Below are 56,061 nucleotides of genomic sequence, written 5' to 3'. Positions count from 1 at the left end.
TTCGGGATGCCGATTTTCATGCCCTTCAGCGATTGGCCGAGAGCTGCTTCGTAATCCGGAACCGGCAGATCGACCGACGTCGTGTCCTTTGCGTCGACGCTTGCCATCGACTTCAAAAGGATTGCGGCATCGCGCACGTCGCGGGCGATCGGGCCTGCCTGGTCGAGCGAGGAGGCGAAGGCGACGGTGCCCCAGCGCGAGCAGCGGCCATAAGTCGGTTTGATGCCGACGGTGCCGGTGAAGGCGGCCGGCTGGCGGATCGAGCCGCCGGTATCGGTCGCGGTGGCGCCAGCGCAAAGATGGGCGGCGACGGCTGCGGCCGAACCGCCGGAGGAGCCGCCGGGCACGAGTTGCTGGTTGGAGCCTGCGGCGCGCCAGGGATTGATCACCGGGCCGTAATAGGATGTTTCATTCGACGAGCCCATGGCGAATTCGTCCATGTTGAGCTTGCCGAGCATGACGGCGCCGTCATCCCAGAGGTTCTGCGTGACGGTCGATTCATAACGCGGCTCGAAACCATCGAGAATGTGGCTGCAGGCCTGGGTGTGAACGCCGACGGTGGCAAAGAGATCCTTGATGCCGAGCGGAATGCCTTCGAGTTCGCCTGCCTTGCCGGTGGCGATGCGCTCGTCGGAGTTCTTCGCCATGACGCGGGCGAGATCCGGCGTGACCTTTATATAGGCGTTCAGCCGGTCATTAGCCGCATCGATCGCCGAGATATAGGCTTCGGTCAGCTCGATCGCGGTGATTTCCTTGGCGCGCAGCTTCTGGCGGGCTTCGGCAATGGTCAGGCTGGTGAGTTCGCTCATCGTGTTTTCGCTTCAGATCTGGAAATGGCAACAGGGTCGGAAAGAGGCTTCGAAGCCTTATTCGACGACTTTCGGCACCAGGAAAAAATTGTGATCGGTGACGGGCGCATTGGCGACGATATCGGCTGCCTTGCTGCCGTCGGTCACCTCATCGGTCCGCTTCTTCATCGCCATCGGGGTCACCGAGGTCATCGCCTCGACGCCGTCGACATTAACTTCGGAGAGTTGCTCGACGAAGCCAAGGATGCCGTTGAGCTCGCCGACCATGCGATTTGCCTCGTCCTCGGAGACGGCAATACGGGCAAGGCGGGCGACGCGCTTCACGGTGGCAAGATCGACGGACATGGCATTCTCCGGATAGGATTTTTCCTACCCGCTATAAAGGCCATGTCCGCCTGACGCAACGGGGTTTCGTCAGATCGACAGGCTCTCGGAAGGCTTGATCGCCCTCACATCCGTCTGCGATCCCTCCATGCCGGCAATGAATTTTTCGGCCGTCTGATCGATGATCGGGAAGGTGCCGTAATGGCAGGGGATCGCGGTCTTGAAGTTGAAATAGCGCCGGCAAGCGAGTGCAGCCACCGCGCCGCCCATGGTGAAGCGGTCGCCGACCGGCACGAAGCCGATATCGGGCTGGTGCAATTCGTTGATCAGCGCCATGTCGGAGAAGATGTCGGTATCGCCCATGGCAAGGATCGAGGCTTCGTCGTCGAAATGCAGCATCAGGCCATTGGCGTTGCCGAGCGCATGCGAGACGCCGTCCTCAGTGATCTGGGCGGAGGAGTGCAGTGCATTGGTGAAGGTCGCCGAGAAACTGCCGAGCGCGATGGTCCCGCCGGTATTGCCCATCTCGATCTTGTCGACGCCCTTGGAGCCGAGCCAAGCGGCGAGATCGGCATTGGCGAGAACGACGGCGCCGGTTTCCTTGGCGAGTGCCACGGTATCGCCGACATGATCGCCATGGCCATGCGTCAACAGGATGTGCGTGATGCCTGCGGAAACATCCTTGATATCCTGGCCGGAAAAGGAGGCGTTATAGCTGAGGAATGGGTCGAGCAGGATCTTCGCCTTTGATGTCTCGATGCGGAAGGCGGAATGGCCGAGCCAAGTGATCTTCATGAAATGTCTCCTTTATTACGTGATGCAAAGCCGGTTTCGATGCCACATCAAAGAATGAGGACATGATGTCGTCCGAAAACCGCTCACACTTTTCGGCGTCATGCCCTAAGGACATATCTTATGCGGCCGCAAAGAAAAGCGGCGGCGACTTCAATTTGTTTTGACGGGATGAAACGGCGATGACGGTGCTGACAATCGAGGAAATGGCCGAGACGCTTGCCCCGCGACAGGCAATAGCCGGCCTCGATCTCGGCACCAAGACGATCGGGCTTTCGATGTCCGATCTCGGGCGGCGTTTCGCCACGCCGCGCACGGTGATCCGCCGCGTCAAGTTCACCATCGATGCACAGGCGCTATTGGACTTCGCGGCAGCGGAAAAGGTCGCAGGCTTTGTCATCGGCCTGCCGATGAACATGGATGGATCAGCAGGTCCGCGCGTGCAGGCAACGCGCGCCTTCGTGCGCAATATGGAGCAGAAGACGGCGCTGCCTTTCGTCTATTGGGATGAGCGGCTTTCGACGGTCGCCGCCGAACGGACGCTGCTCGAAATGGACGTCTCGCGCGCCAAGCGGGCCGACCGGATCGATTCGGCCGCCGCAAGCTTCATCCTTCAGGGCGCGCTCGACAGGCTTTCCTTGCTGGGAAGGTCTGATGGAGATGAATTCAGCGCCTGACGCGCTTTCCACCAGGCGATGATCGACTTGCGCTTCCGCAGGCCAAGGATGGCGAAGACCACGAGGCTGTCCACCGCGATCGCGCGGGCAACGAGCGGCGGGATGGTCTCCGGCGGAATGCCGAGCGCCTTGCCGTAAAGCTCGAACGTCAGGTCATGGACCTGCCGCGTGAACATGAAGATGCCGAAACTCATGTCGTAATAGGAGAGCCAATACCATCCGCCCAGAAAGACGATGGGGCCGGCCCAGAAGATCAGAAACCACTTCATGCGGCCTCTCCTCCATGCTTGCGCGCCACGGGCAGATCGAGGGAGACCAACCAGGTCGACAATGCCATGATGCAGAGCACCAACGTCGGAATTGCGATATCCAGCGCCAGGACTGCGAAAAACATCATCACCGTCACCAGAAACGCGGCTTTAGCGATCTTGGTTGCCATGGGCGTCAACTCGGGGCTCTACTCATACATCTCTGCTCACCGCCACACTGTCGGCTTAACCAGCCCCACGCAATGTAAACCATTTGTTAAGGTTAACGCAGGCCCGCCCCCCCTGTGGATGAGTAGATCTCAGCCGTAGACGCCGCGCACGATGCGCTTCAGCGCCGTCGCCGCCTTCTCCCAGTCCTTTGATGTCTTCAGCGACAGGCCGGCGCACTGCCCGCCGGCTGCGGCGGCCAGCACGAGGTGCTGGATCGCCGCGATGATGACGGCGTTGACCGCTGTTGCATCCACGCCCTTCGGCGGCGCCAGCGAGCCGCGCATGCGCTCGAGCCAGAGCGCGAGCGCCTTCGAACGCGCTTCCGACAGCCGTCTCACCTGTTCGGTGTTTTCCGAAATCTCCCAGGCGAGGATGCGGCGCATCAGCGGATCGTTTCTCAAGGCGTCGAGGAGGAGAAGCGACAGCCGCTCCATCAGGTCGCCATAGGTAAGCAGGAACATGCCGCCGGCATCTTCCGGGATTCGATCCTTCACCCATGTGCCGAGATCGGCGCCGATCGCCTCGACCAACCCGTCGAGGCCGCCATAGTAGCGATAGATCAGCTGCTTGTCGCAACCAGCGCGGCGGGCAACCGCATTGATGCCGAAATTCTGGAAGCCTTCCTCGGCCAGCAGGCCCTTGGCGGCGGCAAGGATTGCGCGCTCGGTGGCGCCGCGATCACGCACGCGCCGTTCCGGCTCTCCGTTGGCCCCGGGTGAATTTTCAAGATTTACCGCTTCATTCAACACGACCGACCCTTCCCCGCTGTCACCAATCGGTGAGTAGCGGGGAGGCTTCACGCAATCAATCCTATCCCTTTGGGAAGATTGTGGATATTCCAGCCGGACCGTTGATTGTCCGTCGAACGGATGTGGAAAGCTGCACGCTGGACTGATCGGATCTGTCTAGAAATCTCGTCCTGGCGGTTGATCGTGATGGACGAACCCGGCATAGCTGCATTATGAACAAATCTAATAATCTCCGCTAAGGCCCTGCAATGGTGAACTATATCGAAGCCTCTACCGCGCCCCCGAAGAATACTGGCGCCATCCGGCTTTATGACGCTGAAGCATTCGAGGGTATGCGCAGGGCATGCCAGCTGACCGCGCGTTGCCTCGATGCGCTTGCTGACATCGTCAAGCCCGGCCTGCTGACCGATGAAATCGACCGGTTCGTCTTCGATTTCGGCATGGATCATGGCGCCTATCCGGCGACGCTGAATTATCGCGGTTACACCAAATCGACCTGCACCTCGATCAATCACGTCGTCTGCCACGGCATTCCGAACGACAAGCCGCTGCGTGACGGCGATATCGTCAATATCGACGTCACCTTCGTGCTCGACGGCTGGCATGGCGATTCCAGCCGGATGTATCCCGTCGGCGTCGTCAAGCGTGCTGCCGAGCGGCTGCTCGAGGTCACCTATGAATCACTGATGCGCGGCATTGGCGCCGTCAGGCCCGGCGCCCGCACCGGCGCGATCGGCGAGGCGATCCAGACTTATGCGGAAGCCGAACGCTGTTCGGTGGTGCGCGATTTCTGCGGCCATGGCGTTGGCCGGCTGTTCCACGATTCGCCGAATATCCTGCATTATGGCCGCGCCAACGAGGGGCCGGAGCTGCGCGAAGGCATGATCTTCACCATCGAGCCGATGATCAACCTCGGCCGGCCGCATGTGAAGGTGCTCGCCGACGGCTGGACCGCGGTCACCCGCGACCGCTCGCTGTCGGCCCAGTACGAACATACCGTCGGTGTCACCTCCGATGGCTGCGAGATCTTCACGCTGTCGCCGGGTGGGCTCGACCGCCCCGGCCTGCCATCGCACAACGGGTGACGATTCGATGGCGAAAGGCCCCGTTTCGACATCTTCCGACGACGAGATGCCTTTCGAGACGCAAGAGCCCATTGCCGCCGACGAACGCTCATTCTTTGGCGGACGACCGCAGAAACCGTCCGCACCAAATGCCAGGACCGCCCTGCCCGCTTCGCTTGCCGGCCATGAACATTATCATGGCCATCGCGAGCGGTTGCGTGACCGCTTCCGTGAGCTGGGCGACACCGCGCTTGCCGACTACGAAATCCTCGAGCTGCTGCTTTTTCGCCTGATCCCGCGGCGCGACACCAAGCCGATCGCCAAGGCGCTGATCGAGCGGTTCGGCTCGCTCTCCGGCGTCTTCGGTGCGCCTGCGGCGCTGCTGACCGAGGTAAAGGGCGTCGGCGAGGCCGTGGCGCTCGACCTGAAGCTGATCTCGACTGTCGCCCACCGGACCTTGAAGAGCGAGCTCAGGAGCAAGCAGGTCATGTCCTCGTGGTCTTCGGTCATCCAATATTGCCATGCCGCCATGGCGCACGAGACCCGCGAACAGTTCCGCATCCTCTTCCTCGACAAGCGCAATGTGCTGATCGCCGATGAGGTGCAAGGTCGCGGCACGGTCGACCACACGCCGGTCTATCCGCGCGAGGTGGTGAAACGCGCGCTCGAGCTTTCGGCAACGGCGATGATCCTGGTGCACAACCATCCCTCCGGCGACCCGACACCGTCGCGCGCCGACATCGACATGACCAAGGTGATCATCGATGCGGCCAAGGCGCTCGATATCACCGTCCACGACCACGTCATCATCGGCAGGGATGGCCATGTCAGCCTGAAAGGGCTGAAGCTGATCTGAAAGGCACAGGTCCGGCGGAATCGGCGGCTGTAAAACAATCTGTAACATTGACCGGCTAACGATGGACGGGCGACATTTTGCGTCGCAAAATGATTCCTTTCCAATCCGGGGCTTGATGATGCTTCAGTACGATCTCGTTGTGGTGGGCAGCGGTCCCGCAGGGCGCCGCGGCGCGATCCAAGCGGCAAAACTCGGCAAGAAAGTGCTGGTCATCGAGCAGGGCAAACGTGTCGGCGGCGTGTCCGTGCATACCGGCACCATTCCTTCCAAAACGCTGCGCGAGACCGCACTTAATCTTTCCGGCTGGCGCGAACGTGGTTTCTACGGCCGGTCTTACCGCGTCAAGGAAGAGATCAGTGCAGATGACCTGCGCCGCCGCCTGCTGATTACGCTCAACCACGAGGTCGAGGTGCTGGAACACCAGTTCGCCCGCAACCGCGTGCAGCATATTCGCGGCAAGGCGAGCTTCATCGATGCGTCGACGCTGCAGGTGATCAAGGATGACGGCGAGACCACGCAGGTCACCGGCGCCAGCGTGCTGCTTGCCGTCGGCACAAAGCCTTTCCGCCCCGATTACATACCCTTCGACGGCAAGACCGTGCTTGACAGCGACGAACTGCTCGACATCCAGGACCTGCCGCGATCGATGGTCGTCATCGGCGCCGGCGTCATCGGCATCGAATATGCGACGATCTTCAGCGCGCTCGACACGGCTGTCACCGTGATCGACCCGAAGGCGACAATGCTCGACTTCATCGACAAGGAAATCATCGAGGATTTTACCTACCAGCTGCGCGACCGCAACATGAAGCTGCTGCTCGGCCAGAAGGCCGACAAGGTGGAGACGCTTGAGAATGGCAAGGTCGAGCTGACGCTCGACAGCGGCCGGCGCCTGACGACCGACATGGTGCTTTTCGCCGCCGGCCGCATGGGGGCGACCGATGCGCTGAACCTTCAGGCCATCGGCCTCGAAGCCGACAGCCGCGGCCGCCTCAAGGTCAATCCGGAAACCTTTCAGACATCGGTTGCCAATGTCTATGCCGCCGGCGACGTCGTCGGCTTTCCGAGCCTTGCCTCGACCTCGATGGAACAGGGCCGCATCGCCGCCCGCGTCGCGATCGGCGCGGTCGCCAAGGAACCGCCGAAATATTTCCCCTACGGCATCTATGCCGTGCCGGAGATTTCGACCTGCGGCCTCACCGAAGAAGAGATGAAGGAGCGCGGCATTCCCTATGAATGCGGCATCGCCCGCTTCCGCGAGACGTCACGCGGTCATATCATGGGCCTCGACACCGGGCTTTTGAAGCTGATCTTCTCGCTGAAGACGCGCCGCCTGCTCGGCGTGCATATCGTCGGCGAAGGCGCCACCGAGCTGGTGCATATCGGCCAGGCGGTGCTCAATCTCAAAGGGACCGTCGAATATTTCGTCGAAAACACCTTCAACTACCCGACGCTCGCCGAAGCCTACAAGATCGCTGGGCTCGATGCCTGGAACCGGATGGGCGACATCAAGTCGGAACTCTAAGTCCGTCGCGTAGACAGCAAATCCGGGAACGACATTGCGCATCATTTCCCTGAACGCATGGGGCGGCAGACTGCATGAGGCTCTGATCGGCTATGTCAGGCAAGCAGATCCCGATGTGCTGTGCCTGCAGGAGGTGCTGCGGACGCCGGGTACGAGCTGCGGATGGTCGATCTATCGGGATGTGGGGCTGGAGCTGCCGCAGCGCTTCAATCTCTTTACCGAAATCAGCACCGCCCTGCCCGGCCACGACGGCTTCTTCTGCCCCACCTCGAAAGGCGAGCTTTTCGATGGCGATACCGTCATTGTCGCCGAATTCGGGCTGGCGACCTTCGTGCGCAAAACCCACTCCGTCATCGCCCAGGGGCTGGACTTCGTGCATGGCCGTTTTTCCGCTGATGGTTGGGGCGAACATCCGCGACCGCGAAACGCCCATTGCATCCGCCTCTTCAGCCATGAGCATGCTTCAACCATAACTATCGCCCACATGCATGGCCTGCGCGACCCCGCAGGCAAGGGCGACACCGCAGCGCGCGACGAGCAGGCCGTAGCGCTGATCAGGCTCATCGAGCGCGTCTGGCCCGGCGACGAAAGGCTCGTCGTCTGCGGCGATTTCAACGTGCTGCCCGACAGCGCGACCTTTACGATTCTTGCCAGACTCGGGCTTTCCGATCTCGTCACCGGATACGGCCTTGTAGACACGCGAACCTCCTACTATCTGAAGCAGGGCCGCTTTGCCGACTACATGCTGGTGACACCGGAGGTGAAGGTTGCCAAATTCGAAGTGGTCGTGGCACCCGAAGTCTCCGACCATCGCGCATTGCTGCTCGATATCGGGTAGTATATTGAGGAATGATACACTTCACGGAGCGTTTGCGCGCCGTGCCGTTTTTTACGCCTTAGTTTGACCTCCTAAATCGCATTGATGTGTCGTGCCTGCTATATGCCTTCAACGCCATTTTGCCTTCGGGCAAAAGCTTCTAAAGAAAGATAGATACTCTTGTCCCATGTCTTAGAAGCTGCGCGGCGACGTTTTCAGCTGATCCTGATCAAGCCGTCGCATTATGACGATGACGGCTACGTCATCCGCTGGTGGCGGGCGATGATCCCCTCCAATTCGCTTGCGGCTCTTTACGGCATCGCCGCCGAATGTGCCGAGCGCAAGGTGCTCGGCGACGATACGGCGATCGACATCACCGTGATCGACGAAACCAACACCCGGATCGATGTCGCCGGACTGCTGGCGCAGTTCAAGCGCCACGACAATTTCGGCATGATCGCGCTCGTCGGCGTCCAGACCAACCAGTATCCGCGCGCCCTCGATATCGCCCGGCCGTTCCGGGATGCCGGCCTGCCGGTTTCGATCGGCGGCTTTCATGTTTCCGGCTGCCTGTCGATGCTGGATGGCAAGGCGGTCGGGCTCGACGCCTGCCGCGACATGGGCATCTCGATGTTTGCCGGCGAGGCCGAGGGCCGGCTCGACATGGTGCTGCGCGACGCCGCCGCCGGCGAACTGAAGCCGCTCTACAATTTCATGAACGACCTTCCGGGCATCGGCGGCACGCCGGTTCCCTTCCTGCCGAAGGACAATATCCAGCGCACGCTCGGGCTCAGCACCAGCTTCGATGCCGGGCGTGGCTGTCCCTATCAGTGCTCGTTCTGCACCATCATCAATGTGCAGGGACGCAAGTCACGCTTCCGTTCGGCCGACGACGTCGAGAAACTGGTGCGAATGAACTGGGCGCAGGGCATCCACAAATTCTTCATCACCGACGACAATTTCGCCCGCAACAAGGATTGGGAAGCGATCTTCGACCGGCTGATCGAGCTCAAGGAGCGGGACGGCATTCCGCTCGGCCTGATGATCCAGGTCGACACGCTCTGCCACAAGATCCCTAACTTCATCGAGAAATCCAGGCGCGCCGGCGTCACCCGCGTCTTCATCGGCCTCGAAAACGTCAATCCGGACAATCTGACCGCCGCCAAGAAGAACCAGAACAAGATCACTGAATACCGCAAGATGCTGCTCGCCTGGAAGGCACAGGGCATCATGACGCTTGCCGGTTATATCTTGGGCTTCCCGGCCGATACGCCGGAATCGATCCGCCGCGACATCACGATCATCCAGGAAGAGCTGCCGCTCGACGTCATCGAATTCTTCATCCTGACGCCGCTGCCCGGTTCCGAGGACCATCAGGTCCTGTGGAAGAAGGGCATCGAGATGGATGCCGATCTCAATATCTACGATGTCGAGCACGTCTGCACCGCGCATCCCAAAATGAGCAAGCAGGAATGGGAAGACATCTACCACGAGGCCTGGTCGCTCTATTATTCGCCTGATCATATGAAGACGCTGCTGCGCCGCGCTGTGGCGACGGGGGTACCGCTCGCAAGGCTTGTCAAGGTTCTCGTCTCCTTCGCGACCACCGTGCCGCTAGAAAACGTGCATCCGCTGCAAAGCGGCCTGCTGCGCCTGAAGACCCCGTCGGAGCGGCGCCCGGACCTGCCGCGCGAGAATCCGCTGGTCTTCTGGCCGCGTTTTGCCTGGGAAACCTTCAGAAAACATGCTTCGCTCGCCGGCACGATCATTGGCTTGACGATTTCGGCATTCCTGATTTCAAGGGATGCGAAGTCGAAGACCTATATGGATCAGGCCCTGACGCCTGTTGCCGACGACGAAGAAGAAACGCTCCACCTCTTCACACAGACCGCCGGCGGCGCCGCAGCCGTCAGCCATGTCAGGAAAGTCGCGCAACTGACAGCGCATTGAGCGGTAATTCTTGAACGCGGATGACGCCCGAAAACATGGCGGCATCAAACTCTAAGCCAATGCATGCCGCTAAAGCGCGTCGCTTGAATCAAGTTTGACAACGCGCTTTGAAGGCTCCGAATTCAGTGGCCGTTTAAGCGACTTGGATCATCTGGGTCGTCTCGGCCACTTGCAGCGTGTCGACGAATTCGACGATCTTGACGGGTTTCCCATCCCGGAAATGGATCTTGTCGACGAATTCCGTATGGAAGCTCACGCCCGATGGGATATGCCTGACCTCGCCTTCGCGATGGGCAAAGACCATTTGCTCATCTTCGTCCACATAGATGCCGGCTGTCCTGATATTCGATAGATCCCACACTGTGATGAGCTGGGTTATCGCTTGGCGAAAAGCATGCCCGCTTGATTCAGTCGAAAAAGGCGCCATCCGTGTATTGCCGACCATGCGAAAGGTGCAATCCTCGCCGATCAGCGCCAGCGTAGCGTCGACATCGCCGCGGTCACGCACAGCATAAATTTCTTCCACGAGCTTCTTCATGTCATGCTTTGCAGTCATTTTCAGGTCCCTCCACCATCAGCGAAATCTGCATCTAATTATACTTAAATGCAACCCTTTGTTGTTCACAGTGAATAAACACAATGGAGTAGGCGACGAGAATGAAACTGCCCTGTATAATAGAAAAAGGCCCCGCACGATGGCGAGGCCTTCCAAACTTTACTGCATGATTCCTTAAATCGGAATCCGATTTCAGGATGCGGCAATTCAAAGTGTTACAGCGTCCTTTGCGCGTCTAAAATGACGCGCGGCGCTGTAGGACTGAAAAGCGATTATTCGGCGCTTTCGTCAGCCGCCTTCTTCTTCGGAGCAGCCTTCTTCTTCGGTGCGGCTTCTTCGCCTTCACCGGCGTCAGCTGCTTCTGCCTTGGCGGCAGCCTTTTTCTTCGGCGCGGCCTTCTTGGTCTCGGCCTTCGCCTCGCCTTCTTCCTCGGCGAGCAGCTCTTCCTTCGTCACCTTCTTGTCGGTGACGTCGATTTCGGTCAGCAGGTGATCGATGACCTTCTCTTCGAAGATCGGCGCGCGGATCGACGCGGCGGCACCCGGCTGGCTGCGGAAGAATTCGAGGATCTGCTTTTCCTGGCCCGGATACTGGCGCAGCTGATCGTAAATGGCGCGCTGCATCTCGTCTTCGCTGACCTCGACGCCGGCCTTTTCGCCGATTTCGGAGAGAACGAGGCCGAGGCGAACGCGGCGCTCGGCGAGCGTCTTGTATTCCTCTCGAGCCTTCTCCTCAGTCGTGTCTTCGTCCTCGAAGGTCTTGCCGGACTGGGCGAGGTCGTTGTTCACCTGGCTCCAGATGCCGTTATATTCGGCGTCGACGAGCGAGTTCGGGGTCTCGAACTTGTACATCTCGTCGAGCTGGTCGAGGATCTGGCGCTTCAGCTTCTGGCGGGTCAGCGAGCCGTACTGCGATTCGATCTGGCCACGGACGATTTCCTTCAGGCGATCGGCGGATTCGATGCCGAGCTTGGAGGCGAGTTCGTCGTTGATCTCGACATCGGCAGGTGCTGCGACTTCCTTGACTGACACGTCGAAGGTCGCTTCCTTGCCGGCGAGGTTTTTGGCCGGGTAGTCGGCCGGGAAGGTCACGGTGATGGTCTTCTCAACGCCGGCCTTGACGCCGACGAGCTGGTCTTCGAAGCCCGGAATGAAGCGGCCGGAGCCGAGCACCAGTTCGGCGCCCTGGTCGGTGCCGCCTTCGAAGGCTTCGCCGTCGACCTTGCCGACATAATCCATGGTGATGCGGTCGCCGTTCGCGGCCTTGCCGGTCTTGGTCTCGTAGGCGCGGGCGCTTTCGGCGACCTTCAGGACCTGCTCGTTGACTTCGTCGTCCGAGATGTCGATGACTTCGCGCGTGACCTTGATGCCCTTGACCGACTTCAGTTCGATCGGCGGCAGAACTTCATAGGAGAGCGTGAATTCGAAATCCTGCTCGGCAGCGAGGATCTTGTCGGCTTCGTCCTTGTCTTCCGTCATGGCGATTTCCGGCTGCGTGGCCGACTTCTCACCGCGGCTGGACAGGATGGCGGCCGGCTGCTCGCGGACGATCTCGTTGACGAGGTCGGCCATGATCGACTTGCCGTAGACCTTCTTCAGGTGAGCAGCGGGTACCTTGCCCGGACGGAAGCCGTTGATGCGAACCTTGTCCTTCACATCTGCAAGACGCTCATTCATCTTGTCTTGCATGTCCTTGGCCGGGATAACGACCTTGATTTCGCGCTTCAGCCCTTCAGCGAGCGTTTCGATAACCTGCATGTCTTCCTACCTTCATTTCGTGGCGGCCGTGCCCAGACGCCGTTCGTTTCGATGAGCACGACGCCGGCGATCCTGCCGCGCGTGGCTTTTCCCAATTCCTGTATCATTCCGCCCAAAGGGGAACGGCACTCGCGGGGTGTTCGGGACAACTCTCGGCTGCCCTAAGCCAACCGATTTCAGTCTCCCGCCTGCAAACAGCTTGGTGCGGGTAGAGAGACTTGAACTCCCACGCCTTGCGGCACCAGAACCTAAATCTGGCGTGTCTACCAATTTCACCATACCCGCGTTCACAAAACCGCATGCCTATGCCTGCGCATGAGGCCTTCCGGAGCGCGGCGTCTCTATATCACCCGATTTGGTCGAGGCAAAGGAAAAATGAACGGCAAATGACAGGGGACCTGCGGCCCTGCAGCCGCCCTCCTCCGAAGTGCCGTCGGATCAGTAAAGCGGCTCGTCGTAAACCGCCTTGCCGTCAACGAGAAGGCTGCGGATTTGCGCGCTTCCATCAGCCGAGACACGCACCGATATTGCGACATTGCCGTCGTTGCGGGCCTCCTCGATCGGCTTGCCCTTGCCTTCAGGAACGTAGTAGCGCTCGATGCCGTATTCGACACGCATATTGTCCCCGGCGGCAAGTGCGCCACTATAAAATGGCAGGCTGCGCAGGATCACCGTCTCCGGCTGCGGAGGCAGCTCGTGGAAGGACGATTCGGTGACTGTCCAGAAACCGTCCTCCTGCTTCTTCAACCGAACCCATAACACCCGTTCGCCAACCTCGGCCGGAATCCCGCCGGAAACCGTCTGAACCGGCACTGAGGAAATGTCGTAGTTCAAGACGACATAATCGCCGCGCAAGAAATCGCGCGGATCGACGGGCGCCGTCTTCAACAGCACCTCGGCGCCGTTGCTGAGGATCGACGCCCGGCTCTGGATGATCGTGCCGAGGATAAGGGTCTGCAGACCGGCGACGATGATGGCCGAAAGCAGATAGCCCTTGCCGGATTGCAGCTTTGCCATGAACGAGCTCATGCGCGCTCCCCCTGGGCATTCGCCGAAAAACGCCGTTCGAGACGGATGACCATCCAGGCGACCAGCGCGACCACGAGACCGGAGAAAAGGAAGAGGCTCGACGTGCCGAGGATGGAGCCGACGGTGACGGAGGCGAGATAAAGCATCTCGGCGGCAAAGGTCGCATAGGCGAGATATCGCACCGCGCCGTTATCCCTGCCGTGCAGGGCGATCGCCAGCACGGAAGCGGCAAGCGTCGCCACTCCTAGCACCACCAGCCGCCAGCCATCCTCGATCTCGATATGCAGCAGCAGGAAGCCGATTACAGCGACAAGGAAGCTGTAGAAGGCCGGAGCCGCACTGGCGCTCCTGATCAAGGAGGCGATACGCGGGAGCGGCACCGCCGTCAGGACAAAGGCCGCCATTCCGCCGATCGCGAAGGCTAGCGCCACGGCGATCTCCTCATAAAGAGTATAGAGCCAGGCGAGCCAGCCGATCAGCAGCAGATAGGCCAGATGGCGAGCCCGCTCGGCGCCGGTATACCGCACCAGCCCGATGACGATCACCGCCATGAGAGGCGCCATCCAGGGATCGAAGCCTATCCAATGTGTGTCGTTGTTCTCAAGATAGACGGCGAAGGACGCCCAGGAGAGGAAGCCCGCGACGACTGCCACGGCACCCGAACGGAACAGGATCGCCGAGATCGTCGCGATCGCGAACCAGAGATACATCACCGTCTGCTCGTCGCCGGAGAGGTGATACATCTGCCCGACCAGCGAGATGGCGCCGCCGAAACTCATAGCGCCGATGACCAGCAAGCCACCTGCGGCCGCTGTCGCGCCGCGGGCAAGCATCCGGGCAGCGGCGATATGCACCAACCAGATCAGGGCGAGGATGCCGCCGACGCGGACAAGGCGCGGGATAGCTTCCCAGTTGGAGGCGACGACCAACAGGATGGCAGCGGCAAGCAGTACCGCCGCCAGCGCCATCAGCACCCTGCCGAGGCTGAAGCTTGCAGGGCGGCTGTCATATTCGGCGAGAAGCGCACCTGCCGTTTCCTGCCCGAGCAGGCCCTTGCCCACCCAAAGCGAGAGATCCCGCTCCAATCTGCCGCGATACATGCTCAACCCCTTGATTTCCGGAACGTCGACTGCGGCGCTGCGGCTCACGCCGTTATAGACGCAGCTAGGGCGTTCGCAAACGCTGTTGCGACAAACATACAAGTTCCTCATTGGTCTAAATAGTATCGAGTGTTAACCGGCCGCTAACGGCAGAAGCGCTAATATAAGCTTATGGTCGGAGAGGCATGCGATCCTTGCATATCCCCCATGAATTTATTGCACTGCACAATACTCATTAGTCATACTATTGATCAGAACATCGAAGCGCGGGGATGGCGCCCCGGCCCGGCTCCAGCCGGATGCCCGCGGATGCTTTGTCCGTGACGAGATTCGCAGCTGCGCACTCCTCCTCCCAGCGCGCTGCGATAGACTGGCAACACTCCTCCTCCCAGTTGTCAGTCACCATCACACGCCCGCCGGATCCTCCCCCGGCGGGCGTTTTTGTTGAGCCAAAGCTTTATTAAAGCATTGATGGTTGAAGGATTTTCGTCGTGTGACGCCGTCAATGCCACATTGCGTCACACCGCCCCACCAACCCCGTGAACAGATGCGCGACTTCCGATCCGAAGCGGAACGCCTCTTTGTTGCAGAAGGACGGGCGGAACTGGCGGAGGGAGCGGCGTTCTCCGCTGCGGCACCCCATTCGCCCCTCCAAATCGACCTGCTCTCCTAAAAGTCATTCTGCCTATTCGTTGACCAAAAAACGGTAAGTCTGCGTCAAATACCCTTTGAGCATTGCATCATTTGCATGGGTGATCTGAAAACTTGGCTGTTTTAGTCTTTCGCGCCGCAACATATATTCCGGTCATCAAATAGAGGTCAGCGCCGATCGGTGGCTGCTGGCAGATGAAACCCTCGGAAAGGGGCTTAACATGAACTTCTCTCGCTCTTTCAATAACTGGCGCAAGTATCGTCAGACCGTCACGGAACTCGGCCGCATGACCAACCGCGAATTGCACGATCTCGGCATCGACCGTTCGGACATCCATCGCGTTGCCCGTGAGGCTTCTTCCCGCTAATTCAAGGCGATCGCCGCTCCTCCCAAGCACGATTGTTCTCGATCGAAACGCCCGCTGTACCCACAGCGGGCGTTTTCTTTTGTCTGCACGTGGTGGCCGCGGCGGTTGCATGTTTTCCGCTTGATTAGCCCGCTCAAAAAATATTCACCGCCTAATTGTCGAGCATCACATTGCACAATTGCATGGCAGACGCCTTTTATTTGCACTGCACAATCGGACTGATATCGCCTATATAAACATCAACCGCAGAGAGACAGGCGATCCCGCCGTCCCGCGGACATAGGAAGAAGACAATGAACCCGATCCGCATTGCAAAAAGCTGGCTCAGCTACCGTCGTACGCTCAACGAACTCGGCGGCCTTTCCAACCAGACCCTGTCCGATATCGGCGTCAGCCGCTACGACATCCGCAATATTGCATCCCGCTCGTTCCGCTAATAGCGAGTACGATGCTTCCAAGACGGCGCCACGAAGGCGCCGTTTTTGATTCCGGGGTACTGGGCCACGAAGGCGCCGTTTTTGATTCCCGGGTGTTGGATCGCACCTGCCGACATGATATCAGCCCAGGATGAACACGATCTCCTCCTATTCCCCCATCCACGTCGTCGGCGGCGGGCTTGCCGGTTCGGAAGCCGCCTGGCAGATCGCCAGTTCCGGCGTTCCGGTCATCCTGCATGAAATGCGGGGGGTGCGTGGCACGGATGCGCATAAGACCGACGGCCTGGCCGAACTTGTCTGTTCCAATTCCTTCCGTTCCGACGATGCGACCAGCAATGCCGTTGGCGTCATCCATGCAGAGATGCGCATGGCGGGCTCGCTGATCATGACCGCTGCCGATCGGTGCCAGGTACCGGCCGGCGGTGCGCTCGCCGTCGATCGTGACGGCTTCTCCGAGGCGGTGACCAAGGCGGTCCATGACCACCCGCTCATCACCGTCGTGCGTGAAGAGATCACCGGCCTGCCGCCCAGTGACTGGGATCTTGCCATCGTTGCCACCGGACCGCTGACGGCGCCGTCGCTCGCGAGCGCCATCCAGGCAGAAACCGGCGAGGATTCGCTCGCCTTCTTCGACGCCATCGCGCCGATCGTCTACCGCGAGAGCATCGACATGGATATCTGCTGGTATCAGTCGCGCTACGACAAGGTCGGGCCTGGCGGCACCGGCAAGGATTATATCAACTGCCCGATGGACGAGGCGCAGTACAATGCCTTCGTCGACGCGCTGATATCAGGCGACACGGTCGGTTTCAAGGAATGGGAGGGCACGCCTTATTTCGACGGCTGCCTGCCGATCGAGGTGATGGCTGAACGCGGCCGCGAGACACTGCGCCACGGACCGATGAAGCCGATGGGGCTGACGAACGCGCATAACCCGACAGTCAAGGCCTATGCCGTCGTGCAGCTGCGGCAGGACAATGCACTCGGCACGCTCTACAACATGGTCGGCTTCCAGACGAAGCTGAAATATGGCGCGCAGGCGGACATTTTCAGGATGATCCCGGGTCTGGAAAATGCGGAATTTGCCCGTCTCGGCGGCCTGCACCGCAATACCTATATCAACTCCCCAACCCTGCTCGACCGGTCACTGACGCTAAAATCGCGGCCCGGCCTGCGTTTTGCCGGCCAGATCACCGGCTGTGAGGGTTATGTGGAAAGCGCTAGCGTCGGGCTGATGGCCGGGCGTTTCGCCGCCGCCGAACGCAAGGGCGAGGCGATCTCGCTACCGCCGGCGACGACGGCGCTCGGCGCGCTGCTCGGCCACATCACCGGTGGGCACATCGTCACCGACGAGGAGCCGGGCAAACGATCGTTCCAGCCGATGAACATCAATTTCGGGCTGTTTCCGGAGCTCCAGCCGGGCTCGATCGTCAAACCTGAAGGCGTCAAGCGCTTCCGCGGCAAGGACAAGACGATTATGAAGCGGCAGTTGATCGCGCGGCGTGCTCTTGCCGACTGCGCGACCTGGCTCGGTCAAGAACCGACGCTTGCCGAAAGCGCCTGACCGGCGTTTTCAAGTGCATCGGACCCGGCTCGTGCGACCCGCGTGAAGTCTTTGCTTTTATGCATGTCGCCCAAAAGCGCTGCACACTTTTGGGCGACCTGCATTACTGCTTGGTCGCGGCCGAAATATTGCCGGGCGGCAGGTCCTTATCCGGCTCGGCGATATAATTGCCGAGCAGCCAGAGCGAAACCTCCGAGGCTTCCTTGGCGGAAGCGAATTCGAAATCGCCGTTGTGATAGGGTGCATCGAGGAAGTCGATCACCAGTCCCCGGCCCGTCTCCGATCCCACGACACGCACCCGACCCGGCTCGATCAGATGGCAGGCGAAATGGCGCGACATGTTGCGCATGAAGCCCGCCTTGTTGTCGTGCAGGCGCACGAAGACGGCCTGACCATTTTCCGTCGTCTGCAGCTGACGGATCGCCTCGTTCGGAAAGGCGCGGCCGAACTCGATGATGGCGAGGCCCGTGTCATGCAGGCCGTCTTCCTTGTTCTGCGCGGCCATGCGCGTTGCCACGAAAGCAATGAAAATGACGATGGCGAAAAGGACGCACCAGACGATAATGCCCACGCCGAGTCTCCGTTCAAAGGGTAGCGGTGGAAGCCTTGTAGCGCGCGAGACTTGCGCGAATTTGACCGATATCAGATTTTTCGGCGTGCGGCAGCCAGCCCCATCCGCAGCTGGCGGCGCCATTGCGGCAGCTGCAGCGGCCGGTCAAACAGCAAGGCGCCCCGTTTCTGCGCCGTGATGAGCACCGGTTCGGCAATCGTCGCCGGCAGAAAGGCCGGAAAGACAGCCAGCGCAATCGGCCCCGCCGCCCTCGCCTTTGCCAGATGTTCGCGACCGAGGCCGGCGAAGGCCTCGATGGCGGCAGAAATGCGCGGCCGGTCTTCGCCGGCGAGGAAGGCATCGCGGTCGAGACCGGTGGCGGACAGGATCTGCAGCGGAATATAGATCTGGCCACGGCGGCGATGCAGCGGCATCAGCAGCAACAGCCCGGCGACCGCTTGGGCGACGCCGGCATGGCCGGCGGCGTCGGCCGAGCGTGCGGCCTCCTCCGGCGAAAGCACCAGGCTTGCGAGCTGGATCAGCGCGGATGCCGTTTCGCCGGCATAGCCTTCAAGCGAAAGACGTGTCTCCATCGGATCGTCATAGAGATCGAAGGTGCGGGCCCCGATCATGTCGATCAGCGTCTTGCGCGGCAGGCGGTGCGTTTCAATCGCCATCAGAAGCGCCGCGGCGACGGGATTGGCCGCCGTCGAGCCGTGTGCGCTGCCCTCCAGAAGATCGTGCCAATATTGTAGCCGCACCTCCCCGGGCAACGGCTCGTGCACGAGATCGCGGATGCGGGCAAGCTCGGCATTGAAGGCATAGAGAGCCGCAAGCGCGCCGCGCTTTTCCTCTGGCGACAGCAGACAGGCGAGGTAGCGGTCGCGATCGCTCTCACGCAGCATCGCCAGGCAGATCTCCTGGTTCGTCGCAATATGCGCTTCGGTCATCGTCAGACCGCAATCAACGCCGCGGCGACGGCACGTTGCTCGGCGAGCATGATATTGAAGGTGCGCACTGCGGCCCCGGTGCTCATCGGATCGGAGGAGATGCCGCGCGATTTCAGCGCCAGCTTCAATTCCTCGGGCAGGCGGCGAAGCTCGGTACCGGTGCCGACGAGCAGAACCTCGATATCACTAGCCTCGTCAAGCACGCGGCGGAAATTTTCAGGCGACAGCGGTTTCGACATATCCATGTCCCAGCCATGAATGCCGGAGGGCAGGCAAAGGATGGAGCCACGATGCGACATGTCGGCAAAGCGAAAGCCGCCATTGCCGTAAGCATCGATCGGAGCGCGGCCGGGGAAATGCGCGGCGCGGATTTCTATGCCTTTTGCCATGTTTCAAACCACCGTGCCGGATTTTACACCGGCATCCGTCTTGTTGCTCTCTTCCCCGTCGGGAGCCTCCGGCCGCAGCCGGAAGACGATCAAGACAGGAGCGGCGATATAGATCGAAGAGAAGGTGCCGAGAGCGACGCCAAAGAGCATCGCAAAGGTGAAGGAGCGGATGACTTCGCCCCCAAAGAGAAAGAGCGCCAGCAAGGCGGTCAGCGTCGTCGCCGCGGTTAGAACGGTGCGCGACAGCGTCTGGTTGATCGAGGCATCGATCAGGATCGGCAGCGGCATCTTCTTGTATCGCTTGAGATTTTCGCGCATTCGGTCATAGACCACGACCGTGTCGTTCAGGGAATAACCGACGACGGTGAGCACGGCGGCGATGCTCGTCAGGTTGAACTCGATACCGGTGAGGACGAAGAGACCAAGCATGATGATGACGTCGTGCAGCGTTGCGACGATGGCGCCGACCGCGAACTGCCATTCGAAGCGGATCCAGATGTAGATCAGGATCGCGGCTAGTGCTGCAAGCACGCCGAGCGTCGCCATCATCGTCAATTCGCCCGAGATCGCGGGTCCGACGACGTCAACGCGGCGAAAATCATAGTCCTCCTGGAGCTCGCCGCGCACCAGCGTCGCCGCCGACTGCTCGGCATTTTCGCCGCCGCCCTGGGAAGCGATGCGGATCCGCGCGTTCGACGGTCCGCCCGTGCGCTCGACGCGCACGTCGCCGAGATTGAGATCATTGAGGCGCGAGTGGAGATCGGCGATGTCGGCATTGCCCTGCTTCGCCGTCACCTCGATGAGCGAGCCGCCAGTGAAATCGATGCCGAGATGCAGGCCGACGGTGGCAAAGGCGGCCATGGCAATCAGCGAAATGACCGCCGACGCCGTAAAGACATAACGGCGGATTCCCATGAAGCGGATATTGGCGTGTTCAAAAAGATGCGCCAGAACGCTCTTCGGCAGATGTCGAGGATGGCGCGCTCTCAGCCAGACGGCAACGATCGAGCGCGTCAGGGTGAAAGCCGTGAAAACAGTCGTCAGGATGCCGACCGCCAGCGTCACCGCGAAGCCGCGGATGGATTCGCTGCCAAGGAAAAAGAGGATGATGGCGGCGATGAAGATCGTCACATTCGCATCGATGATCGTTGCAAATGCGCGTGAGAAACCGCGGCCGACGGCCTCCGCAAAGGAATGGGTGGTCTTCTCCTCTTCGCGGATACGCTCGTAGATCAGAACGTTCGAGTCGACCGCCATGCCGACAATCAGCACGATGCCGGCAATCCCGGGCAAGGTGAGCGTCGCGCCGGCAAGGCTCAGCACCGCAACGATGAGCATCAGGTTGAAGAAGAGCGAGACGACGGCGATGATGCCTAGGATGCGATAAAGCGCGATCATCAGTGCCGCGACCAGCACGACGGCGACGAGACCGGCAACAAGGCCGCTGAAGATGGAATCGGCGCCGAATCTCGGGCTGACGCTGCGTTCCTCAACGCTGGTCAGCGTCGCCGGCAAGGCGCCGGCGCGCAGCATGATCGCAAGGTCGCGGACGCCATCTTCCGAGAAATTCGCCGAAATCCGGCCCTCACCGCCGGTGATTGCCGCATCGATAACCGGTGACGACATCACCTGGTCGTCGAAGACGATGGCAAGGTGCTTGCCGATATTCTGCCCCGTCGCCTGCGCCAGCCGCTGCGTACCTTGCGCATCGAGACGGTAGGCAATCGCGGTATCCTGCGTCTGCTGATCGACGACAGGCTCGATATCGACCATGTTGCTGCCGGTGACGAAAGCCGTGCGGTCGACCAGATAAGGTACCGGCGGGTCGTCAAGCGAATAGAGCACCTGCGATGTCGCCGGCCAACGGCCGTTCAGCGCCTCCTGCCCCGACATGCTTTCGTCGATCAGATGAAAGGAAAGTTTGGCCGGCTGGTTCAGGATGTTCTTCAGCCGCTCAGCATCGACCGATCCCAGCACCTGCACGACGATCCGGTCGGCGCCATCCGGGCGAACGAGAAAATTATCATAGCCGAATCCGGCGATGCGGCGGCCAACGATATCGAGCGACCGGGTCCGCGCGGAAGCGACGTCAGCGGTAATGCCAGCGTCGGAAATCTGCAGCGAGAGCTGCCCCTCCGCGCCCTGCTGCAGCGCGACCCCAGGTCCCGAATGTCCGCCAACCGTCGTCAAAGGCTTCAGGAGATCGACCGCCGCCTGTGTCTGCGCCGGATCGGTGATGCGGACGGTGACGGTCTGGTCATTGCCGGTCAGCCCGGTATAGCGGATGCCAGCGCCGCGCAGCGCGTTGCGCACATTGGCGACCGCCTCTTCCAGGCGGTCCTTGACGATATCGGAACGCTCGACCTTCAGAACGATATGCGAGCCGCCCTGCAGGTCGAGACCAAGCACTACGCGGTCGTGCCGCAACCAATCCGGCAGGGAGGATCGCTGCGCCTCAGTCAACAGATTGGGCGCAGCGATGGCGATGGCCGCAAACGCGACCAGCCAAATCAGAAGTGTTTTCCAGCGGGAAAAATGCAACATTCTCTCGACGATCTTCCGATCCGGCGGTCCTGCCGTTATCGCTTGTTACGCCGCGTCGGCCTTGACCGGTTCACCCTTGACGCGAATTTCGGAGATGCCGCTGCGGACGATGCGCACGCGCACGCCATCGGCGATCTCGACTTCGACTTCCTTTTCGTCGACAACCTTGGTGACCTTGCCGACGAGACCGCCGCCGGTGACGACCTGGTCGCCGCGACGAATTGCCTTCAGGGTCTCCTCACGCTTTTTTGCCTGTGCGCGCTGCGGACGGATCAGCAGGAAGTACCAGACGACCATCAGCGGCACGAACAGGATGATCATTTCGAAACCGGAACCGCCGAATCCCGTTGCGGTATCGGTCGCGCTCTGGGCGAATGCCGGGGTGATGAACATGCTAAACTCCTCAGGCTTGGGCGGCGGAACTCCGCCTCTCTTTTCAGGTTGCCGGACTATAGTTACCGCTTCGATGAATGCAACAGAAACAGCCGGAAACAGTACCGATTCCGCTGCCTCATAACCTTTCCGCCGTCAAAACGCCATGCTACCCGGCATCGAAAGATTAAAGCGGATTGCCGCAGTGAGAAATCAGGAGGCCACCGATGACCGAGGAAATCAACACCGCCCTGCTCGCCGAACTTAGACGGCTCGCAGACGCCGTCGAGCGTCTTGCCGGACCGGCACCCGCCCTCAACGACTGGGATGCTGCCGACTGCTTCGTCTGGGCGCCTTTGCGCCAGCATCTGCAGCCGGTCAAGAGACCGAACCGGGTGGCGTTGACGCTCATCCGCGGCGTCGATCATGTGCGCGACATCCTGCATGAGAATACGGTGCGTTTCGCCGAGGGTTATGCCGCCAACAATGTGCTGCTCTGGGGGGCGCGCGGCATGGGCAAATCCTCGCTGGTCAAGGCCGTACACGAGGATGTCAGGCGCGAAAGCAGTGCCTTGCTGAAGCTGGTCGAAGTCCATCGCGAGGATATCGCCACCCTCCCCCATCTGCTCGATCTCCTGAAGGACACGCCGTACCGTGTGATCGTCTTTTGCGACGATCTCTCCTTCGATCACGATGACACCGCCTACAAATCGCTGAAGGCAGCACTCGACGGCGGCGTCGAAGGGCGGCCGGACAATGTGCTCTTTTACGCCACCTCCAACCGGCGTCATCTCCTGCCGCGCCACATGATGGAAAACGAGCAGTCGACGGCGATCAATCCGTCGGAGGCGGTCGAGGAAAAGGTTTCGCTTTCCGACCGCTTCGGCCTCTGGCTCGGCTTCCACAAATGCAGCCAGGAGGATTATCTCGGCATGATCGACGGCTATGCCGATCACTTCAAGCTCGGGCTCGAACGCGGCAAGATGCATGCCGAGGCGCTGGAATGGGCAACGACGCGCGGCGCACGCTCCGGCCGCGTCGCCTGGCAGTATATACAGGACCTAGCCGGGCGCATGCGCGTTCACATCGATCGGGGCTAGAGCGCGTCGCGCGTCAATCCGAATTCACGCGACGCGTTTTGGGTCTTTGTCGTTTATCCCAAAACCGCTGCGCACTTTTGCGCGACATGCATTAAATGACAAAAGCCCGGCTGGTGGCCGGGCTTTTGCGTTTCCTGGTACGCAGTACCTATTCCAGGAAAGTCATCGGGTTGACCGGGGACGCGTCCTTGCGCACCTCGAAATGGACCTGCGGCTGCTTGACGTCGCCGCTCATGCCGGAGACGGCAACCGTCTGGCCGCGCTGGATCTTCTGGCCGCGGGTGACGCTCAGCGTGTCGGCGTTGCCGTAGACGGTGACGGTGCCGTCGTCGTGACGGACGAGAACCGTGTTGCCGAGTTCCTTCAGGCCGTTGCCGGCATAAATGACGACGCCGTTTTCAGCGGCCTTAATCGGCGTGCCCTGCGGTACCGAGATGTCGATGCCGTCATTGCGGTTGCCGTTGACGTTGGCGCCGTATGAAGCAATGACCTGGCCGCGCACCGGCCAGCGGTATTTGCCGATGCCGGTCGATTCCGGCGCGGCAGAGCTGACGTCCGACTTCTTCTCGGCATCGTCGACGGTCTGGGTGGCGGCCGGTGCCTTATAGGGCGCAGGCTGCACGGAAGCCGTCTGCAGGGTAGCCGCCGGCTGGGTCGGCTTCGGATCGACCTTCTCGGCCGGGATCGAGGCGGTCTTGATATTGTCGGCGGTGCCGTTCGGGATCTTCAGAGCCTGACCGATGCGGAGCGAGTTGGCCGAAAGATTGTTGGCGGCCTTGAGGTCGTCGACATTGCTGCCGGTCGCCTTGGCGATCTTTGCCAGGGAATCGCCTTGCTTGACGACATAGGTGCCGGCAGGTGCCTTCGGATCCTTGCCGGCGCCGACGGGAAGCTTGCCGGTGGCATCGGCACTCGCCAGCGTCTTGTCGCGGGCGGAATTGGCGCCCGGAATGACGGCAACGTTCTGCTCAGGCGCCTTCGGCGCCTCCGGCATCTTGCCGGGCTTGGAAAGGTCAGCCGCCTGCGATGCCGCCTTGGCGGCATTGCCGCCATTGAAGGTCGGAATGAGGATCGCCCGGCCCGGCTGGGCGGCAGATGCCGTCTTCAGGTCATTGACGCGCAGGATTTCCTTTTCCGGAACGCCGAAACGCCTGGAGAGCGTAGCGATGCTTTCACCCGGACGCAGCGTTACCGAAGGAGCGTTGGTCGCGGACCAGCCGGAAACCTTCGGCGTCGTGCCGGTCGTCAGCGTATCAGGCGTCACCTTCGGTGCCGCCGGCGCCACCAATCGGGGCTTTTCGGCCTGCGGCGCAGCCGGGAAAGGCTGGGCGAGCGCGACTTCCTTTTCCCGCTGCCGGGACGGAGCAACGGCCGTCGGCGCGGCCAGATCTGAACGCTGCACCGAGACCGGCGCGGAAGCGAGACGTGCGCTCGAGCTCGACGTGCGGGTCGGATCGTAACCCTGGCGTGCGGGATAAGGCTGGTTCAGCGCGCCATTGCCGCCGCCATAGCCCGACTGGCTGGCAACGGCCGAACCGCCGAGATCGGCGCGCGGCACCGGATCGCCCTGAGAACCGTTCATATTCCTGCGCGGAATAGAACTTGTGGTGATCTGGTCCTGCCCGGAGGAGGAAAACAAGCCGCCAAACCGTGTCACATCGGAACTGCAGCCCGTTGCGGCACTTGCCAGCAGGCCAACAACCAGAAGATTACCGGCCGACTTCCCGAACTTTGGCGAAAGACTGAAACGCATGACTCGACCCACTGAGAACGCAACCATTTGTGAGTCTATTAAAACGCGTTAGTATTACCACGCGGTTAAGATGCTGGAATCAGTGCGATATTTTTGAGAAGTTGATAACCATAGCTTACGGGTGAAAAATCGCAGTGTGCCGCGCATGATGCCAAAAAAGCCTGAGCGGCTTTCGCACAACCTCGTGCTCTTTTTTCTGATTGTCAGATATCAGGCCGATCGGCCCGACAACACCCGTGTCTACAGCAGTGAGGCAAGGCGCGGAACGATCGGCAGATAGGGTGCTTCGAACAGTTCCTCGCGTTCGAAACGGCTGCCGGTTTTCGTCAGCCGCACCATGCGACACTCGTTCTCGGAAATCATGAGCGGCGCGATCATCGAGCCGCCGGAAACGAGCTGGTCGGTATAAAAGCGCGGCATCGCGTTGAAGGCCGCCGTCACCAGGATGCGGTCGAAGGTGCCCTCACCCTGCATGCCGGCACTGCCGTCGGCATGGCGAATGATGACGCTGCGCAGACCAAGCGATTCCATGCGCCGCTGCGCTGCCGTCGTCAGCGTCTTGTAGCGGTCGATGGACAGGACACGCTCGGCCATGCGGCCCATGACGGCGGCGGTAAAACCGCTTCCGGTGCCGATCTCCAGGACGCGCTGGCCGGGCTTGAGCTTCAGGTGATGCAGGATGCGGACGGCAAAATCGATGCCTTCGAGAAAGGAGCCGCACTCGATCGGGATCGTCCGGCTTGAATAGGCGTCGTCGGCATATTGCGGCGGCACAAACAATGAGCGCTGCGTCTGCTCGACCGCCGTCAGCAGATCGAGGTCGGAGATGCCTTCGGCACGCAATCTGAGGACGAGTGCAGCAAAGCCCTCCTTCTCCGCCAGTCTTGCCGTCAAACTTGTGCTCCGTATCCCAAGGCCCGCGCCACGCGGTCCGTCACGGAATAATCGGTCAGATCCAGTTTCAAAGGCGTTACCGAAATCTTATTATGCTTCAGGGCGTGAATATCGGTGCCTTCAACGAAGGCGCCGGCGCGTTCGCCAAACTTCAGCCAGTAGTAAGGAAAGCCCCGGCCGTCGGAGCGGGCGTCGACCTGCAGATTGAAGGCGAGCTTGCCCTGCATGGTCACCTCGGCGCCATTGACTTCGTCGGGACGGCAGTTCGGGAAGTTGAGATTGAGGAACGTACCCTCCGGCAGGTCCAGGACCATCAGCTTTTCCAGAAGAGCCGGCGCATGCGTCTCGCAGACCTCCCAGGGCACGATGCGCGCGCCGTCCTCATAGAGATAGGCCTGGCTCAGCGCAAACGAGCGCACGCCCTGCATGGTGCCTTCGATGGCGCCGGCGATCGTGCCGGAATAGGTCACATCGTCGGCAACGTTCGAGCCTGAATTGACGCCAGACAGGACTAGATCCGGCTTGATGTCCATCACCTGCCTGATGCCCATGATGACGCAATCGGTCGGCGTGCCGCGCAGGGCGAAATGCTTGTCGGAAATCTTGCGCAGCCGCAACGGTTCGGAGAGGCTCAGCGAATGGGCAAGGCCGCTCTGGTCGGTCTCGGGCGCGACGATCCAGACATCGTCGGACAGCGTCCGCGCGATCCGCTCCAGCGCTGCAAGGCCTTCGGCGTGAATGCCGTCGTCATTCGTAAGCAGGATGCGCATCGCCTCAGGCCGCCCGTTCGATCTTGGTCAATCCGCCCATATAGGGCAGCAAAACGTCCGGAATCGTGACGGAACCGTCCTCGTTCAGATAATTTTCAAGGACAGCGATCAGGCAGCGGCCGACGGCCGTGCCGGAACCGTTCAGCGTGTGGACGAACCTGTTGCTCTTGTCTTCCTTGCCGCGGTAGCGCGCATTCATTCGGCGGCCCTGAAAATCGCCGCAGACCGAGCAGGAGGAGATTTCACGGAAGGCATTCTGCCCCGGCAGCCAGACTTCGAGATCGTAAGTTTTGCGCGAGCCGAAGCCCATATCGCCGGTGCAAAGCGTCATGGTGCGGAAATGCAGGCCGAGGCGCTTCAGCACTTCCTCGGCGCAGGCGGTCATGCGTTCATGCTCGGCAACGGCGCTCTCGGCATCGGTGATCGACACAAGCTCGCATTTCCAGAACTGATGCTGGCGCAGCATGCCGCGCGTGTCGCGGCCGGCGGAGCCCGCTTCCGAGCGGAAGGACGGCGTCAACGCGGTAAAGCGGAGCGGCAGCTTTTCCTGATCGAGGATTTCTTCGCGCACCAGATTGGTCAGCGTCACTTCGGCCGTCGGGATCAGCCAGCGGCCGTCCGTCGTCCTGAAGAGATCCTCGGCGAATTTCGGCAGCTGGGCGGTGCCATAAACGGCCTCGTCACGCACCATCAGCGGCGAACTAACTTCGGTATAGCCGTGCTCGCTGGTGTGGAGATCGATCATGAACTGGCCGAGTGCCCGCTCAAGCTTGGCGAGCGGCCCGGTCAGAACTGTGAAGCGCGAGCCGGAGAGCTTGGCGGCGCGCTCGAAGTCCATATAGCCGAGCGCTTCGCCGATTTCGAAGTGCTCCTTCGGTGCGTGGTTCCAGCGCGGCTTTTCGCCAACGGTGCGGGTGACGACATTGTCATGCTCGTCCTTGCCGACCGGGACGTCGTCGAAAGGTATGTTCGGGATGCGCGAGAGCGCGTCGTTGAGTTCGGCCGTCAGTTGCCGGTCCTCTTCCTCGATCGCCGGCAGCAGGGTCTTCAGTTCAGACACCTCGGCCTTCAGCTTCTCGGCAAGCTCGCTATTCTTCTGGGCCATCGCCGCGCCAATTTCCTTGGAGGCGAGGTTGCGGCGGGACAGCAAGTCCTGCGCCCTTTGGACGGCGGAGCGCCGCTTTTCATCGAGGGCAACGAGACTTTGTGCCAGAGGCTCCGCGCCGCGCTTGGCAAGGGCGGCATCGAGCGCTTCGGGATTCTCACGGATCCATTTGATATCGAGCATCGTCGTTCCAGGTCGTTGCAACAGAGGTGGCCCGGCCAAAGCCTGATCGGACCTCGACCGGATATTACAGCGCCGCCGTGTCTTTTCAGACGCGCAAGGGACGCTGTAACACTTTGAATTGCTGCATAATCCTTAAACCGATTCCGATTTAAGGATTATGCAGTCGACGACGTTCATGAAGGGATTTCCAGATCTCAGCTCAGACGCTGTCCGTCTTGGCAACGTCTGCGGATCCAGTTTCCTTTTCGACCGCCTGCCGGGCACGCTGGCGCTCCACGAGTCGCGCCGCATGGATGGAAATCTCGTAGAGAAGGATCGTCGGTATCGCAAGGCCGATCTGGGACATCGGATCCGGCGGCGTCAGCACGGCGGCGACAACAAAGGCGAGGACGATGGCAAACTTGCGCTTTTCGGCGAGCCATTGCGACGTCAGAAGACCGACACGAGCAAGCAGCGTGGTGACGACGGGAAGCTGGAAGACGAGGCCGAAGGAGAAGACCAGCGTCATGATCAGGCTCAGATATTCCGAGACCTTCGGCATCAGCGAGATCGCTATTTCGTCATGACCTGGCGCCTGCTGCATCGACAGGAAGAACCACATGACCATCGGCGTGAAGAAGAAATAGACGAGCGCGCCGCCCATCAGGAACAGGACCGGCGAGGCGATCAGGAACGGCAGGAAAGCCTGGCGCTCATTCTTGTAGAGACCCGGCGCCACGAACTTGTAGACCTGGGCGGCAATGATCGGGAACGCGACCACAAGGCCGCCGAACATCGCCACCTTGACCTGCGTGAAGAAGAATTCCTGCGGCGCGGTGTAGATGAGCTGGGCTTTCTCGACGTCGAGATGCGCCCACACGACGGCTGTCTTGTAGGGTATGACCAGATAGTTGAAGAGATGCTTGGCAAAAAAGAAGCATGCGATGAAGGCGACGAAAAAGGCGCCGATCGACCACATCAGCCGCGTGCGCAGCTCCATCAGGTGCTCGATCAACGGCTGCGGCTTGTCTTCGATATCACCGCTCATGCCTCGTCCTTCTTCGTCTGCGCCGGCTTCTTCGGCGTTGCAGGCTTCCTGACTGCCGTCGTGCGTTTCGGCTTTTCCACAGGCACGGCAACGGCAGCCGCAGCATCGACCTTATCGGCAGCCTTGACGCGCGGCTTGCGCACAACCTTCGGCTTGGCGGCAACCGTATCGGCCTGGACAATCGCTGCTGCGACGGGTTCCGACGGCGCAGGTGTCGCTACCAATGGCGGCGTTTCCGGCAAGCTCATCGACGGCGTCGGGGCTGCAACAGCGTCGGGCGGCACCTCGGTCTTGTTCTCCGTGACCGTGGTCGACTTCTGCAGGTCGGCCTTGATCTCGTTGCCCATCTGGCGAAGCGGATTCATCGCCTCGCGCAGGCTGTTGACCGGGTTGAGTTTCTGGGCGTCGCTGATCGTCTGGCGGACATCGTCAAGTTCCGCTTCGCGCAACGCCTCATCGAACTGCGCACGGAATTCACCCGCGACCTTGCGGGCGCGCTGCGTCATCTTGCCGAAAGCGCGCAGCATCGGCGGCAAATCCTTGGGACCGACGACCACGATCAGTACGACCGCGATGACCAAAAGCTCGGTCCAGCCAATATCGAACATGCAAGGCTCCTGGACGGGAAGCGCGGGGGCTGCGCTTTTTCCCGGACTTGGTTACTTCGTTTCGTCGGCCTTGTGATCGACGGTCTTTGCCGTGTCCGGCGCGTCTTCGTCCGTCATGCCCTTCTTGAAGCTCTTGATGCCCTTGGCAACGTCGCCCATCAGTTCCGGAATCTTGCCGCGACCGAACAACAACAGCACGATGACCAGAACGATCAGCCAGTGCCACATGCTAAAAGAACCCATTACGCTAACTCCCTGTTTCTATGTTCCCACGATGTAAGGATTTCCAACATCGTTTCCAACATCAAGCCCTGTGAACTGAGCTTAATGTCACGGTATCGCCCTTTGTGACAAGCCATCGACCCATCGAAAAGTGGTGGCCACCATTGTTTTCGCCATGCATGGCAAAAGCAAGACGCAAGCCCCTCAATCTTCAGGGGTGCCACGCGGTGCCAGCAACCCCAGTTCCTCGAGGTCCATCTGGGTGATCGGGTCTTCGTCCTCGGTCAGTTCGTCGTTCATCAACGGCGAGGGAATATTGAAATTCGCCGGAATGCGGCCCGACAGCAAGCCCGCTCCCTTCAACTCTTCGAGACCGGGCAGGTCACGCAGCTCTTCGAGTCCGAAATGGTCGAGGAAATCGCGTGTCGTGCCCAATGTCACCGGCCGGCCCGGTGTGCGCCGGCGGCCGCGGAAGCGCACCCAGCCCGCCTCCATCAGCACGTCGAGCGTGCCGCGCGAGGTCTGGACGCCGCGGATATCTTCGATTTCCGCACGTGTCACCGGCTGATGATAGGCGATGATCGCCAGCACTTCCAGTGCGGCGCGCGAAAGCTTCTTCACCTCATTGTCATCACGGCGGATGACGAAGGACAGGTCGGCGGCGGTGCGGAAGGCCCAGGCGCCTTCGACCTGCACAAGATTGACGCCCCGCGGCGCATATTGCTCCTTCAGGCGCAGCATGATCGCATGCACGTCGGTCTTCTCGGGCAGGCGCTCAGCGAGGAAGCCTTCGGAGACCGGCTGCGAGGAGGCGAAGACCAGCGCCTCAGCGATGCGCTCGGCCTCGATCTCGGCCTGCAGGTCGCGGCCCCTGTCTTCGAAATTGCCTTCGAAATCTTCTTCACCCCTCAGGTCGATCAAACCGGCCGCTCCTGTTCCACCACCTGCAGCGTGGCATGTTTCGGACCGCGGCGCATGTATATCGGCTGAAAGGCGCCGTCCTGGCGGATTTCGAGCTTGCCCTCGCGCACCAGCTCCAGCGAGGCGGCAAAGGCGCTGGCGATTGCTGTGACGCGTTCTTCAGGCGCTGCGAGATAACGCAGCAGATAATGTTCCATCGCCGTCCAGTCACCGATCTCGCCGATCATCTGGGTCAGCAGTTCGCGGGCATCGGTCAGCGACCAGACGGTGCGCCGCTCGATCGTCACCTGAGTGACGGCATGGCGCTGGCGCAGCGCCGCATAGGCAGTCAGGAGATCGTAGAGGCTTGCCGCGTAAGCGGACTGCTGCCGGTCGGGAATATGCTCGGGGGCGCCACGCACGAAGATATCGCGGCCGAGGCGGTTGCGGTTGACGAGGCCGTCTGCCGCCTGGCGCATGGCTTCGAGACGTTTCAGGCGGAAGGCGAGTGTTGCCGCCAGCTCCTCGCCGGAAGGGCCGTCATCCTTGACCTGCTGGGGAATGAGCAGCTTCGACTTCAGATAGGCAAGCCAGGCTGCCATGACGAGATAGTCGGCGGCAAGCTCGATGCGGATACGCCGGGCGCTTTCGATGAACAGCAGATATTGCTCGGCGAGCGCCAGCACCGAAATGCGCGACAAATCGACCTTCTGGTTTCGGGCGAGATAGAGCAACAGGTCGAGCGGGCCTTCGAAGCCGGCGACGTCGATCACCAGCGCCGGCTCGTGGCTGGCGCGCTCGGCACCGTTATCCTGCCACAACTTGTCCATCGGCGTCGCCGCCTGCGGGCGTTCCGTGCCCTTGACCGTGCTCACCTAGCTACTCCCTTACGATCAGACCGTCGCAAACATCGCCTCGAATTCCGCCCTCAATTCCGCTTCATCTGATGTATCCGGCGTCGCGAAGCCCGCTTCCACCGCTTTTGCACGGGCAAGCGATATGCCGGCGAGCGGCGGAACATTTGCCACGACATCTAGCATCTCGTCCATATTGCCATTGCAATGCAGCACGATATCGCATCCGCCTGCAATGATATTCGCCGCGCGTTCACCGATCGTGCCGGAAAGAGCGTTCATCGAGCTGTCGTCGGAGAGCAGCAGACCGTTAAAGCCGATGTGTTCGCGGATGATGCCGTCGATCACCTTGCGCGAGGTCGTCGCCGGATTGTCCGGGTCGATGGCGGCGAAAACGACGTGACAGGTCATGGCCATCAACTCGTCCTTCATCGCGACAAAGGGCGGGAAATCATGCAGCTCCAGCTCATCGCGCGAGACGGTGACGACAGGCAGCTCCAGATGTGAATCCGCAAAGCCGCGACCGTGGCCGGGCATATGCTTCATCACAGGCAACAGGCCGCCGGCCTTCAGCCCTGCGGCAGCCGCTTTCCCCATCGCGATGACGGTTTCGGGATCGCCGCCATAGGCTCGGTCACCGATGACGTTGCTGCTGCCCTCGACAGGCACATCGAGCACCGGCAGGCAATCGACATCGATGCCGAGGCTCGAAAGGTCGAAGGCGTGCAGCCGCGACATCAGCCAGGCGGCGCGCAGGCCGAGCACGCGATCGCGGCGATAGAGATCGCCGAGCGCCAGGCCGGAAGGATAACGCGCTAGAACGGGTGGGCGGATGCGCTGGACGCGGCCGCCCTCCTGGTCGATCAGCACCGGTGCATGCCAGCCGACACTGTCGCGCAGTTCGGCGACGAGATCGGTGATCTGCCGTGCTTCGGAGATGTTGCGCCCGAAGAGGATGAAGCCCCAGGGCCGTTCGCCCCGATAAAAGGCTTTCTCTTCGGATGTGAGGGAAAGGCCGCTGCAGCCAAGGATCATCGCTTTTGATTCGGTCATATCCGAATCATAGACGGCGCCCGGCCAAATGCGAGCAAGGTCGGGCCGGATGCACAAAAAAGAGCGGCGGGCCGATCCGGCCCGCCGCTCCTATATTCTGTTCAAAAAACCGATCTACTTGGAGATCAGGCAGCTTCCGCCCGCCGCGCGATACTGTTCGCAGAGCGCTGCGGCCTCGTCCTTGGAACCGGCCGGAATGCGGACACGGTAGAAAGTACCCTTGCCGGCGATATCGGCCCTGCGGATCTCATGACTGCGGCCGCCAAGCACGCTGGCGAATTTCTTCGACAGGTTGGCATAGGATTTGGTCGCCTCGTCTTCCGAAGGCAGCGAGGCGATCTGGATGCCGTAGCCGCCGGCGGATGCGGCCTGCTGTGGCTTTGCGGCGACTGGAGCTGCGGCCGCGACCTCAGTCGTCTTCGGCTGCTGTGCGGGCGGCCGGACATTGCCCTTCTCGGTGACGGTGCCGACGACGTTGACGGGCTGGTCGGCCGGACGCGCGGTCGGAATCGGCGCGGTATCGGCAATCGCCGAGGTCTTGACCGGGCGCACCGGCGGAGCGGCCGGAGCGGGATTTGCGGCCTGCGCATCAGCACTGCCGGCGAGCGGCGGCTGTGCCGGCGCAGTTTCGACAGGGGCTGCAGAACGCGCATCGGCGGAAGCAACCTCGGCGCTTGCCGGGAAGCTTGCGGCCGTTCCGCCGACTGGAGGCACGGGCGAGGTCGATTGCGCGGACGGGGTCGACTGGGCCGTCAACGGCGGCTGAGCCGGCGGTGTCGGCTGGGCAGACGGCGTCGCCTGGGCAGACTGTGTCGCCTGAGCAGACTGCGTCGGCTGGGCAGACGGCATCGGCTGATCGACGGGCGCCGGCTCCTCGCGGGCAACCAACGTACCGTCAGGCTTGACGATCATCGTGCGGACCTTGCGTGGCGAAACGGACGGCGTCTTGTCGGCGTCGCTTGCCGAAGCGTTGTCGGCATTGTCCTGGTTCGGCAACAGACGCGGATCCTCCGTCTCACCGACCGCAGTCGGCGTGACCTGATCGTCAGCGTTGGCGTTCTCGTCGTCTTCAGGCAGCGCTTCCGGTGTCAGCGTGCGCTGGACAACATCGACGGGCGCCTCGTCGGAAGAAACGAGCGCCTTCTGCTTCGGCTCTTCGGCAGAACCCGCAACACGGTCGTAAACGGCCTTATCCTGGTTCGGCACGGTCTTGCCGCCAGGATTTTCCGGAACGACCTTGACCGGCTCCTTGTCGGCGGTGATCACGCGCGGCTCGCCGGACGCGACAATGCCGAGCCCCTCGCCGTTCCACACGGAGGAATAGACACCATAAGCGACACCGGCGAAGACCACGAGCACGACGGCCCCGGCAAGCAGCCGGCGCATCGACCGGGCGCGGCTGAAATCAGCGGCCTGGCTTGCCGACTCGATACGAACCTCGGAGGTCTCGCGGCGCTCGACCGGCTCGCGCACGCTGCGGCGGAAATCCTCCTCCAGCGCCCGTTCGAAATCATCGAGGCCATCGGCGATGGTGGGCTTGACCGGCGTTGCCGCGGCCGCAGCCGTATCCCGGACTGGCGTCGGCGTTTGCCGCGGCTTGGCCGGTTCAAAGAAGCTGGCGATCTCCGCGTCGAGATCGAAATCGAAATCAGCAGTTTTCGCGACCGGCGCGGGCTGCTCGACCGGCGGCAGCGTCGGCACGTGCATGTCGTCGACGGTCTCGGGACGATCCTCCGGATCGGAGATCATCGCCGGATCGAATGGCAGGTCTTCGGTCGAGTCGGAGGCAGCCGCCCAGTTGAAAGCCGGAGCCGGAGCTGGAGCCTGCGGCTCGGGAACGAAGGCTGGAGCGGACCGTACAGGGGCGGCAGCGGCCGGCTGGAAAGCAGGAGCTGGCGGCTCTGGCGCAAAAACAGGCGCGGGCCGAGGCGTAGCGACGGCAGCGGTTGGCTGGGGAGCAGGTGCAGGCGGCTCTGGCTGCGGCGATGGGTCGGACGTCTCGGAGAAATCGAGGTCGGCGAGTTCCAGCTCGATGCCGGCAAGATCCAGCTCGAAATCATGGCCGGCGAAGGGGTCGTCGGCTTCCGGCACCGGCTGCGGCGCCCGCGAATATGCCGTTGCGGCAGGCTGGGGCACAACGACCTCGGCAAGCTGCGGCGCGATCGGCCTTGCGGCTTCGGAAGCATAGACCGGAGCCGGTTCGATCGGAGCAGGCTGGACGGGTGCTGCGGCGAGCGGTGCGGGCGCGATCACCTTGGGCTCGACAGGTGCGGCGGCCATGGGAGCAGCAGAAACGGGCGCTGCCTCGATCGATGCGGGCTGCGGCGAGACGGGCGTCGGATTGGCACGTTGCGGCACCGGATAACGCGAGACGTCGGCGAGCAGATCGTCAAGATCGAACGTGCCGGCGGTGTGCGGAACATCAGGCACGACCTCGGTCAGCGCGGCATCGGCCTGGATCTCGCCTTCGACGGCGGCGGCGATGAGATCGAAACCGGCATCGGACCCGAAATCCTGCAGCTCTTCCTCGATCTCGACGAATTCTTCGGCCTCGGCGGTCTCTTCCGATGCGATCACCTCATCATGGCGATCGAGCTCGGCGGGGAAGCCAAGCGACGGTGAAGCGGATTCGAATTCCTCGGAAGGCTCGATAGCGGCGACGGTCGCCGGCGGCTCGATGACAGGTTGCGGTTCGACCACAGAAAGATCGGCGGACGGTGCCTCAGCAACCGGTGCTGCGACCGTTTCGGCCACAGGCTCCGGCAAAACAACCGGTTCCTCGCGCTTCGGTGCATGGAAATTGGCAAGCGGCAGCCTGATGCTGGCGGCCGACCATTGCGGCGCCTTGGCGGGCTGCGGCAGCGAAGAAACGGGTGCTGCGCCGATCGACAGCTCAAGCTCCTCGATCAGGTCGCGCGCACCGCCGAAGGCCGATTGCAACGATGCCTCGGGCTCGGGGGAAAGCTGCTCCGCCCAGTCGGCGGCAGATGCGTCCTCATTCCCTGCGGCGGGCAAAGCTACTTCTTCATCAGCCTCGCCTTCTTCAGCCTCGACGGGGGCGACGGAAACCGGCTCAGGAGCCTCCGCACGTTCGGCGGCGGGAGAAGCGTCGAGAACGGGCTCGACGTAATCTTCAGGAGTGACATCATCAGAGAACGGCTCGGCGGGCCGGTCGAGCTCTGCGAGCGGACGTGGCGAATCGTAGCGGTCGAACTCGCGCCCAAGCTCGTCTTCGAGATCGAGGGCGGGCTCGCGGCGTGCGGTCTCAGTCACCGTATTCGCCGCAACACGCGGCTCGAAGCCGACGATCCGGGCAAGTTCAGCCAACGGATCATCATCGGCAAACAGATCGTTTTTTCCGCGCGTATCATACGCAAGTTGTTTATCAGCCATGCCTATTCCCACTCGCAAACGCCAACGCTCAAATGCCAGCGCATTGTGGGGAAATGGTGACGTTATCGCATTTCGTCCGGTGCGGCAGTGCCTGTAATGGCGAGTCCCGACTTCAAAACCGACGCGACGGCGTACACCAGCCCAAGTCTGGCAATACTTGATTCTCGGTTTTTATCATTAACAAATCGTAATTCTGGCTGATCTTTACCTTTGTTCCAGTGCGCATGGAAGGAACTGGCGAGGTCGTAGAGGTAAAAAGCGACGCGATGTGGCTCCTGCGACTGGGCCGCCGCATCGACGATACGCGGGAATTCAGCAAGCTTGGCGACGAGCTGCAATTCGGCCGGATCGCCAATGCCTGCAACGGTTTGCGCGAGATTCTCGGGCGAAACATCGAGGTCGGCAAAAGCCTCCCTCGCCTGCCGGAAGACCGACATGCAGCGAGCATGCGCATATTGCACGTAGAAGACTGGATTATCTTTCGATTGTTCCGTCACTTTAGCGAAATCGAAGTCGAGCGGTTCGGAATTCTTGCGATAAAGCATCATGAACCGGACCGAATCACGACCGACTTCTTCGACGACGTCCCGAAGCGTGACGAAATCGCCCGAGCGTTTCGACATCTTCACCGGCTCGCCATTGCGATAGAGCTTGACGAGCTGGCAGAGCAGCACCGTCAGCTTCGCCTTACCGTCCGAAACGCCGCGTGCAACCGCTTCCAGGCGCTTGACGTAACCGCCATGGTCGGCGCCAAGCACGTAGATCATCTCGTCGAAACCACGGTCGAACTTGTTCTTGAAGTAGGCGACGTCGGCGGCGAAATAGGTGTAGGAGCCATCCGACTTGATCAGCGGCCGGTCGATATCGTCGCCCACCTCGGTCGAGCGGAACAGTGTCTGTTCGCGATCTTCCCAATCCTCGGGAAGCTGACCCTTCGGCGGCGGTAGTGTTCCCTTGTAGACGTAACCCTTGAAGGTCAGGTCGTTGATCGCCGTGCGGATCGCGGCCGCACCATTGGCATGCAGGGTTCGCTCGGAGAAGAAGACGTCGTGATGGACGTTCAGCGACGCCAGATCGTCGCGGATCATCACCATCATCGCATCGATGGTGCGATCCTTGACGATCGGCATCCATTGGTCTTCCGGCATGTTGTGCAGACGCACGCCGTAATCGGCGGCAAGCGACTGACCGACAGGCACGAGATAGTCGCCGGGATAGAGACCCGAGGGGATTTCGCCGATCTTTTCGCCGAGCGCTTCACGATAGCGCAGGAAGACGGAACGGGCGAGCACGTCGATCTGCGAGCCGGCATCGTTGATGTAATATTCCTTCTCGACGCCGTAACCGGCAAAAGCGAGCAGGTTGGCGAGCGCGTCGCCGACGACGGCGCCACGGCAATGGCCGACATGCATGGGACCGGTCGGATTGGCCGAGACATATTCGACGTTGACCTTCTTGCCTTTGCCGAGCGTCGAGCGGCCGTAATCGGTGCCGGCGCCGATCATCGATGCGAGCAGCCGCTGCCAGTAGCCGACGGCGAGACGGATGTTAATGAAGCCGGGACCCGCGACCGAGACGTCGGCGACGTCGGCATCCTCTTTCAGCTTGGCGATGATGACGTCGGCCAGCGCGCGCGGGTTGGTTCCGAGCGGTTTTGCCAGCACCATTGCGGCATTGGTCGCCACATCGCCATGGCTCGCATCACGCGGCGGCTCGACGGTGATGCGGCCGAAATCGAGCTCGGATCGCTTTTCCCTGACCAGATCGATCTGTTCAAGGGCGGTTTTGATCCTGGCTTCGAAGTCGGTAAAAAGGTTCATCGCACTCTTCCATGCATAGGCTGTGCCAAAGGCTCAAATCGGCCCTCGGCGTGGGCGACCGCTGCCTATCGCAAATCCGGAGTGTGGTCAAACAACCGCCTGTGGGCGCTGATGGCATAGGTGTCGGTCATGCCGGCGAGATAGTCGCCGACATGACGAGCCTTCGGCGCGTCGGACAGGCCGGCGATATGATCGACCCAGTAATGGCTTTGCATCTCCTTCGGATTGGCCATGTAGGCGGCGAAGAGATCGGTGACGATCTGGGCGGCGCCGGCACGGATGCGCATGATATCCGGATTGCGGTAGATGCGTTTGAAGAGCATCGCCTTGATCTGCTTGTCGGTCTCGGCCATTCCCTCGGAAAAGCTGGCGATAATCTGGCCGGCACCGCGGATATCGGCTGCGCTTTCAGGGCGCAAGAGCGACAGGCGTTGTTGCGCGACGCCGATCACGTCTTCCACCATGCGGGTAATCTGACGGCGCATGATCTCATGGGTGAAGCGGCTGGCCTCCAGATGCGGATATCGCTCCCGCACCTCGGCCATCAGCCCTGCAAGAAACGGGATTTCCTCCAGCATCTCGAAAGTCAGATAGCCGGAGCGCAGGCCATCGTCGATATCGTGGGTATTATAGGCAATGTCATCGGCGATCGCCGCAACCTGGGCCTCGAGGCTGGCATAGGTTGCAAGCTCGAGATCGTGCAGCTCGCAATAATCAAGGATCGGTTGCGGAACGGGACCGCGCGTGCCGACTCCCTCAGGCGTCAGAAGCGGGCCATTGTGCTTGACGAGACCTTCGAGGCTTTCCCATGTCAGGTTGATGCCGTCGAATTCAGCATAACGCCTCTCCAGCTTGGTCACGATGCGCAGCGATTGGGCATTGTGGTCGAAGCCGCCATAGGGCAGCAGCACCTCGTGCAACGCGTCCTCGCCGGTATGACCGAACGGCGTGTGGCCGAAATCGTGCACGAGCGCAACGCCCTCGGCCAGATCCTCGTCGAGCTTCAGGGCGCGGGCAAGAGCGCGGGCGATCTGCGCCACCTCGATCGTGTGAGTCAGCCGGGTGCGGTAGTGATCGCCGTCCTGGGCAATGAAGACCTGGGTTTTGTGCTTTAGCCTGCGGAAGGCAGTGGTGTGAACGATGCGGTCGCGGTCGCGCTGGAAATCGGAGCGTGTCGGGCTGCCGTCCTCCTGATAGAGCCGTCCGCGCGTCGTCCAGGGATCGGCCGCATAGACCGCCCTTTCACTGCTGCCGAAACCCAAAGCACGCGTATCGATCGTCATTCTTCACCGTCATCCTGCATGTTGCCGCATCTGCCCATTGACGCCGCTTATCGCTCTTCATACCTATAGCTCGATGAAACGGCAAAGAGGCGCTTTCTTAACCGCTTCGGCGCATCATCGCCTTTTCGCGAAGATTATGGTAAGTTTCTTTGATATCAGGCATTTGAACATTCAAGTGCCAAAACCCATTCTCTCCGGATCTTGACCCCGGCAGGAGGAAACATGACGGATACAAGTGTAACCCTTTCAGATGCCGCGGCAAAGCGTATCGCTGCGATCGTCGGCGCCGAAGCCGGCAAGAGCGCGTTGCGCGTTTCCGTCGAAGGCGGCGGCTGTTCGGGGTTTTCCTACAAGTTCGATCTTGCCGACAGGGCTGACGACGACGACATCATCGTCGAAAAGAACGATGCCAAGGTGCTGATTGACAGCCTTTCGCTCGTCTACATGGCGGGCTCGGAGATCGACTTCGTCGACAATCTGCTTGGCCAATCCTTCCAGATCAAGAACCCGAATGCGGTGGCAAGCTGCGGCTGTGGCACCAGTTTCTCGATCTGAACGTCTAAACGCACGGACTCCCCATCAAACCGGCCGAAGAATCTCTTCCGGCCGGTTTATCGTCTTGTCCGCCGGTGAAAGACCACGATAAAAGAAGCGCACTAAAGCGCGCTGCATCGACGCTGATTCATGCGGTGCGCTTTAGCTCTTTGTTTTTTGTGCCTGTCGTTATCCCAGAACCGCTGCACACTTCTGGGCGACATGCATGATGCGGAACGGGACAGAGCCATGAAGATCGCGACCTGGAACATCAACGGCGTCAAGGCGCGCATCGACAATCTCACGCAATGGCTCAAGGATTCCGATCCGGATATCGTCTGCCTGCAGGAGATCAAGACGGTCGACGAGGGTTTCCCGCGGCTGGAGATCGAGGCGCTCGGCTATCATGTCGAAACGCACGGCCAGAAGGGCTTCAACGGCGTCGCGATCCTCTCCAAGAGTACACCTTTCGAAGTCAACCGCGGCCTGCCCGGCGATCCGCTGGACGAACAGGCGCGTTTCCTCGAAGCGGCGTTCACGCTGTCCGACACGCGCATCCTGCGCGTCTGCTGCATCTACCTGCCGAACGGCAATCCTGTCGAAACGGAGAAATATCCCTACAAGCTCGCCTGGATGGAGCGTCTGCGGACGTTTGCAGCCGAACGGCTAGCCTATGAGGACATGCTGGTTCTTGCCGGCGATTACAATGTCATCCCGGAACCGCACGACTGCTTCGATCCCAAGGTCTGGGAAAACGATGCACTGTTTCTGCCACAGACGCGGGAGGCGTTTCGCAAGCTCGAAAATCTCGGGCTGACGGATGCCGTGCGCGCGACGACTGATGCGACGCAGTTCTATTCCTTCTGGGACTATCAGGCCGGCGCCTGGCCGAAGAACAACGGCATCCGGATCGACCATCTGCTGCTGTCGCCGGAAGCCGCCGACCGGATGACATCGGCTGCGATCGAAAAACATGTGCGGGCCTGGGAAAAGCCGTCCGACCACGTGCCTGTCATCGCTTATTTCGATTTCGCGGGCTGAGCGTCCAATCGGCGCTTAGTCGTCGGAACCGCTCGCGATGGTGTGCGAGAGGGATACCGCCGTGCGGCGGTCGGCCTCGTTCGCAACCGAGAAGGCCTGCTCCTGCAGCGCTTCCATCCAGCTGCAGTCCTTGGGCTTGCAACGGTCGAGTGCTGCCGTCATCAGGGCCAGACCGCGGGCCGTCTGGCCTTCATCGAACAGAATATTGCCGAAGACCGCCATGGCGCCGGGATGGCCGCTCTTGCGGGCCTGGTTCAGCCATTTCTTGGCTTGCTGCGGGCTGGCATTGCCGCCCTCGCCGGCCAGCATCATCTGCGCCAGCTGGAACTGCGCCTCGGGGACGCCAAAGGTTGAGGCCACCTGAAAATAAAGCTGGCGCGCCTGGCTGAGGTCGATCCTGACCGGACTGCCGGCAATGCCATGCTTGTAATAGCTGGCGAGCGAGAGCAGCGCGTTGACGAAGAAGCCCGTATCTTCCGAGCCAGGTTCGACGCCCTGCTGGGCAATCTCGCTGTAGATCTTGAAGGCTTCGAAATCGTCCTGCGTGACACCGTCACCGTCGGCATACATGTTGGCGAGCGCCCAGCGCGAACCGGTGTGGCCCTTTTCGGCGGCGTATTTATAGGCTTCGACCGCTTCTTCCTTCTGGCCGTTCTTATAGGCTTTGAAGCCGAACTTGAAGAGATCGAAGGGTCCGGATTCCTTGCTGACGCCACCTTTGATGTCGAATGCGCGGCACGGACCGGACAGCGCCAGTGCTACGGCTATCGACATGCCCATCAGCATGAATTTGAACAGTTTGAACTCGGACGTCACCATTTCAACCGATTTCTTTCGCTCATCTCAGGCAGGCGGCAACGGCGCTCGCACCGTGCATCCCGCGGATGTATTTCTTCGAGGCGAGCGATCCCGCGGCGAGCTCCATGGCTCCTTTACCCGCGTCGCATCCAGCCCACTGGCCCTTTCTCAAAGGCGATATTCTCAGCCCATCCTTCAGAACCACCCGGCTCCCGGCATGGCTCGACTGCAATCTCCGTGGCACTCTTTCGGTAGGTGCGGTATTCGCCTTCCCGCCTTTATCGCATTCGTAAACAGTAAATGTGACGAAACCGGTATCGACATTTTCGGCAAAGCCGGGCTGCTCATCCGAGCGGGTCGAAAACAGCGACAATGAACGGATCGACGACTTCATCGCGAGGCCGGATTGGCGGCCGGAACTGCCTTGTTCGGAAAGCGAAACGACCGCAATCGAACGAATGTCGCCAATCGCGCCGTACGATCTGATGTACCCGGAAAAAAATCGACCCATGCTACTATTTACACGCACCGTACGCCTGCCATCTCCTCGCCTGCGAATAGCGCTGCGCCCTCTTTGTGGCGGGAAATGGACAAATTCGCCCTGCCGCCACCATACGCCAAACGTCGTAAAAATGTGTTGCTGAATCGTCACAAATTGGAACGTCGATTTGTCTTGCCAACGCCCAAAGAAAAGCCCGGCGAACTGCCGGGCTCTAAGACGTCTACTTGGGCAGCAAGATCAGAACTTGACCTTTACGCTGGTGGAAAGGGCCGCCAGCAGATCGTCGCCGAAGGAATAGGAGACGTCGTTGCCGTAGGTCCGGCCATTATACACGTAGGTGCCGGATTCTCCGCCGGTCATGATGCCGAGCGCGCCGGCCAGACGCCACTCGACATTCTCCACCGGCGTATAGGAGACACCTGCGCCGAGCGTCCATGTGTCGGTCTGGGCGCCGTAGCCCTGGCTCGTGCCGCGATCCCAGGTCAGGCTGAGGGCGCCAGCCCATTGCTCGTTGAACTTGTGGCCGACGCCACCGCTGATCGTCCAGCCGTCGCGATAGAAGAGATCGAGCGAGGTGAGCTGGCTGCTGGCGGAGCAAGCGACGACGCCTTTGGTGGCCTTCGGGCAGAAGGCGATCGACTGCAGCACGCTCCAATTCGTCCACTTGACCGAACCGAAGGCGAGCCAGTCGGGCGCAATGCCGCTCTGCAGCTTGAGTTCGACGGAATCCGGCGCCTCAGCCGAACCATAGACCGGCGTCACGACGCCAAGGTAGGGATTGGCAGGATTGGCGGCCTTCGGCACCTCGGTCAGGTCGACCGTGCCGGTGAGATCGTCATACTTGACCTTGCTGTTGTAGACCAGGCTGGCGCGGAAGGCATATTCCTCGATTTCGTAGGCGATGCCCGCCCGCCATCCCATGGCCTGGTCGGCAAGATCCAGACGGCCGGTGCCGTCATAGACCAGCGCGGCCGCCCCTGTGATCGGCGCGACGAGGCGTGTCTTGAAACCATCGACCGTCTGATAGAAGCCGCCGCCGATCAGGCGAAGCTGGCCGGGGCCCATATCGAAACGATAGGAGCAGGTGGCGCCGTAGTTGCGGGTGCTGATCTTTGTTTCGATGTTGTCGTTGACACCCAGCCAGTCGGCGCCGGGATTGGTGTGTGCGCCGAAGGGTGTCGAAAAATCGCCCATACAGTCGATGGAGTCGCCGAAACCGACCTTCACCCCGAGATAGGGGATCCAGTAATCCTCAGTATCATCAGCCGTGGTCGAACCTCCGCCAATGCCGTTCGTGCCGAGGCCATCGGTGGGATCGGTGTCCTTGACGTTTTTCAGCTTGCGCTGCGGCATGACATAGGTCGCGCCGGACTGGACGGCGAACCTCGAATTGTCGAAGAGAAGGTCGATATTGTATCCGCCGCGCTCCAGACCGCCGGCGAAGGACGGCGATGCAAGCGACGAAAGAAGAACGAGCGATGTTATGCCCTTGGAAAACCTACGAGATGCCATTGTGTCTCCCCCACTCCAGCAATTGATGTGACCCCACTCTAGTAAGTGTTCGCGTTATATGGCAACGCGCCCCACGGCAGCGCTCCCAGGCATTGCAGTGGCTAACTTACGTAAAGAAATTGACGGACACGTCAAAAAACCTGGTTAATAAAATTTTATTCCAGACCTATCGAATTTCAGGTGGGCTTTTGGGTGTTCATTCCAAACATTGCAGAAGCTGTATCAATCCGACAACAGTGGCAGTTTTCGCCCGCTGGAGCTTCGCATGAGAGCAATCCACAGGATGAAGTGCTGAAAATGCGCCGTTTCACGCGCGAACCGGACGAATCACAACAAAAAAGACGCGCCCGCGGAGGGCGCGTCTTTGAAATAACTTACCAAAATGGGTCCGTGAAACTTACCCGGCTTCGCTCACCCTGGAAAGAGCGGTCCTCAGGCTTGCGATCTGCCCCTTCAGTTCCTCGAGACGATCGCGCTCGGCCTCGACCACTTCGGGATTGGCGTTGGCGACGAACTTCTGGTTGGAGAGCTTGCCGTCGATGCGGGAGATCTCGCCTTCCATCTTGGCAATCGCCTTTTCGAGACGGGCCTTTTCGGCGGAAAGGTCGATCAGCTTGCCGAGCGGCAGGCAGATGGTCGCTTCAGCGACGACGATCTGAGCGGCACCCTTGGGCGCATCGTCAGCCAGCGATATCGCCTCGACGCGCGCAAGGCGCTTGATGGCGGCGTCGTGGCGGAACAGCCGTTCACGCGTCAGGTTGTTGGCCTTGACGACGACGAGCGGGGCTGTCGCCGACGGCGGCACGTTCATTTCAGCGCGCACCGAGCGGATGCCGGAGACGAGGTCGATCAGCCAGTTGATCTCGTCGGCCGCCCCGTCGTCGGCATAGGACGGCGCGGGCCATTCGGCATGGCAGACCAATGTGTCGCGCTCTTTGCCTTCGCCTGCCGTATGGGCCCAAAGCTCTTCGGTCATGAAGGGCATGAAGGGATGCAGCAGCTTGTAGATCTCCTCGAGAATATAAGCGCTGCAGGCCTGGGCTTCCGCCTTGGCGCCCTCGTCTTCGCCATTGAAGACCGGCTTCAAGAGCTCGAGATACCAGTCGCAGACCTCGTTCCAGACGAAACGATAGAGCGCGCCGGCGGCATCGTTGAAGCGGAAGGCTTCGAGTGCTTCCGTTACGTCACGTTCCGTACGGGCAAGTTCGGTCAGGATCCAGCGGTTGATGGTGAGCTCAGCCGCCTCGGGTACGAAATGCGGGTCGCTCTTTGCCCCGTTCATTTCGGCGAAGCGCGTGGCGTTCCAGAGCTTGGTGCCGAAATTGCGGTAGCCGGCGATGCGGGCCGGATCGAGTTTCACGTCGCGGCCCTGCGCCGCCATGATTGCCAGGGTGAAGCGCAGCGCGTCGGCGCCGTATTCGTCGATCAGTTCCAAGGGATCGATGACGTTGCCCTTCGATTTCGACATCTTCTGCCCATTCTTGTCGCGCACCAGCGCGTGGACATAGACGGTCTGGAAGGGCTCGACCGGTTCGCCATCCTCGTCCTTCATGAAGTGCAGGCCCATCATCATCATGCGGGCAACCCAGAAGAAGATGATGTCGAAGCCGGTGACAAGAACGTTGGTCGGGTAATAACGCGCCAGCTCCGGCGTCTCGTCCGGCCAGCCGAGCGTCGAGAAAGGCCAGAGTGCCGAGGAGAACCAGGTGTCGAGCACGTCCTCGTCACGCGTCAGGATCTCGCCCGGCTTGAAGTTTTCGAGCAGGTCCTCGACATAGGCCTTCATCGGCCCCTCATGCGAGAGGTAATGCTGGATCGCCGCCTGCAGCGCCTCCTCCTCGGTCTTTTCGACGAAGACCTGGCCGTCCGGGCCGTACCAGGCGGGAATCTGGTGACCCCACCAGAGCTGACGGGAGACACACCAGGGCTGGATGTTTTCCATCCATTCGTAATAGGTCTTGTCCCAGCTCTTCGGCACCATCTTGGTGCGACCTTCGCGGACCGAGGCGATCGCCGGTTCGGCGAGCGTCTTGGCGTCGACATACCATTGTTCGGTCAGCCGCGGCTCGATCGGCACGCCGCCGCGGTCGCCGTGCGGTACCATGTGCTTGTGCGGTTCGATTTTGTCGAGAAGGTCGGCCTCTTCGAAAATCTCGACAATGACCTTGCGCGCATAGAAGCGGTCCTGCCCTTCCAGGCGGTCCCAGGCGCCATGCAGCGCCGCCGGATTGTCGAGGCCTTCGAGGAAATCCTCATTGTCCTTGATGGTGATCGTGCCGTCGATATTCAGGATGTTGATCGAGCGCAGGCCAGCCCGCTTGCCGACGTCAAAGTCGTTGAAGTCATGCGCCGGCGTGATCTTGACGGCACCGCTACCTGCCGTCGGATCGGCGTAGCTGTCAGCAACGACCGGAATGCGGCGGCCGACGATCGGCAGGATGACATGCTTGCCGATGATCGACTTGTAACGCTCGTCCTCCGGATTGACGGCAACACCGGTATCGCCCAGCATCGTTTCCGGACGCGTGGTGGCAACGACCAGATAGTCGCGCGTTTCCCATTCGGTCGGCTTGCCTTCCTCGTCGAAAGCGATCGGGTACTGGTAGGTGACACCCGGCTCGAGCGGATAGCGAAGATGCCAGAGATTGCCCTTGATCTCATGCTGTTCGACTTCAAGATCGGAGATCGCCGTCAGCAGCTTCGGATCCCAGTTGACGAGGCGCTTGTCCTTGTAGATCAGCCCTTCCTTGTAGAGCGTGACGAAAACCTCGAGAACGGCCTGCGACAGGCCCTCGTCCATGGTGAAACGTTCGCGCGACCAGTCGCATGACGCACCCAGACGCTTCAGCTGGTTGAAGATCAGGCCACCCGATTCCCCCTTCCATTCCCAGACCTTGTCGATGAAGGCTTCGCGGCCCATGTCGCGGCGGCTGGGCAGCTGCTGTTCCATCAGCTTGCGCTCGACGACCATCTGGGTGGCAATGCCGGCATGGTCCATGCCCGGCTGCCAGAGCACGTCCTTGCCGCGCATGCGCTCGAAGCGAACCAGGATGTCCTGTAGCGTGTTGTTCAGTGCGTGCCCCATGTGCAGCGAACCGGTGACATTCGGCGGCGGGATCACGATAGTGAAGGTCTCCGCTCCGGGCCGGGCGTTCGCACCGGCACGGAAGGCATCCGCCTCGTCCCATTTCGCGGCGATTTTCGGTTCGACGGCGGCGGAATCATAGGTCTTGTCGAGCATTTTATGACCAATTTCGAGGTTCGAGGGTGGCGTTTGTAAATAGGATGGTCACGGCCAAGTCAATAAAAAAGCCGCCCCGGAGACCGGAGCGGCTTTTCAAGAAAAAGCAATCCGATCAGCGACGCGGGCCGCGTGCCACGCGCTCGATTTCTTCGCGCACCAACCGCTCGACCAGTGTCGGCAGATTATCATCAAGCCATTCGCGCAGCATCGGGCGCAGCATGTCCTCTGCGATCTCGTCCAGCGACCGGCGCTCTGCGCCGTCGATTGCCGCGGCGAGCTCCTCGAAAGAGCGGCTGATCTGCAGGCCGGCATCCTCCGAAAGCAGCGTCGGCTGGACCTCGTCCAGAACGCTCGGCAGGAAACGCTCGGTCGACGACTGAGCGGGCTCCATAGCCGGTGGCGCTGTTTCGACGGCAGGCGCCGGCTCGGCGACGGCCACCCCAGGCGTTTCCGCAAGCACCGGCTCGGCCGGCTGCTGGATCGCAACATGCTGAACGGGCGCTGCGGCAGCGGGGAAAATAGGCTGTGGTTGCGGTTGCGGTGCCGCGGCGCGCGGCGGTTCCGGCATCACGGCCGGCTGCGGTTCGGGCTGGCGGAAACCGCTCGGAATTTCGCGCAGGGCTTGACCGGCCTGCACGGCGCTGCGCTCGGAGGCGGCGCGCACGCGGGCGGCGACATCGGCAAGCGACAGGGCGCGGGCCGGTACTTCTGCTTCGGGGGCGGTGCCGGCCGAATTGGCGGCGACGAAACGCGGATCGGAGGAGCGCATGACCGGTTCGGGGAATTCCACGCCGGCATAGGTGTCGTCGACCGTCAGATGAATTTCGGAGCCGTTGTCATCCTCATCGGCGCCGTAGACCGGCGGCAGGGATGCGGAAATCGCCTTGCCGGCGCCGGGCTCATTGCTTTCGATGATCTGGCGGATGGAGGCCAGAATTTCTTCCATGGACGGTTCACGCGCTACACTTGGCTGAGCCATTTCTATCCCCGTTATCCCAAAACAACGACCGGATGGTGTGGAGCATTCATCCGAATCACCACGACCTTAGAATACCCCGGGCGTGAAAAAAATCATCGCGAATCAAATGAATGCCGCCATGCACAGTTTTGTTACCCAATGTTTGCCACCCGCAAAGCCTGTCGCGATTTTGCTGCGGCGACATCCATGAAACAGAACTTGAAGCGCACGGCCTCTATCCAGTCCGCCGTGGTCGCGTCAGCGTAAATGATGTTTGTGAAGGCTTTCCAGCGGCATTGATAAAAAACGGGCGCCGATGGCGCCCGTCGCTGAATTTCGTCGATAAGAACGATGTCAGAAAACGAATTCACGCGCCTTGGCGAAACCCGGCAGCGGCTTGACCGAGGCATTGAAGAAGACATTTTCCGAAACAGCGCCGCGCTCGGCGACGAAGACCTTGGCGCGGGCAGCATTGCCGTAACCTTCGACCGTGATCAGACGGCCACCATCGCGCAATTGACCGAGAAGAGTTGCCGGAACCTCTTCGACGGCGCCGTTGACGAAGATCAGGTCATAGGGAGCGCCGGCAGCGTAGCCATTTTCGAGCGGGCCGGTCACAACTTCGACCTTGGCGTATCCGGCAAGCTGCGTCTTCGCCTCGGCGGCGAGCGCCTCGTCGCATTCGAGCGCGATGACGGAGCCGGCAATGATCGACAGCAGCGCCGATGTGTAACCCGTGCCGCAACCGACTTCGAGTACGAAATCATCCTTGGTGATCGCGGCCAGCTGCAGCAGCTTGGCGAGTGGCGACGCCTCCATCAGGAAGCGGGCCGGCTTTCCCGGTGCGGCGGCTGAGATCTCGACATCGTTGTCGATATAAGCCAGCAGCTTCGCCTTCTCCGGCACGAAAGTCTCACGCGGCACCGTGAGAAACGCCGTCAGCACGGAATGCGAGGTAACGTCCGTCGTGCGAACCTGGGTATCGACCATCTTTGCGCGCGCTGCTTCGAAATCCATCATGTCCTCTCGCTCTTAAAAAGCGGTTCCTGTCCCTCGTCTCTTAATCTCCACCACGGATGCTTTCAAGGCTTGGCAGCCGCAGGCGGAAAGAATCCGGCCGGCGCCTCTTCCGTGCCACAGGAGACAGGATGGACGCTGCAACTCCAGCGTGGAACCTTCCGCCCCTTCATGTTATGATTTGCAACGGAGGAAATAGGAGGAGCAGGCCATGTCTGCGATTTTCGAATATTTCACGCTGTTCGATTTTTTCATCGTCGCAGCGCTGATTGGCATATTCTGCTGCGGGCTGCTGGACGGCGAAACGACCTGGAGGCGATAGGGCGCCGAAGCGCATTCGGAGATATCCCCCGCATCGCGGCTGCGGCAATTCATGTCGGCGGGCGCAGGTCTGACATGCGTTCTTTCCCTTTGAAATCCAGCCTTCGACAGCCGCATGCGCATTAACGTTACATCAACCATTTTATTGCTGCGCCCTCGCCTTCCGCTATGGGTGTGCGCATGCAAACCTTTCTGATCCAATCGCGCGGCATAGAAGCGCTTCACTACAACGCCGATGCCCGCCTGCTGCTGATCAAATACAGCAGCGGCGACATTCGCAGCTTCACCCGCATTTCGCCGCAGGGCATGCGACGGCTGCTCGGCGCCGGCCCCGAAATCGATGACGGGCCTGAACTGAGCGATCTGGAATATCAGGCGGAAATCCGCAAGGGCGGCCTGAGGGCGCTCTACCGACTCACGGGAATCAATCCGTCACAGTTGGATTTTTCGCCCGGCCAGCGGATCTGGTAGCATCGCAAAGGCCGATGCCGACCGCTGCGCCAGCGGCGTTTCACATTGATTCTATCATGTGGAAGAATGTTGGAGGCCTCGCCCGGAATTGAACCGGGGTACAAGGATTTGCAGTCCTCTGCGTCACCACTCCGCCACGAGGCCTCACGCGCTCGTTATCTGAGCCGTGGCGAGCGTTTAGAATGATCGTAAGGAAATCGCAAGAGGGCATTTCGGAAAAACGCCATTCCGCAGCTGGTGAAACGAGCATTTTTCCATCCCCAAACGGAGTGGGCGCAGGCTGGAATTTTCACGGCCGTGACGATGCCCCATTTCCTGCCAATGATTGCATTTGAAGCAAATTCTTGACTTGACTTCGATCATCGTCCGGGCCTCAATTATCCTCGGGAGGGTATAGGAGCTTGCGATGGATTGGGCTGCCCTCAAATCGAAGCACGTGCATGCGGCATTCGATGCCGAAACCCGGGATCTGCATGTAAAATTCCCAGGTTCTCCGCCGGTGAAACATGCAAATATTCCGCTGCACGTCTACCAGAACCTGCTGGAAACGGATGATCCGCACTTCTATTACAAATACTATATAGCGCCGTCTCGCGTATCACCGGGCCGCCGACAACCGGTCTCCGTGGCATCCTACGCAGTAAAGCTCGTCCTTCTCCTTGCCGCTTGCAGCTTGTTGCTGGCGACCAGCCTCGATCCGGACCATGGCGGGGTTTTCGAGGAAAGCGAACTCAGATCCAACTAGACGCGAATCTGGATGAGCTGCGCCCCCAGCCCAATCTCCGGGCCTGCGACAAGGCGGCTGGTTCCGGCGTCGAAATTGTCGCTCCTGTTCTGAGAACGGTAGCGCCGATTGTCCCGCTCGCGGTCGTTCCTCCCGTCGCGCTCATTCCGGCCGTTGAAATTGCGATAGTTTCGAGGTCCGCTATTGCCGCCTTGGCCGTGATCGACCACGCAGCCTTCAGGACGGCGACAGATGCCGCGAGCGTCAAAACCGCCGCTGTCTACTTGGGCCTCGGCGGAAATGGCTGAGAGAACAGCCGCTGCCGACAGGGCGACAACAAAAAATGCCTTCATTTCCTCACCCGGACCATCGTGACGCAATTTTGCGTTTTACATTCGATAAACCACGAAAGCGAAAAGCGATCCACAGTTCCACACCCACCTTGCCCATCAGCCAGCCGGGTTTCGCCGCCTGTGCCACCAGACAGCCAGCCGCCGCCGAAGCCGGCGCGCGAACGGCAGATCATGCGAGAGCACCAGGAAGCCGAGCGGCAGCATCCAGAAGCCGAGAATGGGCAAGAAACCCAGCAAGCCGCAGAAAATGAGGGCCACGCCGAGTGCCATCCGCGCGATGCGCGAGCGTGGCATGCCGATGCTGAAGGAGCCGAGCACAAGCCTGCCGCTTGCATGATCGATGCCGAAGCGCCGTGCCCGCGTCTTGCGCTTTTCGCCACCACTTGTCTCACTGCGATCATTCACATTTGTCATTCCCAAGAGATGGGCGCAGGCACCCCAAATACAAGTTCATTTCATTTTTTTGAAAAAACCGCTTGGCAAATCGGGAAAGCGTTTGTATTAGCCCACTCACACCGCGCCAAGCAGTGATCCCTGGTAGCTCAGCGGTAGAGCATTCGACTGTTAATCGACAGGTCGCCGGTTCGAATCCGGCCCGGGGAGCCATTTTTCAAGTAATCGCCTGTTTCGTTGATAAATCCGAAGGCAGGCGTTTTCTTCCCCACTTTCCCTCCCGCTTTTGAATGCTCCCATAAGGGCTTTTCGCGTTGGGCATCGCGGACAACGCGCTTTTTACGACGGGTAGGCATTCGCTGGCCAACCAACCGGCGGCGGTGTAAAGCAAACGTCATGGCGCTAGATCCTGAAAAAGCATTTTTAGATTACAGTGCGGCGGACTGCAGCGTGCAGTTCTGGACCGCCAACGCACCGGCCGTGCAATTCACCTCTTTGGAAGCCGCCGTCAGATTCGCAAAAGACCATGGCGGCAGGTGGGAAGAGATTGAGATAACAGTCCATCTGCCGCGCGAGGACATCGTATTCGCCACCGGTAAAGTGCATCAACTCATTGACGCTTTGCCAGGTGATCTCCGGAAAAAACGGTAATGAGGTGGATTGGCCGTCAATAGAACCGGCTGGCGCGCTGTCGGGCCGTCTTGGCCAATTTTCGAAAAATATCTTGAACTTTCAATAGACGCTTTTTCCGTTCAGCTCAAAGCATCAGCTTGCCTCGCTCGGACCACGCCCGCAGCTCGCGGTCATGCAGCGAAACACATACTCTCGCCACAGCACCTGGATAAGATCACGGTCATGGCTCTCAGTATGGCGATAGGAATCGGAATCGGCGCGGCAGTCGGCCCGATACGGTTCGATGACGCCGCGATCGGCATCACATTCGGTGTCGCGATCGGCGCTGCCGTAGGGGCTGCCATCAAACGGAAATGACGGCTTACCGAACGCCGGCCTGACGCTCCGCCAGATCCCGTTTGCTTGTACGGGCAAAGAGACGACCGCCTCTAGTAGCTGCACGAACGACCGTCGCCGGGTCGAAATCCATCGGCGCAGGCCGGGTTCATTGAATCTCCCGGCTGATATCCTGATGCCGTGCCGTAGGAATTCGGTGGTGTCGAGCAGGCCGAGATGATGGCGGCAAGACTGATTGCCCCGGCTGCTACAAATGCCCGAAATTTCTTCATCGATGCCTCTCCAGTTTGGCTGTGACCGAGTGACGAGAGCTTCTGCTCTCTCCTGCCAGGATCACCTTGTCCCTCAAGATATGGCGCTCTCTTCGCCGGACGTCAGCTCCGAACTCGCAAGATTCTTATCGATCTCGATTAGCTCCGCATGAAGATTGTCGATGACCAAACCGGCCGGGAACAAAGACCGTGGTTCAAAGTTGAGTGGCATCAACCACGTAACGTCAGTTTCTGACAGGAGGTCTTTCATGGGTCGCGGTATTCTGCTTTGGCTGCTTGGTGTTCCACTGCCGATCATCATCCTTCTTGCTCTGTTTATGCGATAGGGACGGATCATGTCGGTTTCAATGACAGGTTCCGGAGAGATTGCTACTCCGGTCGAATCCTCCAAATCCGCCATGACATGGGGGCCCATCTTCGGAGGCGCCGCTGCTGCCATCGGCGTGACCCTCATTCTTTTGCTGCTTGGATCCGGGGTTGGGTTGACGATGGTGTCGCCCTGGTCGGGGCAAAGCAGCTCGCTCGGCACGGTCGGGGTGACGGCGGCGATCTGGCTCGTTGTCGTGCAATGGCTCTCCTCCGGGCTCGGCGGCTATATCACCGGCCGGCTGCGCACGAAGTGGGCGGCTGTCCACACCGACGAGGTATTCTTCCGCGACACGGCGCATGGCTTCATCAGCTGGGCGCTGGCGACGATTTTCGTCGCCGGATTTCTAGCCTCGTCGCTGACCTCTCTTGCCGGTGCGGGCGCACAGGCCGTGGGTTCGGCCGCCACCGCCGCAGGTACAGCGGCGTCATCGACGGCATCGGCCGCGGATCTGCCCACCGCCTATTTTACCGACGCTTTGCTGCGTCCTGAACAGGCCCGTGCAGGAGCAACATCCGATGATGCTGCTGCAACGGCTGAGGTCTCCCGCATCCTCCTCAACGGTGCTGCCGCCGGCCAGATCCCGGATGACGACAAGGCCTATCTTGCCACCATCGTCTCTGCTCGCACCGGTCTTTCCGAGGCCGATGCACGCACCCGCGTCGACACTGTGCTGAAGCGCATCGACGACGCCAAGGTCGCCGCCCAGAAAGCCGCCGATGAGGCACGCAAGGCTGCCTCCACCACAGCATTGCTCGGCGCGTTGTCACTTCTGATCGGGGCATTCATCGCTGCTGCCGCCGCAGCGTTTGGCGGTTCGCAGCGCGACGAAGAGGAAGATCTCATCGTTACCTCCCGGATCTAAGATCGACGGAAATCGGGGCGCAGGGTCGAAAGGCCACGCGCCCCTTTATGTTGGGCCTCGGGTCTCCCGTGCTCGACTATCGGCCGCCCCCAGGTGGCCTCTTGCCCAGTTGCGGTTTATTTCGCATCGAGCGGAACATGTGGCCGTTGGGGAGCTTCGGTTAGGTAAAACCCTTTCCGGAGAATATAGATGGCCAAGAAGACCTCTCAAACCTCGCCCTCGGACAACGCAACGATCCATGATCAGAAAGTGCACCGGGGTGCAGGCGGCGAGCTTCATCAGTTTGCCGAAGACGGCATGCCGGTGCTGACCACAGCGCAAGGTGGCCCCGTTTCCGACGATCAGAATACGCTTCGCGTTGGCGCCCGTGGCCCGGCCCTCATCGACGACTTCCACTTCCGTGAGAAGATCTTTCATTTCGACCACGAGCGCATTCCCGAGCGGGTCGTGCATGCGCGCGGTTACGGCGCCCATGGCTACTTCGAAACATACGAATCCCTGGCCGCCTATACCCGGGCCGATCTTTTCCAGCGGCCCGGCGAAAAGACGCCGGCCTTCGTCCGGTTCTCGACCGTTGCCGGCAGCAAGGGTTCCTTCGATCTGGCGCGCGACGTGCGTGGTTTCGCAGTGAAGATCTACACCCAGCAGGGAAATTGGGACCTGGTCGGCAACAACATCCCCGTTTTCTTCATTCAGGACGCGATAAAATTTCCCGACGTTATTCATTCCGTAAAGCCGGAACCCGACAGGCAATTTCCGCAGGCGCAGTCGGCGCATGACAATTTCTGGGACTTCATCACCCTCACGCCCGAAAGCATGCACATGATCATGTGGGTGATGTCGGACCGCGCCATTCCGCGCTCGTTCCGGTTCATGGAGGGTTTCGGCGTTCATACCTTCCGCTTCGTCAACGCAGCGGATGAATCGACCTTCGTCAAATTCCACTGGAAACCGAAACTCGGCCTGCAGTCCGTCGCCTGGAACGAGGCAGTCAAAATCAATGGAGCGGATCCGGATTTCCATCGCCGCGACCTCTGGCAGTCGATCCAGTCGGGAGCCTTCCCGGAATGGGAGCTCTGCGTGCAGCTTTTCGATCAGGACTTCGCCGACACATTCGACTTCGACATTCTCGATCCGACGAAGATCATTCCGGAGGAGATCCTTCCGGTCAAACCGATCGGCCGTCTTGTGCTCGACCGCATGCCGGAGAACTTTTTTGCGGAGACCGAGCAGGTCGCCTTCATGACGCAGAATGTTCCCCCCGGTATCGACTTCAGCAACGATCCGCTGCTGCAGGGACGAAATTTCTCCTATCTCGACACGCAGTTGAAACGTCTGGGCGGCCCAAATTTTACCCATCTGCCGATCAACGCGCCGAAGTGTCCTTTCCACAATTTCCAGCAGGATGGTCATATGGCGATGCGCAATCCTGTCGGACGCGTCAATTACCAGCCGAATTCCTGGAATCAGGGGCCACGGGAATCGCCGGTTCAGGGCTATCGCCACTTCCCGGCCGAGGAGCAGGGTCCCAAGGTTCGGCTGCGGCCGGAAAGCTTTGCCGATCATTACAGCCAGGCGCGACAGTTCTACATCAGCCAGACTCCGCCCGAGCAACGCCATATCGCTGCGGCGCTGATCTTCGAACTGAGCAAGGTCGAAACGCCGGTCATTCGTGAGCGTATGGTCTCGCATCTGATGAACATCGATGAGACGCTGGCCAGCAAGGTTGGCCACGCACTCGGCTTCAAATCGATGCCGAAGCCTGCCGATGCCGCCATGCCGACGCGGCAGGATCTCGAGCCGTCGTCGGCGCTCAGCATCGTCGAGCGCAGTCCGAAGCGGTTCGAAGGACGCAAGCTCGGCATTCTTGTCAGCGAGGGCACCGATGCCGCTATCTTCAAGGCGCTGCTTGCCGAGATCACCGAGCAGAAGGCAACATTCGAAGTGATCGCGCCGAAGATCGGTGGCGTGACGCTCTCGGACGGCAATTGGATCGAAGCACATCAGATGATCGACGGCGGACCTTCGGTGCTTTACGACGCCGTCGCCCTCCTGCCCTCAGCCGAGGGAACCGGCGATCTGCTGAAGGAGGCCACGGCCCGTGATTTCGTGGCGGACGCCTTCGTACACTGCAAGTTCATCGGCTATGTGGAAACAGCGCTGCCGCTCATGCAGAAGGCCGGAATTGCCGATTCACTGGATGAGGGCGTGATTGCGCTCGGAGCAGCAAAAGACGTCACGGCTTTTATCCAGGCGCTTGGCAAACTGCGGGTCTGGGGCCGAGAGCCGTCGGTCAAATTGAACTGACCGTCTCGTCCTCATGTCCGCGAGAGAATGGCTAGTCGTCAGAATAAAACCCGCGGAATGAACTGACCCCCGAAAGTTGGACATCCACCTTCGGGGGTTTTGCATGTCCAATCACAGCCTGGCTTTTAAGCTTTCTGTT

General features: G+C 60.7%; 55 protein-coding genes and 3 tRNA genes (1 of these 58 only partly in view). 19 read left to right on the top strand and 39 right to left on the bottom strand.

All coding sequences use genetic code 11. The features are described from left to right. The 3 genes from gatA to BS629_RS05895 form a co-directional block, all read right to left on the bottom strand. Positions 1 to 809, bottom strand: partial view of an Asp-tRNA(Asn)/Glu-tRNA(Gln) amidotransferase subunit GatA gene (gatA, locus tag BS629_RS05905; RefSeq protein ID WP_018241823.1) — the 5' portion only. The gene continues 673 nt to the left of window position 1, outside the view; only the first 809 of its 1,482 coding nucleotides appear in the window; its start codon is at positions 807 to 809; its stop codon lies beyond the left edge, outside the window. A 57-nt stretch (positions 810 to 866) separates the two neighbouring features. Beyond that, the gene (gene gatC, locus BS629_RS05900; RefSeq protein WP_003558942.1) at positions 867 to 1,154 is read right to left on the bottom strand and encodes an Asp-tRNA(Asn)/Glu-tRNA(Gln) amidotransferase subunit GatC; all 288 of its coding nucleotides are present in this window, start codon (positions 1,152 to 1,154) and stop codon (positions 867 to 869) included. A 69-nt stretch (positions 1,155 to 1,223) separates the two neighbouring features. After that, a complete protein-coding gene (locus tag BS629_RS05895; protein ID WP_018241822.1) occupies positions 1,224 to 1,928 on the bottom strand; it encodes a metal-dependent hydrolase in 705 nt (234 codons plus the stop codon). Positions 1,929 to 2,107: 179 nt separating this feature from the next. Between BS629_RS05895 and ruvX the strand changes: the two genes are divergently transcribed. Continuing rightward, positions 2,108 to 2,602, top strand: coding sequence for a Holliday junction resolvase RuvX (gene ruvX, locus BS629_RS05890; RefSeq protein WP_018241821.1), 495 nt, complete (start codon positions 2,108 to 2,110; stop codon positions 2,600 to 2,602). Here ruvX and BS629_RS05885 read toward each other — a convergent pair. From BS629_RS05885 to BS629_RS05880, 3 genes are all read right to left on the bottom strand, one after another. Next, positions 2,539 to 2,871: a DUF6105 family protein gene (locus tag BS629_RS05885; RefSeq protein ID WP_018241820.1), complete on the bottom strand. Its 333-nt coding sequence runs from the start codon at positions 2,869 to 2,871 to the stop codon at positions 2,539 to 2,541. The two genes, ruvX and BS629_RS05885, sit on opposite strands and share 64 nt — an antisense overlap. Next, the gene (locus BS629_RS39125; RefSeq protein ID WP_026188374.1) at positions 2,868 to 3,041 is read right to left on the bottom strand and encodes a hypothetical protein; all 174 of its coding nucleotides are present in this window, start codon (positions 3,039 to 3,041) and stop codon (positions 2,868 to 2,870) included. The genes BS629_RS05885 and BS629_RS39125 overlap by 4 nt, the downstream gene beginning before the upstream one ends. Positions 3,042 to 3,170: 129 nt before the next feature. Next, on the bottom strand, positions 3,171 to 3,830 hold the full coding sequence (locus BS629_RS05880) for a TetR/AcrR family transcriptional regulator (RefSeq protein WP_018241818.1): 660 nt from the start codon (positions 3,828 to 3,830) through the stop codon (positions 3,171 to 3,173). 248 nt (positions 3,831 to 4,078) lie between these two features. On the opposite strand from BS629_RS05880, the gene map reads away from it, so the two are divergent. From map to BS629_RS05855, 5 genes are all read left to right on the top strand, one after another. Further along, a complete protein-coding gene (gene map / locus BS629_RS05875) occupies positions 4,079 to 4,915 on the top strand; it encodes a type I methionyl aminopeptidase (RefSeq protein ID WP_018241817.1) in 837 nt (278 codons plus the stop codon). Positions 4,916 to 4,922: 7 nt separating this feature from the next. Next, on the top strand, positions 4,923 to 5,750 hold the full coding sequence (gene radC / locus BS629_RS05870) for a RadC family protein (RefSeq protein WP_026242395.1): 828 nt from the start codon (positions 4,923 to 4,925) through the stop codon (positions 5,748 to 5,750). A 118-nt stretch (positions 5,751 to 5,868) separates the two neighbouring features. Beyond that, complete coding sequence (sthA, locus tag BS629_RS05865) at positions 5,869 to 7,275, top strand: Si-specific NAD(P)(+) transhydrogenase (protein ID WP_026188372.1); 1,407 nt, start codon at positions 5,869 to 5,871, stop codon at positions 7,273 to 7,275. A gap of 34 nt (positions 7,276 to 7,309) precedes the next feature. Continuing rightward, entirely contained in the window at positions 7,310 to 8,113 is an 804-nt protein-coding gene (locus BS629_RS05860) for an endonuclease/exonuclease/phosphatase family protein (protein WP_018241814.1), read from the top strand. A gap of 159 nt (positions 8,114 to 8,272) precedes the next feature. After that, positions 8,273 to 10,042: a B12-binding domain-containing radical SAM protein gene (locus tag BS629_RS05855; protein ID WP_018241813.1), complete on the top strand. Its 1,770-nt coding sequence runs from the start codon at positions 8,273 to 8,275 to the stop codon at positions 10,040 to 10,042. Positions 10,043 to 10,175: 133 nt separating this feature from the next. Here the strand turns inward: BS629_RS05855 and BS629_RS05850 are convergent, their stop codons facing one another. From BS629_RS05850 to BS629_RS05830, 5 genes are all read right to left on the bottom strand, one after another. Then, a complete protein-coding gene (locus tag BS629_RS05850) occupies positions 10,176 to 10,598 on the bottom strand; it encodes a nuclear transport factor 2 family protein (RefSeq protein WP_018241812.1) in 423 nt (140 codons plus the stop codon). Between the two features lie 272 nt (positions 10,599 to 10,870). Next, positions 10,871 to 12,355, bottom strand: coding sequence for a trigger factor (gene tig / locus BS629_RS05845; protein ID WP_018241811.1), 1,485 nt, complete (start codon positions 12,353 to 12,355; stop codon positions 10,871 to 10,873). A 200-nt stretch (positions 12,356 to 12,555) separates the two neighbouring features. Next, a tRNA-Leu gene (locus BS629_RS05840) sits at positions 12,556 to 12,640 on the bottom strand. A gap of 153 nt (positions 12,641 to 12,793) precedes the next feature. Then, complete coding sequence (locus tag BS629_RS05835; protein WP_018241810.1) at positions 12,794 to 13,384, bottom strand: GDYXXLXY domain-containing protein; 591 nt, start codon at positions 13,382 to 13,384, stop codon at positions 12,794 to 12,796. Further along, a complete protein-coding gene (locus BS629_RS05830; RefSeq protein ID WP_018241809.1) occupies positions 13,381 to 14,484 on the bottom strand; it encodes a DUF2157 domain-containing protein in 1,104 nt (367 codons plus the stop codon). The genes BS629_RS05835 and BS629_RS05830 overlap by 4 nt, the downstream gene beginning before the upstream one ends. 872 nt (positions 14,485 to 15,356) lie before the next feature. Between BS629_RS05830 and BS629_RS05825 the strand changes: the two genes are divergently transcribed. The 3 genes from BS629_RS05825 (at position 15,357) to trmFO (ending at position 17,504) form a co-directional block, all read left to right on the top strand. Further along, positions 15,357 to 15,503 carry a DUF1127 domain-containing protein gene (locus tag BS629_RS05825; protein ID WP_010067591.1) on the top strand — a complete coding sequence of 49 codons (147 nt, stop codon included), beginning with the start codon at positions 15,357 to 15,359 and terminating at the stop codon, positions 15,501 to 15,503. Positions 15,504 to 15,796: 293 nt separating this feature from the next. Beyond that, positions 15,797 to 15,940 (top strand): DUF1127 domain-containing protein, encoded by a 144-nt coding sequence (locus BS629_RS40465; protein ID WP_003573524.1) that lies wholly within the window; start codon positions 15,797 to 15,799, stop codon positions 15,938 to 15,940. A 130-nt stretch (positions 15,941 to 16,070) separates the two neighbouring features. After that, a complete protein-coding gene (gene trmFO / locus BS629_RS05815; RefSeq protein ID WP_018241807.1) occupies positions 16,071 to 17,504 on the top strand; it encodes a methylenetetrahydrofolate--tRNA-(uracil(54)-C(5))-methyltransferase (FADH(2)-oxidizing) TrmFO in 1,434 nt (477 codons plus the stop codon). A 103-nt stretch (positions 17,505 to 17,607) separates the two neighbouring features. Here trmFO and BS629_RS05810 read toward each other — a convergent pair whose 3' ends face one another. From BS629_RS05810 to yajC, 5 genes are all read right to left on the bottom strand, one after another. Then, positions 17,608 to 18,075: a hypothetical protein gene (locus BS629_RS05810; RefSeq protein ID WP_018241806.1), complete on the bottom strand. Its 468-nt coding sequence runs from the start codon at positions 18,073 to 18,075 to the stop codon at positions 17,608 to 17,610. 71 nt (positions 18,076 to 18,146) lie between these two features. Then, positions 18,147 to 19,004, bottom strand: a complete 858-nt coding sequence (locus tag BS629_RS05805) for a phytoene/squalene synthase family protein (RefSeq protein ID WP_018241805.1) — start codon at positions 19,002 to 19,004, stop codon at positions 18,147 to 18,149. Positions 19,005 to 19,006: 2 nt separating this feature from the next. Beyond that, complete coding sequence (locus BS629_RS05800) at positions 19,007 to 19,393, bottom strand: Mth938-like domain-containing protein (RefSeq protein ID WP_018241804.1); 387 nt, start codon at positions 19,391 to 19,393, stop codon at positions 19,007 to 19,009. A gap of 3 nt (positions 19,394 to 19,396) precedes the next feature. Then, positions 19,397 to 21,937, bottom strand: a complete 2,541-nt coding sequence (secDF, locus tag BS629_RS05795; RefSeq protein WP_018241803.1) for a protein translocase subunit SecDF — start codon at positions 21,935 to 21,937, stop codon at positions 19,397 to 19,399. Between the two features lie 45 nt (positions 21,938 to 21,982). After that, on the bottom strand, positions 21,983 to 22,330 hold the full coding sequence (gene yajC / locus BS629_RS05790) for a preprotein translocase subunit YajC (protein WP_003558894.1): 348 nt from the start codon (positions 22,328 to 22,330) through the stop codon (positions 21,983 to 21,985). 206 nt (positions 22,331 to 22,536) lie between these two features. Here yajC and BS629_RS05785 point away from each other — a divergent pair, with 206 nt between their 5' ends. After that, positions 22,537 to 23,409 (top strand): ATP-binding protein, encoded by an 873-nt coding sequence (locus BS629_RS05785; protein WP_018241802.1) that lies wholly within the window; start codon positions 22,537 to 22,539, stop codon positions 23,407 to 23,409. A gap of 148 nt (positions 23,410 to 23,557) precedes the next feature. On the opposite strand, the gene BS629_RS05780 is transcribed toward BS629_RS05785, so the two are convergent. From BS629_RS05780 to BS629_RS05720, 13 genes are all read right to left on the bottom strand, one after another. Next, positions 23,558 to 25,162, bottom strand: coding sequence for a M23 family metallopeptidase (locus tag BS629_RS05780; protein WP_026188371.1), 1,605 nt, complete (start codon positions 25,160 to 25,162; stop codon positions 23,558 to 23,560). 240 nt (positions 25,163 to 25,402) lie between these two features. Next, on the bottom strand, positions 25,403 to 26,056 hold the full coding sequence (locus BS629_RS05775) for a protein-L-isoaspartate(D-aspartate) O-methyltransferase (protein ID WP_018241800.1): 654 nt from the start codon (positions 26,054 to 26,056) through the stop codon (positions 25,403 to 25,405). Next, positions 26,053 to 26,826: a 5'/3'-nucleotidase SurE gene (surE, locus tag BS629_RS05770; RefSeq protein WP_018241799.1), complete on the bottom strand. Its 774-nt coding sequence runs from the start codon at positions 26,824 to 26,826 to the stop codon at positions 26,053 to 26,055. The genes BS629_RS05775 and surE overlap by 4 nt, the downstream gene beginning before the upstream one ends. 4 nt (positions 26,827 to 26,830) lie before the next feature. Continuing rightward, positions 26,831 to 28,114 carry a serine--tRNA ligase gene (gene serS, locus BS629_RS05765; protein WP_018241798.1) on the bottom strand — a complete coding sequence of 428 codons (1,284 nt, stop codon included), beginning with the start codon at positions 28,112 to 28,114 and terminating at the stop codon, positions 26,831 to 26,833. Between the two features lie 199 nt (positions 28,115 to 28,313). Then, positions 28,314 to 29,141 carry a twin-arginine translocase subunit TatC gene (tatC, locus tag BS629_RS05760; RefSeq protein ID WP_018241797.1) on the bottom strand — a complete coding sequence of 276 codons (828 nt, stop codon included), beginning with the start codon at positions 29,139 to 29,141 and terminating at the stop codon, positions 28,314 to 28,316. Then, positions 29,138 to 29,749 carry a Sec-independent protein translocase protein TatB gene (gene tatB / locus BS629_RS05755; protein ID WP_018241796.1) on the bottom strand — a complete coding sequence of 204 codons (612 nt, stop codon included), beginning with the start codon at positions 29,747 to 29,749 and terminating at the stop codon, positions 29,138 to 29,140. The genes tatC and tatB overlap by 4 nt, the downstream gene beginning before the upstream one ends. Positions 29,750 to 29,800: 51 nt before the next feature. Further along, positions 29,801 to 29,992: a twin-arginine translocase TatA/TatE family subunit gene (locus tag BS629_RS05750; RefSeq protein WP_003538990.1), complete on the bottom strand. Its 192-nt coding sequence runs from the start codon at positions 29,990 to 29,992 to the stop codon at positions 29,801 to 29,803. Between the two features lie 183 nt (positions 29,993 to 30,175). Further along, the gene (gene scpB, locus BS629_RS05745) at positions 30,176 to 30,892 is read right to left on the bottom strand and encodes an SMC-Scp complex subunit ScpB (protein ID WP_018241795.1); all 717 of its coding nucleotides are present in this window, start codon (positions 30,890 to 30,892) and stop codon (positions 30,176 to 30,178) included. After that, positions 30,889 to 31,746, bottom strand: a complete 858-nt coding sequence (locus tag BS629_RS05740; protein ID WP_018241794.1) for a segregation and condensation protein A — start codon at positions 31,744 to 31,746, stop codon at positions 30,889 to 30,891. The genes scpB and BS629_RS05740 overlap by 4 nt, the downstream gene beginning before the upstream one ends. Before the next feature lie 18 nt (positions 31,747 to 31,764). Further along, positions 31,765 to 32,778: a beta-N-acetylhexosaminidase gene (gene nagZ / locus BS629_RS05735; protein WP_026188370.1), complete on the bottom strand. Its 1,014-nt coding sequence runs from the start codon at positions 32,776 to 32,778 to the stop codon at positions 31,765 to 31,767. Positions 32,779 to 32,892: 114 nt separating this feature from the next. Further along, the gene (locus tag BS629_RS05730) at positions 32,893 to 36,171 is read right to left on the bottom strand and encodes an SPOR domain-containing protein (protein WP_026188369.1); all 3,279 of its coding nucleotides are present in this window, start codon (positions 36,169 to 36,171) and stop codon (positions 32,893 to 32,895) included. Between the two features lie 62 nt (positions 36,172 to 36,233). Next, positions 36,234 to 37,991, bottom strand: coding sequence for an arginine--tRNA ligase (argS, locus tag BS629_RS05725; RefSeq protein ID WP_018241791.1), 1,758 nt, complete (start codon positions 37,989 to 37,991; stop codon positions 36,234 to 36,236). A 65-nt stretch (positions 37,992 to 38,056) separates the two neighbouring features. Next, on the bottom strand, positions 38,057 to 39,274 hold the full coding sequence (locus BS629_RS05720) for a deoxyguanosinetriphosphate triphosphohydrolase (RefSeq protein ID WP_018241790.1): 1,218 nt from the start codon (positions 39,272 to 39,274) through the stop codon (positions 38,057 to 38,059). A 222-nt stretch (positions 39,275 to 39,496) separates the two neighbouring features. Between BS629_RS05720 and erpA the strand changes: the two genes are divergently transcribed. Further along, a complete protein-coding gene (gene erpA, locus BS629_RS05715; protein WP_018241789.1) occupies positions 39,497 to 39,829 on the top strand; it encodes an iron-sulfur cluster insertion protein ErpA in 333 nt (110 codons plus the stop codon). 228 nt (positions 39,830 to 40,057) lie between these two features. Then, on the top strand, positions 40,058 to 40,849 hold the full coding sequence (gene xth, locus BS629_RS05710; RefSeq protein ID WP_018241788.1) for an exodeoxyribonuclease III: 792 nt from the start codon (positions 40,058 to 40,060) through the stop codon (positions 40,847 to 40,849). 15 nt (positions 40,850 to 40,864) lie between these two features. Here xth and exoR read toward each other — a convergent pair whose 3' ends face one another. The 6 genes from exoR to BS629_RS05680 all read right to left on the bottom strand — a co-directional run bounded on the left by exoR (position 40,865) and on the right by BS629_RS05680 (position 48,883). After that, on the bottom strand, positions 40,865 to 41,668 hold the full coding sequence (exoR, locus tag BS629_RS05705) for an exopolysaccharide production regulator ExoR (RefSeq protein WP_003558862.1): 804 nt from the start codon (positions 41,666 to 41,668) through the stop codon (positions 40,865 to 40,867). 19 nt (positions 41,669 to 41,687) lie between these two features. Then, on the bottom strand, positions 41,688 to 42,299 hold the full coding sequence (locus BS629_RS05700) for a hypothetical protein (RefSeq protein ID WP_245275443.1): 612 nt from the start codon (positions 42,297 to 42,299) through the stop codon (positions 41,688 to 41,690). Between the two features lie 87 nt (positions 42,300 to 42,386). Beyond that, complete coding sequence (locus BS629_RS05695) at positions 42,387 to 43,661, bottom strand: OmpP1/FadL family transporter (protein WP_018241787.1); 1,275 nt, start codon at positions 43,659 to 43,661, stop codon at positions 42,387 to 42,389. Between the two features lie 397 nt (positions 43,662 to 44,058). Continuing rightward, positions 44,059 to 46,902: a valine--tRNA ligase gene (locus BS629_RS05690; protein ID WP_018241786.1), complete on the bottom strand. Its 2,844-nt coding sequence runs from the start codon at positions 46,900 to 46,902 to the stop codon at positions 44,059 to 44,061. Positions 46,903 to 47,017: 115 nt separating this feature from the next. Continuing rightward, the gene (locus tag BS629_RS05685) at positions 47,018 to 47,884 is read right to left on the bottom strand and encodes a PopZ family protein (RefSeq protein WP_018241785.1); all 867 of its coding nucleotides are present in this window, start codon (positions 47,882 to 47,884) and stop codon (positions 47,018 to 47,020) included. A 333-nt stretch (positions 47,885 to 48,217) separates the two neighbouring features. Further along, complete coding sequence (locus tag BS629_RS05680) at positions 48,218 to 48,883, bottom strand: protein-L-isoaspartate O-methyltransferase family protein (RefSeq protein WP_018241784.1); 666 nt, start codon at positions 48,881 to 48,883, stop codon at positions 48,218 to 48,220. Positions 48,884 to 49,369: 486 nt separating this feature from the next. Here BS629_RS05680 and BS629_RS05675 point away from each other — a divergent pair, with 486 nt between their 5' ends. Beyond that, entirely contained in the window at positions 49,370 to 49,672 is a 303-nt protein-coding gene (locus BS629_RS05675; RefSeq protein ID WP_018241783.1) for a hypothetical protein, read from the top strand. A gap of 70 nt (positions 49,673 to 49,742) precedes the next feature. Here the strand turns inward: BS629_RS05675 and BS629_RS05670 are convergent. Beyond that, a tRNA-Cys gene (locus BS629_RS05670) sits at positions 49,743 to 49,816 on the bottom strand. A 262-nt stretch (positions 49,817 to 50,078) separates the two neighbouring features. On the opposite strand from BS629_RS05670, the gene BS629_RS05665 reads away from it, so the two are divergent. Beyond that, complete coding sequence (locus tag BS629_RS05665; protein ID WP_018241782.1) at positions 50,079 to 50,417, top strand: KTSC domain-containing protein; 339 nt, start codon at positions 50,079 to 50,081, stop codon at positions 50,415 to 50,417. Here BS629_RS05665 and BS629_RS05660 read toward each other — a convergent pair. Further along, the gene (locus tag BS629_RS05660) at positions 50,414 to 50,749 is read right to left on the bottom strand and encodes a hypothetical protein (protein WP_018241781.1); all 336 of its coding nucleotides are present in this window, start codon (positions 50,747 to 50,749) and stop codon (positions 50,414 to 50,416) included. The two genes, BS629_RS05665 and BS629_RS05660, sit on opposite strands and share 4 nt — an antisense overlap. 96 nt (positions 50,750 to 50,845) lie before the next feature. After that, entirely contained in the window at positions 50,846 to 51,163 is a 318-nt protein-coding gene (locus BS629_RS05655) for a hypothetical protein (protein ID WP_018241780.1), read from the bottom strand. 117 nt (positions 51,164 to 51,280) lie between these two features. Here BS629_RS05655 and BS629_RS05650 point away from each other — a divergent pair. From BS629_RS05650 to BS629_RS38090, 3 genes are all read left to right on the top strand, one after another. Continuing rightward, positions 51,281 to 51,355 (top strand) — tRNA-Asn (locus BS629_RS05650). Positions 51,356 to 51,538: 183 nt separating this feature from the next. Then, positions 51,539 to 51,793, top strand: coding sequence for a hypothetical protein (locus tag BS629_RS05645; RefSeq protein ID WP_018241779.1), 255 nt, complete (start codon positions 51,539 to 51,541; stop codon positions 51,791 to 51,793). A gap of 9 nt (positions 51,794 to 51,802) precedes the next feature. Further along, positions 51,803 to 52,132, top strand: a complete 330-nt coding sequence (locus BS629_RS38090) for a glycine zipper domain-containing protein (RefSeq protein ID WP_131586057.1) — start codon at positions 51,803 to 51,805, stop codon at positions 52,130 to 52,132. Positions 52,133 to 52,203: 71 nt separating this feature from the next. Here the strand turns inward: BS629_RS38090 and BS629_RS39640 are convergent, their stop codons facing one another. Next, on the bottom strand, positions 52,204 to 52,383 hold the full coding sequence (locus tag BS629_RS39640; RefSeq protein WP_018241777.1) for a hypothetical protein: 180 nt from the start codon (positions 52,381 to 52,383) through the stop codon (positions 52,204 to 52,206). A 335-nt stretch (positions 52,384 to 52,718) separates the two neighbouring features. On the opposite strand from BS629_RS39640, the gene BS629_RS05635 reads away from it, so the two are divergent. Together BS629_RS05635 and katE are read left to right on the top strand one after the other, a co-directional pair. Then, positions 52,719 to 53,615, top strand: coding sequence for a hypothetical protein (locus BS629_RS05635; protein ID WP_018241775.1), 897 nt, complete (start codon positions 52,719 to 52,721; stop codon positions 53,613 to 53,615). Positions 53,616 to 53,804: 189 nt separating this feature from the next. After that, positions 53,805 to 55,922 (top strand): catalase, encoded by a 2,118-nt coding sequence (gene katE / locus BS629_RS05630; protein ID WP_018241774.1) that lies wholly within the window; start codon positions 53,805 to 53,807, stop codon positions 55,920 to 55,922. Positions 55,923 to 56,061 lie beyond the last annotated feature (139 nt).

Source organism: Rhizobium leguminosarum bv. viciae USDA 2370 (assembly GCF_002008365.1).
GTDB lineage: Bacteria > Pseudomonadota > Alphaproteobacteria > Rhizobiales > Rhizobiaceae > Rhizobium > Rhizobium leguminosarum.
The sequence above is the reverse complement of the archived record's forward strand: the minus strand, read 5'-3'. Positions and strand labels throughout refer to the sequence as shown.

Excerpts from the sequence above, each read along its gene's own strand:
- BS629_RS05825 (WP_010067591.1), top strand. The coding sequence starts at position 15,357 with ATGAACTTCTCTCGCTCTTTCAATAACTGGCGCAAGTATCGTCAGACC.
- sthA (WP_026188372.1), top strand. The coding sequence starts at position 5,869 with ATGCTTCAGTACGATCTCGTTGTGGTGGGCAGCGGTCCCGCAGGGCGC.
- BS629_RS05785 (WP_018241802.1), top strand. The coding sequence starts at position 22,537 with ATGACCGAGGAAATCAACACCGCCCTGCTCGCCGAACTTAGACGGCTC.
- BS629_RS05695 (WP_018241787.1), bottom strand. The coding sequence starts at position 43,661 with ATGGCATCTCGTAGGTTTTCCAAGGGCATAACATCGCTCGTTCTTCTT.
- BS629_RS05835 (WP_018241810.1), bottom strand. The coding sequence starts at position 13,384 with ATGAGCTCGTTCATGGCAAAGCTGCAATCCGGCAAGGGCTATCTGCTT.
- BS629_RS05635 (WP_018241775.1), top strand. The coding sequence starts at position 52,719 with ATGTCGGTTTCAATGACAGGTTCCGGAGAGATTGCTACTCCGGTCGAA.
- BS629_RS05680 (WP_018241784.1), bottom strand. The coding sequence starts at position 48,883 with ATGATGGATTTCGAAGCAGCGCGCGCAAAGATGGTCGATACCCAGGTT.
- BS629_RS05645 (WP_018241779.1), top strand. The coding sequence starts at position 51,539 with ATGGCGCTAGATCCTGAAAAAGCATTTTTAGATTACAGTGCGGCGGAC.
- xth (WP_018241788.1), top strand. The coding sequence starts at position 40,058 with ATGAAGATCGCGACCTGGAACATCAACGGCGTCAAGGCGCGCATCGAC.
- BS629_RS05655 (WP_018241780.1), bottom strand. The coding sequence starts at position 51,163 with ATGACAAATGTGAATGATCGCAGTGAGACAAGTGGTGGCGAAAAGCGC.
- BS629_RS05660 (WP_018241781.1), bottom strand. The coding sequence starts at position 50,749 with ATGAAGGCATTTTTTGTTGTCGCCCTGTCGGCAGCGGCTGTTCTCTCA.
- BS629_RS05675 (WP_018241783.1), top strand. The coding sequence starts at position 49,370 with ATGGGTGTGCGCATGCAAACCTTTCTGATCCAATCGCGCGGCATAGAA.
- exoR (WP_003558862.1), bottom strand. The coding sequence starts at position 41,668 with ATGGTGACGTCCGAGTTCAAACTGTTCAAATTCATGCTGATGGGCATG.
- BS629_RS05685 (WP_018241785.1), bottom strand. The coding sequence starts at position 47,884 with ATGGCTCAGCCAAGTGTAGCGCGTGAACCGTCCATGGAAGAAATTCTG.
- map (WP_018241817.1), top strand. The coding sequence starts at position 4,079 with ATGGTGAACTATATCGAAGCCTCTACCGCGCCCCCGAAGAATACTGGC.
- BS629_RS05805 (WP_018241805.1), bottom strand. The coding sequence starts at position 19,004 with ATGACCGAAGCGCATATTGCGACGAACCAGGAGATCTGCCTGGCGATG.
- BS629_RS05830 (WP_018241809.1), bottom strand. The coding sequence starts at position 14,484 with ATGTATCGCGGCAGATTGGAGCGGGATCTCTCGCTTTGGGTGGGCAAG.
- BS629_RS05895 (WP_018241822.1), bottom strand. The coding sequence starts at position 1,928 with ATGAAGATCACTTGGCTCGGCCATTCCGCCTTCCGCATCGAGACATCA.
- ruvX (WP_018241821.1), top strand. The coding sequence starts at position 2,108 with ATGACGGTGCTGACAATCGAGGAAATGGCCGAGACGCTTGCCCCGCGA.
- erpA (WP_018241789.1), top strand. The coding sequence starts at position 39,497 with ATGACGGATACAAGTGTAACCCTTTCAGATGCCGCGGCAAAGCGTATC.
- BS629_RS05690 (WP_018241786.1), bottom strand. The coding sequence starts at position 46,902 with ATGCTCGACAAGACCTATGATTCCGCCGCCGTCGAACCGAAAATCGCC.
- BS629_RS05800 (WP_018241804.1), bottom strand. The coding sequence starts at position 19,393 with ATGGCAAAAGGCATAGAAATCCGCGCCGCGCATTTCCCCGGCCGCGCT.
- BS629_RS40465 (WP_003573524.1), top strand. The coding sequence starts at position 15,797 with ATGAACCCGATCCGCATTGCAAAAAGCTGGCTCAGCTACCGTCGTACG.
- yajC (WP_003558894.1), bottom strand. The coding sequence starts at position 22,330 with ATGTTCATCACCCCGGCATTCGCCCAGAGCGCGACCGATACCGCAACG.
- argS (WP_018241791.1), bottom strand. The coding sequence starts at position 37,991 with ATGAACCTTTTTACCGACTTCGAAGCCAGGATCAAAACCGCCCTTGAA.
- tatC (WP_018241797.1), bottom strand. The coding sequence starts at position 29,141 with ATGAGCGGTGATATCGAAGACAAGCCGCAGCCGTTGATCGAGCACCTG.
- radC (WP_026242395.1), top strand. The coding sequence starts at position 4,923 with ATGGCGAAAGGCCCCGTTTCGACATCTTCCGACGACGAGATGCCTTTC.
- surE (WP_018241799.1), bottom strand. The coding sequence starts at position 26,826 with ATGCGCATCCTGCTTACGAATGACGACGGCATTCACGCCGAAGGCCTT.
- BS629_RS39125 (WP_026188374.1), bottom strand. The coding sequence starts at position 3,041 with ATGGCAACCAAGATCGCTAAAGCCGCGTTTCTGGTGACGGTGATGATG.
- BS629_RS05665 (WP_018241782.1), top strand. The coding sequence starts at position 50,079 with ATGGATTGGGCTGCCCTCAAATCGAAGCACGTGCATGCGGCATTCGAT.
- katE (WP_018241774.1), top strand. The coding sequence starts at position 53,805 with ATGGCCAAGAAGACCTCTCAAACCTCGCCCTCGGACAACGCAACGATC.
- BS629_RS05885 (WP_018241820.1), bottom strand. The coding sequence starts at position 2,871 with ATGAAGTGGTTTCTGATCTTCTGGGCCGGCCCCATCGTCTTTCTGGGC.
- tatB (WP_018241796.1), bottom strand. The coding sequence starts at position 29,749 with ATGTTCGATATTGGCTGGACCGAGCTTTTGGTCATCGCGGTCGTACTG.
- gatC (WP_003558942.1), bottom strand. The coding sequence starts at position 1,154 with ATGTCCGTCGATCTTGCCACCGTGAAGCGCGTCGCCCGCCTTGCCCGT.
- BS629_RS05720 (WP_018241790.1), bottom strand. The coding sequence starts at position 39,274 with ATGACGATCGATACGCGTGCTTTGGGTTTCGGCAGCAGTGAAAGGGCG.
- trmFO (WP_018241807.1), top strand. The coding sequence starts at position 16,071 with ATGAACACGATCTCCTCCTATTCCCCCATCCACGTCGTCGGCGGCGGG.
- BS629_RS05850 (WP_018241812.1), bottom strand. The coding sequence starts at position 10,598 with ATGACTGCAAAGCATGACATGAAGAAGCTCGTGGAAGAAATTTATGCT.
- serS (WP_018241798.1), bottom strand. The coding sequence starts at position 28,114 with ATGCTCGATATCAAATGGATCCGTGAGAATCCCGAAGCGCTCGATGCC.
- BS629_RS05750 (WP_003538990.1), bottom strand. The coding sequence starts at position 29,992 with ATGGGTTCTTTTAGCATGTGGCACTGGCTGATCGTTCTGGTCATCGTG.
- secDF (WP_018241803.1), bottom strand. The coding sequence starts at position 21,937 with ATGTTGCATTTTTCCCGCTGGAAAACACTTCTGATTTGGCTGGTCGCG.
- BS629_RS05730 (WP_026188369.1), bottom strand. The coding sequence starts at position 36,171 with ATGGCTGATAAACAACTTGCGTATGATACGCGCGGAAAAAACGATCTG.
- BS629_RS39640 (WP_018241777.1), bottom strand. The coding sequence starts at position 52,383 with ATGAAGAAATTTCGGGCATTTGTAGCAGCCGGGGCAATCAGTCTTGCC.
- BS629_RS05780 (WP_026188371.1), bottom strand. The coding sequence starts at position 25,162 with ATGCGTTTCAGTCTTTCGCCAAAGTTCGGGAAGTCGGCCGGTAATCTT.
- tig (WP_018241811.1), bottom strand. The coding sequence starts at position 12,355 with ATGCAGGTTATCGAAACGCTCGCTGAAGGGCTGAAGCGCGAAATCAAG.
- nagZ (WP_026188370.1), bottom strand. The coding sequence starts at position 32,778 with ATGACCGAATCAAAAGCGATGATCCTTGGCTGCAGCGGCCTTTCCCTC.